Origin of the sequence: Nocardia shimofusensis NBRC 100134 (assembly GCF_001613125.1) — a bacterium.
Taxonomy (GTDB): Bacteria; Actinomycetota; Actinomycetes; order Mycobacteriales; family Mycobacteriaceae; genus Nocardia; species Nocardia shimofusensis.
On the sequence record NZ_BDBT01000026.1, the window covers coordinates 57,672 to 104,966 of the forward strand.

Below are 47,295 nucleotides of genomic sequence, written 5' to 3' on the forward strand. Positions count from 1 at the left end.
CGGGGGCTGTCACAGTCGATTTCTCCTTTCGCTGTCCGATCGGACACAAAGGTGACGATAGGACACAAAGTTTCCTAAACGCAACCTTGTTACGATGCATGACACGAACGGGGACAGAACGAGGGAGAAGTGACGATGGCGGCGTTTCTGAGGACGCACCGCCGGCGAGCGGGCTTGACGCTGGAAGCCCTCGCCGACCGCACGGGGCTGACCAAGAGCTACCTGTCGAAGATCGAACGCGGGTTGAGCACTCCGTCGATCGCGGTGGCACTCGCGATCGCCGAGGCGCTCGACACCGATGTCAGCCTGCTGTTCTCCGACAAGGCCGACGACTCGGCGATGACGGTCGAGCGCCGGAGCGAACGCACGGCGGTCGACGCATCCACCTCGGCCGCAAGCTACGACCCGATCGCGACACGCATGCGACACAAAGCGATGCAGCCGTTCATCGTGCACCCGACCACCGAACCCGACTCGCCGTTCATGGAGCACTCCGGCGAAGAGTTCATCTACGTGCAGTCGGGGGCGGTGGAGGTCACCATTCCCAACCAGACGCTCCAGCTCGAAGCGGGCGACAGTCTGTACTTCCACTCCGACACACCCCATCGCGTGCGATCGACCTCGACACCGCGAGCCACGCTGCTCGTCGTCGTGCACGACCGCATCGACGCAGGGGCGGGGGCCGGGCACGGTCGGCGCCCCTGCGGCCCGACCGCCTGACGCCCCGGGCGGCGTCCACCACCGAAAGCCTTTCGGCCCGGCAGCATCCGAGACCCGCGGTGGGACGAGCGCGTCCCATCACGGATTTCGACCTCCACTGTTGACAAGTAGGTAGGACTCCTACTTACTATGAGCGCACCCGATACGGAGATGAAGTCCAGGTATCGACAACGCCCGGACCCCACCTGCCGTGCGGGCCACCGCGAGTTCCGCGGCCGCTCCGGCCGTCGATCAGCCCCCCGGAAAGGAACACCCCCATGTCCCGTGTCGACCTGCTCACCGCCGAAGACGTCACCGACCAGCGCGGCGAAGCGCTCGATCAGATCCACGGCGCGTTCGGCTTCGTGCCCAATATGTTCAAAGCCGTCGCCAACTCTCCGGCGGCGCTGCAGAGCATGTGGGGCAGTTTCGGCGCACTGAGCACGGGCGCCCTCGGCGCCAAGATCGGCGAACAGATCGCGGTGGCCGTCGCCGACCGCAACCGCTGCGACTACTGCCTGTCGGCCCACACGCTGCTCGGCAAGAAGGCCGGTGCCACCACCGAGGAGATGACCGAGGCGCAGAAGGGCTACTCGGCCGACCCCAGGACCGCCGCAATCCTGACCCTGGCCACCGAACTCGTCGACCAGCGCGGACAGCTCGACGTCGGCGCCGTGCGATCCGCGCGCGACGCGGGCCTGACCTCCGAGGAGATCGTCGAGACGATCGCACACGTCGCGTTGAACGTGTTCACCAACTACATCAACCTCGCCCTCGACGTGCCGGTCGACTTCGACCGCGTCCGGCTCACCGCGAAGTAGACGACCGCGCGACTGTCCTGGCGGGCCCGAGCGCGCCGGACCCGCCAGGAACCGAAACACGCGCGCAAGTGTGGTGAAACATCGGCTCTCTACTCTCGCGCTGTCGGAAATGCCGCGTGTCGAACCCGCCGAGATGGAAATCTCTGCGGGACACCCTTGTGCGAGGAGCAGCCAGATGGTCACCACACCTGATGAGACCGGAGCAGGGACCGACCACCACTACCTCAGCAAGCGGACGCTGCGCACCGGGACGGCGGGCTGGGTGCTGCTGGCCGGACTCGGCGTCAGCTATGTGATCAGCGGCGACTACTCCGGATGGAACTTCGGCCTGGGCGAGGGCGGCTTCGGCGGTCTGCTCATCGCCACGGTCGTGATCGCGGCCATGTACGCCGCGATGGTACTGAGCATGGCGGAGATGTCGGCGGCCCTGCCGACAGCGGGCGGCGGATACACTTTCGCTCGCCGGGCGCTCGGCCCGTGGGGCGGATTCGCCACCGGGACAGCGGTGCTGATCGAGTACTCGATCGCGCCCGCCGCGATCGCCACCTTCATCGGCGCCTACGTCGAATCGCTCGGATTGTTCGGCATCGTCGACGGCTGGTGGGTCTACCTGGCCGTCTACGTGATCTTCGTCGGCATTCACCTCGCGGGCGTCGGCGAAGCGCTCAAGGCGATGTTCGTCATCACGGCGATCGCCCTCGTCGGTCTGGTGATCTTCGCGATCGCGAGCATCGGCAGCTTCTCCTTCGCGAACCTGACCGATATCGCGCCGGACCCCGACGCCGCCGGCGCGAGCGAGTTCCTGCCGTTCGGCTACCTCGGCATCTGGTCGGCGCTGCCCTTCGCGATCTGGTTCTTCCTCGCCGTCGAGGGCGTCCCGCTCGCCGCGGAGGAAGCGCGGGATCCCGCGCGCAATGTCCCGCGAGGCATCATCGCGGCGATGGCGGTCCTCGTCGTGACCGGCGCGATGGTGCTGGTTCTCGTGCCAGGGGCCGGTGGCGCGGCGGCGATGCAGGCGTCCGGCAATCCGCTGGTGGAAGCGCTGGGCACGGGCACAGCGGCCACGGTGGTGAACTACATCGGCCTCGCGGGCCTGGTCGCCAGCTTCTTCTCGATCATCTTCGCCTACTCACGCCAGCTGTTCGCGCTCTCGCGCGCGGGCTACCTGCCGCGCGGGCTCTCGGTCACCAACTCCCGCAAGGCCCCCGCCCTGGCGTTGATCGTTCCCGGCGTCATCGGTTTCGCGCTGTCGGTCTTCGGCAACGGCGCGACGCTGCTCAATATGGCCGTGTTCGGCGCGGCGCTGAGTTATGTACTCATGATGGTCAGTCACATCGTGCTGCGGGTCAGGGAACCGGGGATGGACAGGCCGTACCGGACGCCCGGCGGCCTCGTCACAGCGGGCTTCGCGCTGGTGATCGCGATCCTGTCGGTCATCGCGACATTCCTGGTGGACTCCACCGCGGCGTTCGGCTGTGTGGTCGTGTTCGTGCTGTTCATGCTGTATTTTGCTCTCTACAGCCGGACTCGACTGGTCGCCAGCTCCCCCGACGAGGAATTCGCCGCGCTGGCCGCCGCGGAAGACGAACTTCGATGACGTATCAGCACACCGCGCGAGGCCACACCTATCAATTCGGCACGCTCCCCGAAGTGCTGGCCAAGGCGACGCCCCTGCGCTCCGGCGACCAGCTCGCCGGGTGCGCGGCGGAGTCGGACGCGGAGCGGGCCGCGGCCGCGCACGTCTTGGCGGACCTTCCGCTGCGGCTGTTCCTCGACGAGATGGTCGTGCCCTACGAGTCCGACGAAGTGACCCGGCTGATCATCGATACCCACGATCGCGAGGCCTTCGCGCCGATCGGCCATCTCACGGTCGGTGAATTCAGGGACTGGCTGCTGGGACGGGTGTGCGAGCCGGGCGGAGGCGAGCGGATCGCGTCCGTGTCGCCGGGCCTCACGCCCGAAATGGTCGCCGCGGTAAGCAAACTCATGCGCAACCAGGATCTGATCGCGGTCAGCCGCATCCTGTCGATCGAGTCCGCGTTCCGCACCACCATCGGCCTGCCGGGCAGGCTGGCCACCCGCCTGCAGCCCAACCACCCCACCGACGATCCCCGCGGCATCGCCGCGGGCATTCTCGACGGTCTGCTGCTGGGCGCGGGCGACGCCGTGGTCGGCATCAATCCCGCCACCGACTCACCCCGGGCCACCGGGCAGTTGCTGCGGATGCTCGACGACATCCGGCTCCGCTACGACATCCCGATGCAGTCGTGCGTGCTCTCGCACGTCACCACGACCCTCGAACTGATCGAGCAGCAAGCTCCCGTCGACCTGATCTTCCAGTCGATCGCGGGCACCGAGGGCGCCAACACCTCGTTCGGCATCACGCTGTCCCTGCTCGCCGAAGCGGCCGAGGCCGGTCGCTCGCTGGGTCGCGGAAGCGTCGGGACCAACGTCATGTATTTCGAGACCGGTCAGGGATCGGCCCTGTCGGCGGGAGCGCATCTCGGCGTCGGCGGCGCGCCGGTCGACCAGCAGACCTTGGAAGCCCGTGCCTACGCCGTCGCCCGCGCCTTCGACCCGCTGCTGGTCAATACCGTGGTCGGCTTCATCGGACCGGAGTACCTGTTCGACGGCAAGCAGATCACCCGCGCCGGACTCGAGGATCTGTTCTGCGGCAAGCTTCTCGGCCTGCCGATGGGCGTCGACGTCTGCTACACCAATCACGCCGAAGCGGACCAGAACGACATGGACGTGCTGCTCAGTGTGCTGGCGCTCGCGGGAACGGCCTTCGTGATCACGGTCCCCGGCGCCGACGACGTGATGCTCGGCTACCAGAGCCTGTCGTTCAACGACGCTCTCTACGCGCGCAATGTGCTCGGACTCCGAGCGGCACCCGAATTCGAGCAGTGGATGCAGCGGATCGGCCTGGCGGATGTCGAGGGCCGCGTGCGCCCGATGGATCTGGAACACTCCCCACTGCGGAGCCTGACCGCATGAGCGCCGACCGCTCCGATCCGGCGGGTGCGAGCTCCGACCCCTGGTCCGGCATCCGGGCCCTGACGCAGGCGCGAATCGGTCTCAGGCGCACCGGATACGCGCTGTCCACCGCCGAAGTCCTCGACTTCCAGGCCGCGCACGCCGCCGCGCGCGACGCCGTCCACTCGCCGCTGCCGGTCGGAGACATCCGGTCCGGGCTGGAACGCCTCGGGCTGGGACCGGGCCACCACGTCACCAGTCGCGCCGCCGACCGCGCCGAGTACCTGCGGCGGCCCGATCTCGGTCGTGTGCCGTCCGCGCTGGAGGGCATCGAACACCGCGGGGCGGATATCGGGATCCTCATCGCGGACGGGCTGTCCGCGACCGCGGTGGCCGAGCATGCGATCCCGCTGGTGGAGGCGCTGGTGCGGGGCAACGACGGCACGCTCACCATCGCGGAGCCCGTGATCGCCACGCAGGCCAGAGTGGCCCTCGGTGACCACGTCGGCGCTGCGCTGGGTGTGGAGACGATGCTGACGATCATCGGTGAACGTCCCGGCTTGTCCGTCGCGAACAGCCTCAGCGTGTACCTGACCCATCGTCCCACCCCGGGACGGCTGGACTCCGAACGCAACTGCATCTCCAACATCCACCCGCCGGAGGGGCAGAGCTACCAGGCCGCCGCCCACATCGTGTGGAACTTGATCGGCGGAGCCAGGGCACTCGGCGCGTCGGGCGTCGCCTTGAAAGACACCTCCTCCGCGCCTGCGGAACTGACCGCCGGTGGTGGATACCGCCGCCCGGAGTGACCGGATCACCGGCGCGGCAGTGGATCGGGGTGCCGGTCCGCGGATATCCGTTTCCTCCGCACATCGCCGGGTAGACGGCACAAAGGAGGTGACAGGCCAATGGTTCAGCACACACAGCACCGGGTGAACCCCGGGGATCGCTCCATGTCGGAGCTGGTGGAGGACGCGACCGCGCAGGTGTCGCGGCTCGTCCGGGACGAGATGCGGCTGGCTCGGGCGGAGATCGCCGAGAAGGCAGGCGGAATCGCCAAGGGCACCGGTGTGGCCGGGGCAGGCGCGGTGCTGGCGCTCTACGGCGGCGTAGCGCTGACAGCGGCCGCGGTTTTCGCCTTGGCGCTGGTCTTGCCCGAATGGGCCTCGGCGCTGATCGTGGGCGTCGCACTGCTGGCGGTCGGCGGCGTTCTGGCGTTGATCGGCAAGAACAAGGTGACGCGCGCGGCCCCGCCGCTGCCGACCGAAGCCCAGGAAGGCGTCCGGGAGGATCTGGCCGCCATACGAGAGGGAAGCCGACGATGACCGAAGACCGCTCCGAGTTCCCCCAGACGCCGGAGGAGATCCGCGTGGATCGTGACCTGGCCCGAGAGGAACTCGAACAGACCGTGTCGGAATTGACCGACAAGATCGACATTCCGGCCCGCGCCGAGAACAAGATCCACGACACCACGCAAGCGGCGAAGCAGCGCACGGCCGAGGCCGGACAGCACGCGCTCGACACGGCGGCCCGCACCCGGGCCAGGGCAGGCGACCTGCTCGCGAACACCACCCCGTCGATATCGGAGCCCTTGGAAGACATCGTCAAGCAGGCCACGGAATCGATCCGCAGGAACCGGGTGCCGGTCGCCCTGCTCGGTGCGGTGTCCGCGGCGGTTCTGACGTGGGCGATTCTGCGACGGAGGCGCGCATGAAGACGTTGTACAAGCCGCTCGGCATCGTTCTGGGCGTTCTCGGCGGGATCGCGGCCAACGCGGTGTTCACCCGGGTCTGGCGCGGGATGAGCGGGCGTGACGAAGCTCCCCGCGCGACCGCCGCGGACTACACCTGGCGTGAAGTGCTCATCGCGGCCGCTCTGCAAGGAGCGATCTTCGGCCTGATCAAGGCGGCCGTCGATCGTGCGGGGGCGGCCGGTTACGAGCAGCTGACCGGGACGTGGCCCGACAAGTAAAGGCACCGATCACGTGCCGCTGTCGAGTTCATCGAGCAATTCGACAGCGGCACGGGCATATTCGCCGATCCAGCGATCGTAGATCCGCTTGATCGGCAGGGGCGCCAGCGAGAGATGCCGCTCGCGCCCGACCTTCCGCCCGATGACGAGTTCGGCCTGCTCCAGCACCCGGAGGTGCTGGAGCACCGTCGTCCGATCGAGTTCGGGCAATTGTGCGCACAGCTCGCCGGTGGTCAGCGAACCGGCTTTGAGCGCGTCCAGCATGCGACGTCGTGTCGCGGAGGCGAGCGCCTTGAACACGCGGTCGTCGTCCGATCCCTTGACGCCTCTCTCCGACATGTTGTAAAAATATCACATGACAACCTTGGAGAACCACCTGTCCGAGATCGGCTTCACCGTCTCCGGTCGCATCTCCCGTCCGTGCGCCGAGGTCTACGAGGCCGTCGCCGATCCCGAGCAGCTCTCGAAGTACTTCACGACCGGAGGCGCCCGCGGGCGTCTCGAGCCGGGCGCCGAGGTCACCTGGGACTTCCACGACTTCCCCGGCGCCTTCCCGGTCCGGGTGATCGAGGCCGACAAGCCGCGCCGCATCGTCATCGAATGGGACGGAGAGGCCACGGCGAACGGTCGAGGCACCACCACCACGACCTTCGAGTTCGAACCCCTCGACGGGGACACCCGCACCCTGGTGACCATCACCGAGTCGTCGTGGCAGCCCACACCGGACGGCGCGAAGCACGCCTTCGGCAACTGCCAGGGCTGGACCGGCATGCTGGCCGCACTGAAAGTCTGGGTGGAGCACGGCATCAACCTGCGCGAGGGCTTCTACTCGTAGCCACAGGGCGAGCACACCGAGCGGGACCTCTCGGGAGGCGCCACCTGCCGCCCGCACGGTGATCGCCGGCGGTTCGACCCCTCGATTACGGGTATCACCGGTTCGGTTCGCCCAGGCAGAGAAACTGGCCGACGGTGCGCCACGTTCCCCGCGCCGTATCGCGGGCGCCGATGAACGCACGTCTCGAGATGCCCATGACCGATCCACGCAATCCCACAGAGGAGCCAGCGCAGGCATCGGTCGGCGCGCGGCCTCCGGCTGCGACCTGGCGACCGGTCGACTCCACCGGCGGCTCTCTCCCGGCCGACGAGGACGACAGACAGTGGGATCTACGGGTTCGTGGTGAGAACCGGATCGAACAGCTCGACCGCAATTTCGCGACCCTGCTGCAAGAGTTGCGCGTGGTGCAGACCGGCGTGCAGGTGCTCACGGGCATACTGCTGACGCTGCCCTTCCAGAGCAGGTTCCCGGAGCTGTCCCCGGCAATGCGCGTGAACTATCTGGCCGTCGCCGCCGCATCCATCGCCGCCACGGTGTTCCTGACCGCACCGGTCGCCGCCCATCGCATGCTCTTCCGCCGCCATCGCCTCGAACACATCGTCCGCAGCGCCCATCACTGCGCGGTCATCGGAATCCTGTTCCTCGGCCTCGCGCTCACCGGAGTCGCGGTCCTCATCTTCGACTTCGTCGCGGGGCCCGTTCCGGCGGTGATCGCGGGCATCACCGCGGCACTGCTGTTCGTTCTGCTCTGGTTCGCGCTCCCTTATCACCAGCGCGCCAGGGACGGGAGAGTCGAAGAGCACGGCCCACCGCGGGATCCGCGGGTGGGCCGACGCTTTCGTCGGCCTTGACCACGACCGTTCCGCCCGGGCGCCTCCCCGCTCGCGGATGCCGGCTCAGCCGTCGGCCGAGATGCCCAGATGTTCCTCGTAAGTCTCGGTCCGCCGCTCTTCTTCCCCCGTCCGCACCGCGGCGGCTTCGGCGGGTCGTGCGTCGTCGGCCTGCGACTCCTCCCCCGGCCGCACACGGTCGAACACGTCCGGCTCCTCTTCGGCGAGCCGCTCGTCCAGCCCGCGATCGTGGGCCTGCTCGTACGGAGTCATCCCGTATTCGGTGACGCCGGTCCAGTCCTCGGGCGGATCCATGCCCTTCTCCAGCGGGTCCGCGTGCAAGCGATCCTCGTCCAGGTCCTCGGCGCTGTTGAGCGCGGCCGGGTCGGTCTCGACGGCATCCGGCGGTCCGGTGTCCTGCGGTTCGTCCCACGAACCATACGAATGGGTCATGTCGAATCACTCCCTTTACGCGGTGACCGCTCAGTCGGTCGACACCTCTGACCTACCCGAGGCGAGGCAAACGAATCGCGAACCGCCCGCCTTTGCCCGTGGTCGGCAAGAGCGACCAGCGCCACTCGATCGCGACAGCCACGAAGCGCCGAGACGGTCACCCGACCGACAGCCGTCCCGCGGTGGTGACGACACGGTGGGCGAGGTGATCGAGGGCGGCATTGGTGGCGTCGTCGACCGGGGACTGGTTGTCGCCGCCGGTGATGTGGCTGACGCCGTAGGGATTACCGTCGGCGAACTTCAGTTCGTCGGTGTAGCCGGGCGGGACGATGATGCCGCCGAAATGCATGAGGGTCACATACAGGTTGATGAGCGTGGTCTCCTGGCCGCCGTGCGCGGTCTGTGACGAGGTGAAGCCGGCGTAGACCTTGTCGGCGAGCGCACCCCGGGCCCACAACGCGCCGAGACTGTCGATGTAGGAGCGGAAGGGGGCGGCGGGTGAGCCGAAACGGGTGGGTGAGCCGAAGATGACGGCGTCGGCCCAGACGATGTCGTCTCCGGTGGCCGCGGGATGATCCTTGGTGGCCTCGTAGTTCGCCGTCCAGGCGGGGTTCTGGGCGAAGGTCGCGGGATCGTTGGTCTCGGCGACATGCCGGAGGCGGACTTCGGCGCCCGCGTCCGCACCGGCATCGGCGATCCGGCGGGCCATGGTCGTTCCGTGTCCGGTCGCGGAGTAGTAGATCACCGACAGCTTCACCATCGTGGTTCTCCCTCGTAGTCGACACTCCTCGCCCCGGCCATGCCCACAACCCGCCGCGGCAAACCGAATCGATACAGGCGCTGCTGCGCGGGCCGCGTCAGCTCCGCATCACCTCCACCGGCTCGCCGTCCGGCGTCTGCAGCGTGTGCGCGGGCTCGGCGTGACCACGGGCCGACCGCGCAGGCTCAGGGGTGTCCTCGTAGGCGTTCTCGGCGTGCAGCACGATGTCCAGGCCCAGGCGTTCGGTCTCGTCGTCGACACGGATGCCCATGAGGCGGTCGACGACCTTCGCCAACACCCAGGTGACCGTGAAGGTGTAGGCGAAGACGGCGGCGATGGCGAGGAACTGGCGGCCGAGCAGGTCGATGCTGCCGCCGTAGAGCAGGCCTTTCGCGCCGCTCGGGGCGGTGGGGGCGGCGAGGAAGCCGATGAGCAGGCCGCCGACGACGCCGCCGATGAAGTGCAGCGCGGTGACGTCGAGGGCGTCGTCGAAGCGGAAGCGGTGCTTGAGCAGGACTGCGAAGTAGCAGACCAGGCCGGCCGCGACGCCGATGGCCAGGGCGCCGATCGGGGACACCGCGCCGCAGGACGGGGTGATGGCGACGAGGGCGGCGATGGTGCCCGAGGCGGCGCCCAAGGTGGTGGGGGCGCCGTCGCGGAGGCGTTCGACGACGAGCCAGGCGCAGGTGCCCGCGCAAGCCGCGACGAGGGTGTTGAACACCGCGACGGCGGCGTTGTTGTCGGCCGCGCCGAGCGCGCTGCCGTCGAAGCCGAGCCAGCCGGTGAGCAGCAGGCCGACGCCGAGGATCACGAACGGCAGGTTGTGCGCCTTGGGCTGCACCGGCCAGGTGCGGCGACGGCCCAGCACGATGGCGATGGCCAGGGCGGCGACACCGGAGTTGACGTGGATGGGCGTCGAGCCCGCGTAGTCGACGGCTTCGAGAGTGTTGGCGATCCAGCCGCCGCTGACCGTGCCGTCCTCGGAGTCGAACGCGAAGACCCAGTGCGCGACCGGGAAGTAGACCAGCGTGACCCACAGGGCGGAGAAGAGCATCCAGGCGCCGAACTTCATCCGGTCGGCGGCCGCGCCCGCGACGATGCCGATGGTCAGACCGGCGAAGCACAGGTGGATGGCCGCCAAGCCCAGGGGCGGCAGAGAGCTGCCCTCGGGGGTCACCAGCAACTGGCCCAGACCCGCGAATTCGGTCGGGTCGCCGATCAGGCCCGCGCCACCTACCGAGTCGCCGAAGACCATGGAGTATCCGAACGCCACCCACAGGAAGGCGGTCAGGCAGAACGAGACGAACACCATCAGCATCATGTTCGTCGTTGTTCTACGGCTGACCATGCCGCCGTAGAAGAGGACGAGACCGGGAAGCATCAGGGCGACGGCCAATATCGCCGTCAACAGCCATGCGGTATTGCCGCTGTCCATGGGGTTCTCCCACTCGGGTCGGGGCCGCCCGCGCCCTGAGGAGCACACCGGCGGCAAGTTTCGATGTTCTATCGAAACCTTGCGCCCGCGTTTTTTCGATACCGTATTGAAAATGTGTCGAATCGGTTAAACCGACGACTCGACGGCGGCGCGAGCGGCAGCGACCCGATCTCGGTCCCGCACGAGCGCGCCGACCGTCGTGGACGCGGACAGGTGGGCGAACTCGCGCATCCGCTCCGTTCCACCGGCCTCCCCCTGCCGGAAGCGATACTGCAGACCCTCGCTGAGCGCCAGCGCCGCGGTGGTGGCCGCACCCGGGTCGACCTCGCGGAACTCCTCCGCCGCCACACCCTGCTCGACCACTCTCGCGATCAGGGTTTCCAGTTCGCGGTAGTCGGCGAAGAAGTCCTGGAACTCCTCGGGTTGCGCCCGTGACACCCGTTCGAGCTCGTAGAAGTCCAGCGGAGCCGAGCACATCTGGACCACGTCGTCGTAGACGATCCGATAGAGGCGGGCCGAGGCGGCGGCCGGATCGTCGACGAGTGCCCTGGCGGTTTCCAGGGATTCGCGGTTCTTGTCGATCAGCGCCTGCAGGATGGCCTCTTTGCCGGCGAACCAGTAGTACAGCGACGACTGCCCGAGGCCGGCTTCCCGAGCGATCGCGCTGACCGTGGTGTCGGCGTAACCGACGGCGGCGAACAGTCGGGCCGCGGCGGCGACGATGTCCTCGCGCGGGACGCTGCCCTTGATCCCGCTGCGCCGCGGACGCCCCACCCGCTGCCCCGCACCCTCGTTGCTCATAGGGAGATGGTCGGGCACGGACCCACGGTTTACCAACCGGCAACGCCCGGGATATCACCCGGCAATCGGCCGCCGTCAGAGTTTCGATAGGTCATCGAAATTAGCCGGAGCACCACAGGGAGTCACCATGACCAGCATCGAGATCACCCCCGACGTCGAGACCGTGAAGGAGCAACTGCGCGCGGCGGGCGTGCGCTACGCGATCGCGAGTTTCGTCGACATGCACGGCAATTCGAAGGGCAAGTTCGTCCCGATCGACCACCTCGACAACATGATGGGCGGCTCGGAGCTGTTCACCGGCGCGGCGCTGGACGGCCTGCCCCAGGACATCAGCGACGAAGAACTCTCGGCGCGCCCCGACCTGACCCGCTGGTTCCAGCTGCCGTGGAACGCGCAATACGCCTACTTCCCCAGCAGCCTGCACACCGAGGGACGACCGTTCGAGGCTTCCTCCCGCGACATCTTGAAGCGCCAACTCGAGGCGGCGGCCGACCTCGGCTACGGATTCAACCTCGGCATCGAGACCGAGTTCTTCGTCCTGAAGGACTCGTCGGAGGGCACCGCCGAGGTCAGCGACCGCGACAACCTCAGCAAGCCCTGCTACAACGTGGCGACCACGCTGGACAATATGGGCTGGCTCGGCGAACTGGTCGAGGCCATGAACGGACTCGGGTGGGACGTCTACTCGTTCGATCACGAGGACGCCCGCGGCCAGTTCGAGGTCGACTTCGCCTACACCGACGCGCTGACCATGGCCGACCGCTTCGTCTTCTTCCGCCTGATGGCCAACGAGATCGCCCGCAAGCACGGGCATTTCGCCTCGTTCATGCCCAAGCCCTTCGCCGACCGCACCGGCTCCGGCGCGCACTACAACATGTCGCTGGCCGACCTGGAGACCGGCACGAATCTCTTCGCGACAGACAATGATCCGCGCGGCGTGGGCATCTCCGAACTGGGCTACCACTTCATCGCGGGCATCCTGCGGCATCTGCCCGCGATCACCGCGGTGATCGCGCCGACGGTCAACAGCTACAAGCGCCTGGTCCGGCAGGGCAGTATGTCGGGCTCGACCTGGGCTCCGGTGTTCGTCAGCTACGGCAACAACAACCGGACCAACTCGCTGCGGGTGCCGCTGGCGGGCGGGCGCGTCGAGTGCCGCGCCGCCGACATCAGCTGCAATCCGTATCTGGGCGCGGCGATGGTGCTGGCCGCGGGCCTGGAAGGCGTGCGCGAGCAGCTCGATCCGGGTGCGCCGCGCACCGAGAACATGTATCGCTACACCGACGCGCAGATCGCCGAGCAGGGCATCTCGATGCTGCCCCGCACTCTCGGCGAGGCCATCGAGGAGTTCCGCGCCGACAGCCTCTCGCGCGAGGTGTTCGGCGACGCGCTCTACCAGTCGTTCATCGACTACAAGACCGAGGAGTGGGAGTCCTACCAGGCGCACATCTCGTCCTGGGAAACCGACCGCTACCTGAAGTTCTTCTGAGACGGCCCTGAGATGAGCGGAGCACAACGCTTTTCGCCGGGGAGGTTCACAACCGAGTTCGGCGTGGACCTCCCCGGCGCGTGGCTGACCTTTCGCACCCACGGCACGCTCGCCCCCGACGGCCGCAACTGCGTGCTGCTGCCGAGCTACTACACCGGCACCCATCGCAGCTACGAGCCGTGGATCGGGCCGGGGCGGATGATCGATCCCGCGCGGTGGTTCGTGGTGGCGGTGGACATGTTCGGCAACGGACTGTCCACCTCGCCCTCCAATTGTCCTGAATACGAGCCCTTCCCGCTGATGACCGTCGCCGACAATGTGCGGGCTCAGCACGCGCTGCTGGAATCGCTCGGCGTGCGCGGCATCGCGCTGGCCGCGGGCTGGTCGATGGGCGCGTTGCAGTGCTACGAGTGGGCGGTCCGGTATCCGGAGATGGTGCGCGCCCTGTTGCCGATCTGCGGGGCGGCGCGGTGTTCGGATGTCAACCGGGTGTTCCTGGACGGTCTCGCGGCCACGCTGGCCGCCGATCCGGCGTACGGGTCGGGGGCGAGACCGGTAGCGGGACTGCGCGCCTTCGGCACGGTATATGCGGGCTGGGCGTATTCGCGGGACTTCTTCGACGCGCGAACCTATCTCGAGCTCGGCTACGCGTCGGTCGACGATCTGGTCGAGGGCTGGGCCCGCGATCACGAGGGCATGGACGCGCACGACTTGATCGCGACGCTGAACACCTGGCGCGCCGCCGATGTGGGGCGCGGGCGCGACGGCGGCTTCGAGGCGGCGCTCGGGTCGATCACCGCACGCGCGATCGTCATGCCGGGCACGACGGATTCCTACTTCACCCTCGCCGACAGTGCGCGCGAGGCCGCCCTGGTCCCTGGTGCGGAACTCCGGCCGATCGAGTCGAACCTGGGGCACATCGCCGGCCGGCCGGGGATCAGGGACGTGGAGACGAAGGCGATCGCCGCCGCAGCCGGGGAACTGCTGGCCGGCTGCTGATGGTGCCCGGAGTGCCCCACCAACCCTGACAGTGCGCGCGGAGGTCTGCCTCGGCCAGGCCGCCGGTCGCCCTCGAGGCGTGCGGGGTGCAGCGTGTCGGGTCGCGGTGCGACACGCGGCACCGCGCTCGCCGGTTACGATCCGGTCGCCGGGCTGTCGTGTGCTGACCTTGCGACCGTGGCGATCGTCCTCGCGGTCATCGGGGTTCTCGCCGCAAGCCCGGCTCGGATCGTCGGCGCGCCGGCTCCTCTCCCCGGTCGCGGCACAACGGCGGCGGCCCGCCGGAAAGGAGCCCCATTGGAAACCGATGCGCAGGCGTTCCTGCACGGACCGCTGTTCTCCCGGCGCGAGCCGCTGGATCGCGACAATGCCGCCAGCCGCATCAGCGCCTACGTCTACGGCAATATCCTGGTGCTCGCCGCGCTGGTGCCGATCACCACCTCGGACAAGCACGTCGGCATCCTGGTGGTGCTGGGGACGAGTCTGTCCACGTTCGTCGCGCACGCCTTCGCCGAATCGGTGGGGCACAGTGTGCGGCGCAAGCAGAAACTCTCGCGCGCCGAGAAGCTCGGGGAACTGCGCAATTCGGTGCCGATCCTCAGTTCCGCTGTGGTGCCGTGCGTGATTCTCGCGATCGGATGGTTCGGCCTGCTCGAACCGCGGACCGCACAGATCCTCGCGGAGATCGCCGTGCTGATCCGGATCGGCGGCATCGTGTTCGTCGTCGGCCGCCTCAACGGTGAGCGTCCGTCCCGGGACTGGGTGGTGGCCGCCGCCGCCCTGACCGTGGTGGCGGTGACCGTGGTGATCGTGAAGATCCTGCTCACCCACTAGATCCCGCTACCAGACCAACGTGAGGTCCCCGACCTTCACATTGCCGAAGAAGCGCTTGCCCACATCGGTGCCGCCGTAGTTGTAGGCGTCGAGGATTTCGGCGAGCTCGTCGGCCAGAGCCTGCAACTTCGGGCTGACGCTCTCCATCCCCCAGTCGTCGAGGACCCAGCCCCACTCGCGGGGCACGTTCTCGAGGGTGATCACGATCCGCCCGTAGAACGGTGCCTCGACGTTGTAGTAGATGTCGGAGGGGGCGTCCCGGATGGGATTGACCAGTGCCAGTTCGGTCGGCGACTCCGATGCCGAGAGGGTCCGCGCGAAGACGATGTCCTCGCGGATCATCTCGACGATGCGTTCGAGATCGGCGTGCCTGCCCGCGCGGGCGAAGCGCGCGCCGTACACCCGCCCGGCGACCGTCCTGCGCGCTTCCGTGCCGGATCTGACCAGAATGCGGTCGAGCATCCGTTGCGCCGCGGCGCGTTCACCGTCGCCGGTGTTCGGATGGTCGATCAGCGCCCGCAGCCGGGCAATCCTCATGCCGAGCCCAACTGCCATGGGCCCACCCTACCGAGATCGAGATCACTTCATCGACCGCAGGCGCTGTTCAGATCGGCGAGTCGTCAACTTTCCGGGCAGGGATCGACGTAGTGGTGTCCGGGTAGGGCACGGGCCCACTCCTCGGCGGTGATCGGCGCTGTCCCGCTCGCGCAGATCCGCCGCGCTTCGGCTTCGACATCGGTGCGCCAACGGCGCAGAGTCCCGTCGACGGCCGACTCGGCGAGAACGGTGCCGCCCGCCGCGAACGAGATGATCGTCTTCTGCCAGTGCCGCGATCGGGCGATCGTGGCGTAGCCGGTGGGCCGGTCCGGATCGGTGTAGTCCCACAGCGCGATACTGCCGCCGAGGATGTCGTCCACCGCGAGCCGGACGCCGTCGTGGTGGAAGGCGAGCGCGCCCACCGCGCCGTCGACGCCGGGCGGGACCGGCAACCTGCGCGGCGGCGTCCCGGGCTCGCCCAGCTCGTAGACCTGGATACCGGAGGGGGCGCCGACCGCGAGGAGATCGCGGGAGCTCAGCGCCAGCGACATGTCCAGGCCGTCGGGGCGCAGGCCGGACAGTTCCGCGATCGGTGTGCCGGGATCGTCCAGGTCGTAGACGCCGGCGTTGCCGGTGCGATGACTGCCGACGGCCAGCATCCGGCCGTCGGGGCTGAACGACAGCGCGGTCGGATAGCCGCGGCCGAATCGCAGTCCCGCCCGCAATCGCGGCTCGGCCGGGCCGGAGACATCCCAGAACTCCACCGATTCGGTCAGGCCGCGACCGATCGCCAAGGTGCCGTCGGGAGCGAAGGTCATGCCGCGCACATCGACGAGGCTGTTGCTGATCGGCGCGCCGAGCGGTCGCGGGACGAGCGGATCGCCGAGGTCCCAGACCTGGATCACGCGCTCGTTCAGCGTCGCCGCCCGGGTGCCGTCGGGTGCGAGGACGACGGTGTCGACGAGTCCGGCGGGGTCGCCGTCGGCGAGATGATGATCGCCGCCTGCGGGCGCCCTCGACAGCGCGGCGAGCCGGGGGAACAGGGTCGTGGGCAGCACGGCGGCGTCGGGATCGGCCCGGTCCTGCGGCAGGCCGAACAGGGTCATCGTCCCGGTCGTGGTGGTCGGGCCGGGGAGGTCGAAGACGTGCACCGCGTGGTCGGCGCCGCTGGTGACCAGGGCGCGGCCGCCGCGCAGGAACGCGGCGCGCGCGACGATCCCGCTCTGGAAGCCGGCCAGTTCGTCCCCGGTGGCGAGGTCGACGATGCGAGCGCGGGAATCGCCGCCCACGATCGCGGCGGTCCGGCCGTCCCGGTCCGGCGACACGTCGAAGTACTCGTTGGGTCCGCGGGACATCGACGGCAGGGGTTCGGGCCGGGTGAGATCATCGCCGATCCGCCACCGGGCGACCTCCCCCGGATTGAGCCCCACCGTCAGCACGCTGCCGTCGACGCTGAAATCCACCGAGCGCGCCTCGGACCCCTGCGGCCGCTCGAGCAGGATGTCGAAGGCCGGAGTCTGGTCGCGATCGAACGTCGACGTGTCCCAGCCGCGGACGATCGACTTCCATCCCGAACCCGAGGGCACCGTGCGGACCGCGGTGACCAGCGCACGATCACTCACCGCGACTTCGGCCTGGTAGCCGGGGACGACCACCGTCGGCATGGCGACCGGACGCGCCGGGTCGTCCCCGAGCCGCCAGCTGAGCACCGCGCCGCCGTGCGCGCCGATCGCGAGAACGCGGCGATCCGGGCTGAAGGCCGCCGAACGGGGCAGGTGCCCGCCGAGTTCGAGCCGGGCGGCGATCCGCGGATTGCCCGCATCGGTGATGTCCCACAGCGCGGACTCGTGATCGCCCGCCACCACCAGCAACCGCTGGTCCGCGCTGAGCGCGAGCCCACCGATGGGGCCGCTGCCGGTGGGAATCCGGGGCAGGCGCCGCACCCCGGCATCGGTGACTCGCACCAGGTCCAGCGTGCCGTCGGATTCCCCGATGGCGATCAGGTCACCGTCCGCGGTGGTGGCCAGGCGCGGCGCCTGCGGTCCGCCCGCCGCCCCGCGCCCGAGCCCGTCGCCGGGGGTGACGCGCAGGGGCACGCCCGCCGCGGACATCTCCAGCAACGCCGAGCGCGCGTCCTCGGTGGCGCGGGTCCGATAGGCGGCCAGGGCGATCAGCTGCGACAGTGCCGGGTCGAAGCCGGCGTTGCCTCGGGCCACGCCCGCGAACAGCCGGGAGTCGGATTCGGCTCTGGCCGCGGCGTTCTCGATGCGGGTGCGGGCGAGGTCGGTCGCGGACACCACGGCGAGCAGCACGGCCAGCAGGCCCGCCGAAGAGACCAGCCAGAGCGCGACGTTCGCGCGGGTCCTGGCCTCGCCGATCGCCTCGGTGACGGTGCGGGCGGCGGAGATGCGGTCGGTGTAGTTGCGCGGGGCCTCCTCGACGGCTTGGTCGTAGCCCTCGTCGGCGACCACCACGCGCAGCGAGGCACGTTGCGCGGCGACGAGTTTGCCCGTGTATCCGCCGACGGTGGTCAGGACCGTGCCGGAGAGCCCGGCGGTCACCGCGCAGGTCGGGTCGAGCGTTCTGGGGCGCAGCCCGCGCAACCACCGCCGCCGCGGCGCGAGGTCGTCGAGGGCGACCGCGATGGCCGCGCCCATCGACTCGCCGTTGATGTCGTTCGCCGGCGCGCCGCCGACGCCCGACACCGACCACAGCACGCACGCGCCGGTGCTCGCCGGCGCACTGATCCGCCAGGCTCGTTCGAGGCTGTCGGTGAATGCGCGATCGGCCTGCAGGAAGCTCATGCGGGCGGGATCGGGATGCAGGCCGCTGGGACCGCTTCTGAGCTGTTCCAGCCGCAGCACCCCGACCTCGCCGCCGCCGGTGATGTTCACGAACAACACGCTGACCTGGGCGGAGCGCACGGTGGCCGCGCGCTGTCCGGCCAGTTCGAGGGCGGCCAGGATGCCGAAGCCGCGCGCGGGCCTGCCGCCCTGACCGAGCAGGTGCAGCACGACGGCCGACAGCGGGTTGTCCTCGGCGGTGAGCGGGCCCGCGGGGAGCAACTGGGTGCCGACCGAGAGCAGACCGGCCCGCTCGGCGTGGTCGAGGAAGGCCGCGCACGCCGATTCGGGGTCGAGGACGCCGGTCAGCGCCTGGGCCAGCGACGCGACGGCGTAGGCGGCGGAGACATCGGCGGTCACCCGGCGGCCCTGCAGGTCGGGCTCTTCGGATTCCTCCTCGAGCGGGTCCTCGCCGGCGCCGAAGTTCTTCCAGCGCGCCAGCGACTGCCGGGCCAGTACCGCGGTTTCCCTGCGTGGTTCCAGCAGTGCCCCGGTGGCTCGCGGCCCCTGCGCGACCGCGTTGCGACACAGTGCGAACCATCGCTGTGGCGCGCCGGTCAGCTCGGCCAGCAGCGCGTCGTCACTCTGGTCCGCCGAAATCGTTGTCACTGTTCCCCTCCCGAGATCCCGCCTCGGCCACCCGGGCGCGCCCGCCCCGTTAGGCTTGCCGTCGAATGCACCGCACTCATGATCTCGCATCCGAATCCGCAGCAGCACCGAGCTTTCCAGGGGGAACAACCTTGCCGAGAACACGCCTTGCCGGTTGTGTCCTGCCCGCCGCGGCGATCATCGCCTCGGCACTGCTGACGAGCGGTTGTTCCGGCGCGACGACGAATGAACCACAGGCCATCGCGCAGACCACACAGGCGGCGGTGCCCGCAGTGCCCGCAGTGCCCGCAGTGCCTTCTTCGGAGGAACTCACCGCGCTGCTCACCAGGATGATCGACCCCACCGTCCCGGACGCCGAGAAGGTTCCCGACATCCAGGGCATCGAGGACGATCCCGGCCTGCCGAACCGGATCGCGGAGAGTCCGCGTCGCAACGGCACGCGGATCGGCATCACCATCACCTCGGCCCGGCTCGCCCCGCCCGGCATGCTCGCCGAGGGGACGTTCACCATCGACACCATTCCGCCGCAGCCCATCATCGTGAACTTCGTCGCCGAGGACGGCCGCTGGAAGATCGAGAAGGCGTGGGCCTGTCAGATGGCGTACACCTTCATGGTGCAGTCCACCACCTGCCCGGCGTAGTCGAACCGCTCGCGATGGCAACCGCATCTGTGAGGGAGTGATTCCGACAGAAGGCGGCCACACCATGAGCACTGTCTTCGGGCGCAGACCTGCCCGGCACCTGCGGGCAGTCGATCCTCGGCGCAGCTCTGCCGTGGACTTCGCTCCGGTGACGGTCGGTCCCCCCATAGGATCGATTCCGACAACTGAGCACACCATGACGGGTGCGAGTCCTGTTCGCACGCTGCGGGACTCGTTTCCCGAACGGGCCGAGCGGGGGTTCGCGTTGAGTTCCGATCCGTTGGACAGCTGGCTGGGCGCGGCCTGGGACGACGTTCCCGAGCGACTGCGACCGGCGGTGGTGGAACACGTCTTCGGCGTCGATCTGACCACCATGTCGACCTATGCCGCGGCCAAGGCGCGGTATGTCCTCGAGCGTCTCGATCCGGACATGCGCTCGGATTTCGAGGACATCGCCCAGGACGCGCTCATCCAGCTGACCGAGATCCTGCCCGGCGAACGGATCCGGCACTGGAAGTCGGTGGTGCTCAAGCACGTGCAATGGCAGGTCCTGCGGGAACGGCGGCGGCGCACGGCGGACAAGCGTCATCCCGGTCACCGGGTCGACTACGAGTCCACGGTCCTGGTGCTCGAGGACCACGCGCAAGGCGAGACGGGCAACCGGCTGGTCGATCGCACCCTTCTGCTGAACGCGCTCGACTCGATCCCGCACGAAGAGACCGCCGCGGTCATGCGCGCGACGTTCGTGATCGCCGCGGACGGCAGCTACGCCGATATCCAGACGACCCGAGAAGTCGCGCACGACCTGCGATTCAGCCAGGAGAAGGTCAAACGGCTCCGGGCGCAGGGCGCCAGACAACTGCGCGCCGCGCTGCGCGCGCATTTCGACGTCCGCGACGGAGACGGCGCCGGCGAAGCGATGTCCCGAACGACAGACACCGAGGAGGCATCGTGAACCCGACCGAGGACGCCGCGGACCGCTTGGGCCTGCCTGCCGACATCGATGTGCTGACCGCCCTCGCCGACGCCGACGACGACACCACCTTCGACATCGAGACCGCCGCCGCGGGCGCGCGCATCGGCGAACGGCTGCTGCGCGGCCACCGCGCTCTCGCCCGAGGGCCCGCCACCGTGACGCACATCCACGCGCGAGCGGCGGTGGTGGTGATGCGGGTGCCCGGCTGGACGGTGCAGCCCTTGGCCGCCTCCTCCGCCGACCGCGCCGCCCGGGCCGTGCCCGCCGCGCAGAAGCGGGTCGACCGGGAGCTCGGCCTGGAGTTCATCCGTTCCCCCGCGGGTGCGGAACAGACCCGGATCTCGGTGCAATCCCAGGGCATCCGCGCCGCCTCCGGCGACATCGTCCGGGTCGACGTGCGCCGCGGCGAGGAGAACACCGAGATCCTGGTGGTCCTCTACACCGACGAGACCGGCACGGTCACCGGTCACGTCATCACCCGTGCGCTCACCATGGCCGAGGATCTGGAGATCTCGATCATGCCGGTCGCCGCACTGGGCGCGGGGCAGACGAGCGCCGTCACCGACGCGGTGCGCTGCTCGCTCACCGCGGGTCGCAACGCGTGGCGGCGGGTCGCCAAGGCGCTGCCCGGTGATCATCCGGTGCGCGCGGCGATCGTGGCCGGATTGACCTGACGCCACTGCTCTCCGGTTCCGCGGGCCGGACCGTCGCGTTCCGCCGAGGTGGAACCCCCCTGCGGTTCCGTTCGGCGGAACGCGCCCGGCTTGTCACTGCCGCAGGTATCCGAGTGGTGCGAACAGCTCGTCATAGTGATGCCGTTTCGCCCCCGAACGGTTCGCGACGGTCATACGGTTCATCGCCGCCGTGGGGCTGCACTTCGGGGTGGCGACGCCGCGAACACTGTGCTGTCGATCACCAATTTCAGCGAACACTGTTGTACCTCATTCGAATACGTGAGACTCGGAACAACGAAAGGGAGGGAATATGAAGACCGTGGTCATCCGCATGATCGCTGTGACAGCGTGCGTAGCCGCATGTTCGGTAGGTACATCGACAGTGGGTACCGGGCTTGCCGGAGCGCAGGCCGCGGCCGGTACGACCGATACCGTTCAGGTGGACCTGCCGACCCCACAGTTCGAATTCGCTGCCACCTACTGGGTTCGGTTGTCCTGCTATTACGAAAACCTGGACCGAACGAATGCCTCCGGACCGTACAAGTTCGAAGGCAGCGGTAAGAACAAGGATGCGGCCGAGCGCAATGCCTGGAATCAGGCGCAGGCGTCGGTCCCACGCGGCAAGAAACTGAAGCACTGTCGCATCGAGAAGTCGTGGAAAGGCGGCAGCGGCGCGGGTGGCGGCAGCGGCAATGCCGGTGGCAGCGGAGCCGGCGGCGCGAGTGGCGGAAACGGCAAAGGCGGTGCCGGAGGCGCCGGCTCGTAGGCTTGCGAGCGGCTCATATCCGATCACAGGAGGTCCCGGGTGAACGAGGAAGACCGCAGCGTGTGGGAGTTCACGATCGGGCTCGGCCTGCCCGACACCGCGCCGGGCGAGGCACTCGAAACCGACGGGATCCATCCGATCGCACTGTTGCTGGAGGAGAGCGCGCATCGGGTGCGAGGTGTGAATCGCATCCCCTGCTTCACCTCCTACGGGCCCGCGATCGCCAGGCAGGAATTCGCCCAGCGCGCATGGGGCGAAGACTTCGGCGAGGACCAGACTCCCGTCGAGTGCCGCTTGGCGGTCTATGTGACGGACGACGAGCTCGATGAACTGGCACAGGCACTTGCCGAAGATCTCGGCCTGACCAGAGATGGATACTCCATGGCGGCAGGCAAAACGATCACCGTGGACCTGCGCCCGATACCGTTGGAACCCCCGCAGAACCGCTTCTACCTCCATCTGGTCGATCAATACCGCAACCTCGACAGTCCGGGCTGACGCGGACGATCGGCACTGAAGAACCTCTCCGGGGATTCGGTTGCCCACCCTGTCGGACGGCGGCGCTACTCTGCCTGATCATGGTCAGCCCCGATACAGCCTTGCGCCGACTCCTGCGCGATACCGCGAAACTGCTCCAGCCCTACGGTTTTCACGGAAACGAGCCCATCTGGACGCGGGTGGAGGACGCGGGTGTCGCCTCGGTGGGCCGGACCAGGGTGTCGCGGACATGGACCGACGGTCAGCAGACGCTCGCGTTCGGGCTGACCGCGAGCGCGACGCCTGCGGCATGGTGGGAGTACTGCCGTCGGCGTGACGAAGCGCGGGGACGGACGCCGGTCCCGCTGGCGGCGGCTACCGGACCGGACCTGCTCGGCCCGCATCCCAAACCCGGCGAGCCGCCCGCGCCGTGGACGCTGCGGGTTGATCCGGGCCAGCCGGGCGGGCACGCACTGCAGTCCGATATCGAGTCGATCCGCGCCGAACTGCCCCGGCGGGTCCACGCCTACGCACGGCGGGCGGTGCAGTTGCTCGAGCCCGGTCGCTACCTCGAGGAACTGCTGGCCCTGCCCGATCCGGGGGTGCGGACCTGGGAGGCGATCGTCGTCCTGCTGGCCGATGACGGACCGGGACCGAGGCTCGAGGACGCGATCGAGCGGTACCGGGAGTGCGCGATCGGGCACGGCGAGGCGGACCGGGTCGCCGAGGTGGTCGACTACGCGCGGGGCCACGGTTTCCGGGCGGCGGACCTGGTCGGCTAGTCGGCGCCCAGCGACTCGTACGCGGTCGGTAGGCGCGCTTCGCGTGCGGCCGGGCGCTCGTACGTCGTTGTCACTGCTTCGCCGAGCCTTCCGGTGATGCGCTGCACCAGCGCGCCGCGAGATCGGCGAGGGCGCTGAGCTGTTCGCAGTAGTGGCCGGCGGAATCGGCCGTGAGAGACACGTTGACCGTGGTGGCGCCCGCGGCGCTCGCGGCGGTCAGGCGGCGTTCGGCGGCGACCGGGTCGCCGAGCGGGTCGAGGGGGCCCGCGGACAACACGACCTCGAAACCGGGCCGACGCTCGACTTCGGCGAGCATGGCGGCGGCGTCGGTGTAGGACAGGGCGAAGGGGGTCCAGCCGTCGGCGAGTTCCACCGCACGGCGCAGTGAGCGCTTGGTCCGGCCGCCGATCCACAGCGGCACCCGGGACTGCACGGCGTGCGGGTCGATCACCAGGCCGCCGAAATCGTAGTGCTCGCCATGGTATTCGGGGGTGGCGCCCGCGAGCCCGGCGCGCAGGGCGCGCAGGGCGTCGTCGGCGCGCGGGCCCCGGCCCTCGAACGGCGCGCCGAGCAGGGCGAATTCCTCCTCGAGGGTGCCGACGCCGAGGCCGAGGGTCAGTCTGCCGCCGGAGACGACATCGAGGGTGCCGTAGCGCTTGGCGATGGCCAGGGGGTGGTGGTAACCGAGGACCAGTACCTGGGTGACGAAGCGGATGCGAGTGGTGCGGGCCGCGAGATAGCCGAAGGTGGCCAGCGGGTCCCAGTAGGTACCGCCGCGTTGTTCGGCGACGGACACCGGGACGGCGACGTGCTCGCTGCAGGTGAGGTGCGCGACACCGAGGGCGTCGGCGTGGGCGGCGATGCGGGCCAGTTCGGCGATGCCCGCCGTGCGTTCCCAGTCGGAGTGCGCGCCCGGCACGCGAGTGACCACCGGGGTGGCTATCCCGAGACGCATCGGTCAGCCCCTCGGTCCCGCGGCCGGAAGGTCGCGAGCCGCGAACAGCTTGCGCATCCGCTCGTGCGAGGTCAGCAGCAACGGCGCGCGGTCGAGGCCGTTGCGCTTCGCGACCGCCTCGGCATTGCCGCCGGTGATCCACAGCGGGCCGTCGGACAGGTGCTCGAGGCCTTCCCTGGCGACGTCGGCGGGGTCGCCGACCCGCATGCCCGGCACGTCGAAGTTCAGGCCCGCCCGTTCCATGGCGGGAGTGCGGGTCACGCCGAGCACCAGTTCGAGCACGTCCACGCCGTGCTCGCGCAACTCCAGCCACAGCGATTCGGCGAACAATCTGCCGAAAGCCTTCACCCCGGCGTAGACGGTCTGGTGAAAGCCGCCGAGGAAACCACTCATGGAGCCCACCAGCAGCAGACCGCCACGCCCCGCCACGCGCATCCTGGCGCCGAAGTGGTGCACCAAGGCCAGCTGAGCGGTGATGTTGAGGTCGATGACCGACCGGAATCGGTCGAGGTCGCCGAGGACGAATTCGCTGCCGTAACTGTTGGCTCCGGCGTTGTAGATCAGCAGGCCGACGTCGAGATCGTCGGTGGCCGAGATGATCGCCTCGACGGCGGCCGGGTCGGTGAGGTCGGCGGACAGGGTGCGGACCTCGACACCGGATTCGCGGGCCAGGGCGGCGGTCCGCGCGAGCGGCTCGGGCTTGCGGGCGATGAGCACGAGATTCAGGCCCGCCTCGGCCAGCTGGGTGGCGAAGGCCGCGCCGACGCCTTCGGAACCACCGGCGATCACCGCCCACGGTCCGTAACGTTCCAGGTCGCTCACCAGAGCCTCCTCGTGCCGCCGAACAACCAAGCATTTGCTTGACACAGTAACCCCACTGGACACACGGCGCGATACCTCGAATGTCGAGCACAGCCCGCTCGGGCCCCGCCCTGCCGGACCAGGGACAGCCCGACGCCCGGACGCGGCCGGTGGCACACTGCGCGCGACCGCCGGACGGGTTACACGATCAGCGGCGCCATCGGCGGGAAGGTCACCGGCAATTCGAACAGCGCCCGATGGAAGGGACCGGGCCGCCATGTCGGACCGTCCTCGGGCAGCGCGACGCGGATCTCCGGCAGCGCGTCGAGCAGCTGATCGATGGCGTCCTGGGCGATGAGGTTGGCCAGCGGCTGGGCCGGGCAGGCGTGCGGGCCGATTCCCCAGGCCAGGTGCGAGCGGTTGCCGGTCAGGTCGCCCGCGTGTACGGCGGGATCGTTGTTGCAGGCTGCCATGGAGATGACCACGGGCTGGTGCGCGGGCAGCCAGACGCCGTCGATGAGCATGGGCTGCCGCGGATAGGTGATCAGCATGTTCGCCACCGGCGGGTCGTTGAACAGCACTTCGTCGAGGGCGTCGCGCGAGCTGAGGTTGCCGCCGAGCACGCTGTCGCCGAAGCGGTGGTCGGTGAAGATCAGCAACAGAGTGTTGGCGATCAGGTTCAGTTCGAACTCGATGCCGCTGCCGTAGACCTGCGAGACGTGGGTGGACGCTTCTCGGTCGTCGAGGCCTGCGGGGTGACGCAGCAGTGCCGTGGTGATGTCGTGGCGGGGATCGGCGCGCTTGAGGACCACCAGCTGCTGCAACGCCTCGGTGAGCATCTGATCGCCCTTCTCCGCCTCCACCCCCTCGAGCAGTGCCGCGGTGCCCGCCGCGACCTGCTGGCCGATCTCCGGCGGGCAGCCGAGCATCTCGTTGACGGCGGCGAACACCAGCGGGAAGACGTACTGCCGGATCAGATCCGCGTGCCCGTCCTGGCAGAAGGTGTTGATCAGCGGGACCGCGATCCGGCCCACCGTCTCGTGCATCGCGTACAGGTCGACCTGTTCGAGGCTCGCGGTGATCGCCTGCCGGTAGCGCTCGAACTCGGGGCCAGCGCAGCGGCTGGCCATCGGCCGCCACTCCATCAACGGCAGGATCGGGCAGTCGGCCGGAATGTTGCGCTGCCAGGTGCGTGGGTCGGCCGGGAAATGGTCGGGATCGTTGAGCACGCGCAATGCGGTCGCGTAGCCGATCACCAGGGTGGCCGGGACACCCGGCGCCAGTTCCACCGGGGCCAGCGAGCCGTACCGGGCGCGCATCTGCTGATAGTGCCGGTGCGGATCGGCCGCGAACTCCTCGGTGTAGAGCGGGATCGCGACCTCGTCGGAGGCGAAGGGCGAGCCATGAGCGACCGGGCACGATAGGACCTGCACCCGGGACTGGGGCGTACTCAAGGGAAGAACTCCAGACTTCGTTCTCGTGTACTGCGGGTGTGGCACCACGCTGTGCCCGATGGCGGCACGACCCGTCCACCGACGAACTGCTCTGCCGAAACACACTGGCGGACAACCATTTCAACAGTTACCGCCGAAACACACTGCCCCGGCGGCCACGTCACGCACACACCGGGAGAACCCGTCGAATCGTATCGCCGTCGCCGCGCCGCGGCCACGCGAACCCCCGAAAACCGTTCGGGTGGAATGTTTTGCGATGGAACTATACGCCGAGCGCGGTGAGGGAGTCGTGGTCGTCGATGGCGGTGGTGATCCGGCGCAGCAGGGTCAGGCAGGTCTGCTCGGACTGCATCTTCGGCTGGTAAGGGGCCCGTCCGATGGTGAAAGCCCATGCGGCGTAAGCGAACATCGACTGCTGCCGGTAGGCCGTCCAGGCTTCGTCGAAGGACGGGGCCGCGCCGTCGAGGCCGCCGAGCTCGTCGAGATAGGCGCGGAGCAGCTCGGCGTCCCAGGCGCGCCGGTCCTCGGGCTCACACCCGGAGTTGACGGTGTAGGCGAAATCGTGCGCCCAGCCACCGCGCATCACCACCTGCCAGTCCACGTACCCCATCCGGCCCTGCGCGGTGCGGTAGGTCTGACCGATGTGCGGGTCGCCGTGCAGCAGGGTCTGCGGGAGTTCGCCGGTGGCCTTGTCGATGGCGGTGGCCACCCCGGCCCACAGGCGCTCGCTCTGGCCGTGCAGGCGCTCGGGCACCACTTCCGCGGCGCGGACCAGCCCCACCGCGCAGCGTTTCTTCATGTCGATCGCCGCCAGATACGCCCGCAGCGCCTCCGTGGTCGTCTCGAGCTCGCCGATGCCGGGATGCCCCCAGAACGTGCGGTGCAGCCGGGCCAGATTGCGCACCAGGTCTTCGATCTGGTCGCGACCGATCCTGGCGTTCGGCTCGATGAACTGCGCGCCCCTGGTGACGGCGATGTCCTCCATGAGAGCGATCGAGCGCCACGACCCCGGATCGGCGGCGCCCCAATAGCCGATCGGCGCCTCCATGTCGACCAGCGGGCGGAAGTCGCGGAAGAACCTGGTCTCGCCGTCGATCATCTTGCCGCCGCCGAGCAGGATGCGCTGGGAGAACGCGGTGGTGGTCTTGGCGAACAGATCCTTCGGCAGTCCGGCGTGCTCACCGACGTCGTTGTAGCCGACCCGGATCGCCACCCGGGTGGAGGTGCCCGAGCTGCCGCCGACGGTCTCGAACGACTCGGCCCGCGCGCCGGGCGTGTCCCGGCACAGCACGGCGGTCAGCCATTCCGGGGTGATGGTCTCCCCCGACACCGGCACGTCATCGATGGTGCGCGCCTTCGGCCGGGTCAGCGCCTCCCCCAGCATCCGCGCGCCGACCGTCATGGACCGTCCGAGCAACCAGAGCTTGTGGTTCATTCACGTGCCTCGATTCGGTGTACGACGCTGCCGCACCGGGCCGCCCTACCGCCGGGTGCACGAGATCCGAGCGAGAGTATCGCACGCGATAAACGCTGAAGTGGTTGCACCGCAGGACAATTGCCATCCACGACCGGAAGTGGCGAGACGTACGGGGGCGGTGCGGCACCGCCGCACGAACGAGTGATGCCGCGGCCCCGCACGGCGGCCGCGGCATCGGGTCCCGCGAGTCCTCAGGCAGACTGCTGCGCCGGTGCCCGCTCGCCCGCCCGCTCCGTCTTCCCGGCTGTCGGCACGGTGAAGGCCGCGACCAGGACGAGGATCGACAGGACGAAGCAGGCCAGCGTGTACCAGAGGTTGCCGAGGGGATCACCGTTGCCGGTCACGCCGTCCACCGCGGCGAAGAAGTCCGGCAGCGCGGTGGCCCACAGCAGGGCCATGACGCCGAGGTAGACCACGCCGTACCAGCGGGCGAAATCGTTCACGTAGCCCGGCGCCTGATCGGGCTCCCTCCGCAGCCGCGACCACTGGGTGCTCAGCGCCCAGACCGCGACCACCACCACGGCGACCAGTTCCAGCGCGTAGACCGTGCCGCGCACCGGTGTGCCCGCGATGCCGAGGACGGTGGCGGGCAGCGGCAGCAGGAAGGTACCGAGCGAGGCGAGCAGGCCGATCACCACGGTGCGCCAGACCAATTCGAGTCCGGAGAACTCGCGACCGCGATCGACGTGCCTGCCCACGAAGTACTGCACGCACAGCGCCAGCGACATCGGCCACAGCGCGGCGAACACCACCACGCTGGGCAGCGGCACCGAATCGAACATCGGCTGGTTGATCGGGTTGGTGGTGGACCATTCCCACCAGCGCAGCTGCGGGCCGAGGTGATCGAAGATCTCGTAGAAGCAGTGATGCACGAAGCCGACGCAGGCCGCGCCGATCAGCACGCCGTAGCGCCGGAAGATGCCGAGCATCCTGACCAGTTCGAAGGCGAGCGTCGCCAGGAACGGATAGATGGCGACGATGTAGAGCGGCAGCCTGCCCCACAGGAAATCCACCGTGAACACGTTGTGCGCGAACATGGTGTCCACGTGTTCCTCGATGCCGAAGGCCGCCGGGAAGTACAGCGGCGGCTCGATGACGAACAGGTAGGCGGTCGCTCCGAACCACAGCACCAGATTGGTGGGGTCGCCGTGTCGGCGCAGCCGGACCACGGCCAGGACGAGCGCGAGGACCGCGCCGACGATGATGGTCGACTCCAGAACCGGAAGCGTCCAGTTCTCCAGCGCGAAGGGGCTGCGGAACTCGACGAGCCCGCCCATCTCCGCGCAGGAGAAGCCCAGTTCCTCGGCGAGCTGGGAGAAGGTGGGTGAACAGTGCTCGGTCATGATGATCTACCCGTCCCCGCTCAGGAGAGCGTCGCGTCGGCGGTGTACCAGCGCTGCACGTCGTAACCGGCGTCGTAGCGGGCGAACCACTCGCCGGCCAGCGCGGGCAGCTTCTCGTGCGCCGGGTTGTGTCTGGGCATCTGCGAGCGCACCACGCCGCCGAGCGCGACCAGTTGCTCGCGCAGCGGCAGATCGTCGAAGGCGCGCAGCATCGGTCCGTTGTTCGCCGGCTCCAGGCCCGGAATCCACGTGCGCAGCTTCTGCACTCGCCGGTACCTGGCGAACATGGCCATCGCGTCGACCTTGCGTTCTTCCAGCGGGACGTGCTTGTTGAAGCCCTCGGAGGCGATCTTGATGACGTCGAGCACGTGCTTGAAGATCGACGGCGCCTGACGCATCCGGTAGATGTCGCTGCCGACCACCGAGTCGAAGATGATCAGCGCCGAGCTACGGTGCTCGACCTCCTCGACGAAGTGCCAGATGAACAGCGAGGCGACCCGGTCGTCGCCGGGGCGGAACAGCGCGGCCTCGTTGTCGAGCATCAGCTTGAAGACCGGGGTGAAGGTGGCCTCCAGGTCGGCGGTGTAGGCCAGCCGGTATTCCAGCGAGGTGTCGCGGGTGAGCTCGTCGAAGGCGCCGATCACCTCGTCGAGGGTCTCCTGCAGCCCGGGATAGTGCCGGATGAGGCCCTTGACGTGCTGGCGATGCGCGGTGGAGTGCTGGCCTTCCTGACGCATGAACGCCTCGGCCTCCTCGGCCACCGCCGCGTCGGTGATCACCGGCTTGGCCTGCAGGATCATGTTCACGATCATCTTCTCGAAGCCGATGGCCAGGAACGACACCGCGTTGGCCATGCTCGAGAAGGCCGGGTTCTGCGGATTCCACAGGAACGGCACTTCGTGGTCCTCGAACGCGAAATTCATCTTCCGGACTACCAGATCGGTCACGTCGCCCACCTCATCGATTGCCGGCGCACGCGGGTACAGCGGCGCCACTGTCCACACAATCATACAAACACGATGGCATCTGTATGATCGCTTTCGCCGAAAGAGTCCGTCACGGCCGTGCCATGACCCGCTGTGATAGCGTCGAACCCCTGATCAGAGCATGATTTTCGAGCGCATTTCGAGTCGGGAAGCGAGCCGTTGGCACGACGACGTGGGTGGGGCGGACAGCCACCGGACAACGACGAGGAGGCCGCGCGCCGCATCGTCGACACCGCCGTCGAGCTGATCGCGCGCACCGGATCGGAGATCGGCATCGCCGACGTGGCCGAATCGCTCGGCGTCATCCGCCAGACCGTCTACCGCTACTTCCCCAGCGCCGACGCACTGATGAAGGCCGCCGCCCTCGCCTCGGTGGCCGGGTTCCTCGACCGTCTGGCCGCGCACGTCGCCGGGTTGGACGAACCGGTCGAAGCGATGACCGAGGGCGTGGTGTTCACCCTCACCGAAGTCAGGCGCATCCCGCATCTGGGACTGCTGCTCACCGGCGCGCATTCGAGCGTGCACAGCGACGGCATCACCTCACCGGAGGCGAAAGCCTTCGGCCTCACCATGATCCGGCGCTTCGACGTCGACTGGGAACGCTACGGATACGACGACGAGTCGCTGCCGGAACTCGTCGAATACATCCTGCGCACCATGCAGTCGTTCTTCGTCTCCCCCGGCTCGCCGCCGCGCGAGGCCGACGAGCTGCGCCGCTACCTGCGCCGGTGGATGGGCTCGGCGATCATCGCCCAGACCGGCGCGGTCGCAGGCGATTCCGCGTCCCGTTAGAAAACTGGTACGCCTCACCCAAACGCCGCCCGCCGGAAGCGAAGTCGTGTTAGACATGCGTCCAACAGCAAGGAGGCGTTACGTGGCACGTCCATATCGGCTCATCATCTGGGGCCCCGGCGACATGGGCGGGCGCGCGCTGCGCACTGCTCTGCAGTCGCCCGACTTCGACGTCGTCGGAGTCAAGGTGTTCAGTCCGCACAAGAACGGCAAGGACATCGGGGAGCTGGTGGGTCTGCCGCCGGTCGGGGTCGCGGCGACGACCTCCAAGGCGGACATCCTGGCGCTGGACGCCGATGTCGTCGTGCACACCCCGACCACGCCCGCCCTGGTGCAAGGCGCCGACGCCGATGTGATCGACCTGCTCGAGTCCGGCAAGAACGTGGTCTCGGCGGCCTCGTACCACAATCCGGCCATGCCGACCTGGCTGTCGGCCTCGCAGTCACCGCTGTCGGTGCTGCGCACGGTCTCGGCCATGCGGGTCACCGGCGACGCCTTCGGCGCGCAGCTCAAGGGTGCGCTGTCCGGGTTGCGGCTGGCCATGAAGGCGATCGACTCCGCGCCCGCCGCCCCGGTCCGGCCGATGCTGGACAAGCTGGCAGGCGCGCTCGTGGACAAGGCGATCCCGCGGCGCGCGACGGGCGCACGGTTGCAGCAGGCGTGCCTGAAAGGCGGTGTGTCGCTGCACGGCACCGGCCTGCATCCCGGCCTGATGGTCGAGCAGTTGCTGCTGCGGCTGGCCGGGCTGCTCGACGAGGTCGATCGGGTGCGGTTCCTCGAGGTCGGTGATCTCTCCCCCGCACCGGACGGGATGTGGGGCGGGCTGGCCAGTCTCGGCTTCGGCACCGACCTCGACCAGGTCGACTCCGATCATGCGATCGCGCTGATGCAGCACTTCTACTTCGACGCGGTGCTCGCCAATGTCGCGCACACGTTGTTCGGGGCGAGCGCCGATCAGGTGCGGGTCCAGCGGCACGTCTATCCCGTGCCCGCCCGCGTGCGGGTGAAAGCCGGTGGCACGGTGATCGAGCCGGGCAGCGTCGGCGCGATCCACATGACCTACCGCGGCTACATCGGCGACACGCTGTTCATGACCAACGAAGAGTGCTGGCACGTCGGGCCGGGCAACGCCCATCTCGGGCCGGACCATCCGCGCAGCAGCGCGGGCGGGCACGTGATCACTCTGGACGGCAGCCCCGGCACCATCGAGATGCGCAACGAACTCGACGACGAGAACTTCGACGGGGAATGGTCGGCGGTCACCGACATCTCGGTCAACGCCATGCTCGCCGTGGTCCCCGACCTGTGCGCGGCCGCGCCGGGCGTGGTGACCCCGGATCTGGCCCCGCGCTACCGCCTGGAGAACGCATGAGCACCCATCGCATCCGCGTCACCGTCCACGGCGAAGGTCCGCTCGCCGACCGGATAGCCGAACGAGTCGAGGCCCGCGCCGATCTCACCCTCGTCGCCCGCACGACCGGAACCGAGCAGCCGCCCACCGGGACCGAGTGCGTGGTCTATCTGCCCGGGGCCGAGGAGATGGCGGCCGACGCGCCGAAAACCGCGGTGCCGCATCTGCTGCGGGCCGGCTACGACGTGGTGACCACGCTGCCGCTGGACGAGCGCCTGCCGGAGGCCGACATCCTCACCGCCTGCCGGGCGGGCTCCTCGACCTTCCACGCGAGCGCCGGGTTCCAATCGGCGGTGGCGATCCGGATGGCACGGACGCTGGCCGAGGTCACCCGGGACATCCGGCGGGTGGAGCTGCTCGAGGAGGTCCGGTTCCCCGACGCCGGGGTGTATCCGTGGGGCTCGCTCGCCGGCACCGGCCTCGGGGCGACCGACAGCGAAGCGGCGGTCGCGGCGGTACGGGCGGTCGCCGGGTTCTACGAGGCCGGACTGCACGTCCTCGACGAAGCGGTGTTCGCGGGCGCGGGCGCCGCCGAGAACGCCGCCACCGCCGTGGATGTCGAGATCGGCGACGCCGGTCAGGTCGAGCGGGTGAGCGTGCACCGCGATCTCGGCCCCCAAGTCGGCTACCACTCGATCTGGACGCGGGCCGAACCCGAAGGCGTGCCGTTGCGCTACCGGCTGGCCACCACGACGGACTCCGCGTCCGGGGCGGCGACGGTGGAGTTCCGGTTCACCGACGGGTTGCACCCGGGCGATCACCTGACCGGCGTCGGCGTGCTGGACGCGCTGCGCTCGGTGTGCGAGAGCGAACCGGGCATCGCCGGCCGCGATCTGGCGATCAACTACCTGAAGTCCGACGACCGCCTGAAGCGCTGACCGCCGCCGCATCCGCCGCGCCGGTCCGGCGCGGCGGGGCCGGGGCCGGGGCGGAGTGCGAGGATGAGGCGATGAGTTCACCGAGACTCTGGCGCGGCCAGACCATGGACGATCGCAGTGCCGACCGGCGCGAGCAGCTGCTCGCGGTCGCCACCGAGATCCTGGGCACCGCCGGTGCGTCCGCGGTGACCATGCGGGCGGTGGCACGGCAGGCGAACCTGAGCCCGCGCTATTTCTACGAGAGCTTCGACAGCCGGGAAGCGTTGCTGCGCGCGGTCTACGACCGGGTCGAGGCCGACCTGATGAAACGCATCCAGGAGCTGCCGCCGACCGGCGACCTGCGGGCGGCCGCGCGCGCGGTCGTCGACCTGTGCGCGCAGTACTTCGAGGAAGACGCGCGCCGGGCCAGGATCCTGTTGCGCGAGCCGCTCGGCGACGACATCCTGCACGAGCACAGCGCCGCGCGGATGCCCTCGTTCATCCGCGCGCTGGTGCCCCTGCTCGGCGCGCAGGCGGGCGAGCTGGTGCCCGCCGACGACGACACCCTGGCGATCCAGGCGACCTCGCTGAACGGCGCGCTGGTGGCGCTGTACCTGGACTGGGCGGACGGACGGCTGAACGTCGAACGCGACCGGCTCGCCTCGGTCGCGGTGGATATCGCGTTCGCGTTGAGCACCGTCGCGCACCGCGACCGCTGAACCTCGCGGCCACCGACCACCGCGCCCACCGGGTACCGCAACCGCTGAGCTAACCGATCCGGTGCTCGTGCACCACCGTCTCGAACGCCGATCCGTTGATCTCCAGGTAGAGCGTGCCCTCGGTGACCGACAGGGTGGCGGTGTTGCGGCGTCCGACGACAGCCACCGCGGCATCGACGAACGCGCGGTCGAGGCTGTAGAGCGGGATGCGCTCGGCGCGGTGGATGCGCTTGCCGTTGTACTGGGCGAGCACCTTGACCGGGTCGCGGTGGGTGTAGATGGCCACGCGCTCAGCGGATTTGCTGCCGCGGTGCACCCGCTCGGCATCGGGGGCGCCGACCTCGATCCAGGCGGTGAGCGCGCCGGTGGCGTCGCGCGCGAGCACGGCGGGCTGATCGGTGGAGGAGACGCCGCCGTCGCTGAAGGCGATGCCCTCGGTGTACTCCAGACAGTAGGCGAGCACACGGGTGAGCATGAATTCGGCCGTCTCGGAAGGATGGCGGGCGACCCGCAGCTCCAGATCGTCATAGACGCCACGGTCGAGGTCGGCGAGTCCGACGGCGAAGCTGTGAACAGTCGCATTGAGTGCCATAGAGCCAGCAGCTTATCGGTCTGGCAGTTACTATTTCGTCAGGGTTCGGCCGACCATTCGGCGTCCTGGTCGCGGGACGCTGTTCACCATCCGGGCGCTCGCCCGGCAGTGCAGAGACGGAGTACGACGATGCTCTCTCGATGGACGAACGCAACGGTCCGCGCAGTCGCGATGGTTGCTGCCATGTTGCCGATCACCACGTTGCCGATCACCATGCTGCCGATCAGCACAGCCGTCGCCGGTGCCGCCCCCGGCTCCTGCCCCGACCTCCATGTCGTGGTCGTGCCCGGCACCTGGGAGACCTCACACGCGGAACCGGGCAAGGGCATCCTCGCCGGTGCCGCCGACGGTCTGCCCGGCAATGTCCGGGTCGACTACGTCACCTACGCGGCGACCGCCTTCCCGTGGGAGGGCGAGGTCTACGGACGCTCCAAGCGCGAGGCCACCGACGGCGCGCGCGGACTGGTCGCCGAGGTCGCCAGGCAATGCGCGGGCACACGTCTCGCGCTGCTCGGCTACAGCCAGGGCGCGGACGCGGCAGGCGACCTCGCGGCCGAGATCGGCACCGGACTCGGTGTGGTGCCGCCGGACCGGGTAGGTCTCGTCGGTCTCGTCGCCGACCCGCGCCGCTCGCCGACCGATCAGCTGATCGGCCCGGCGGTCCCGGGTGCGGGCGCGGGCGGGCCGCGTCTGGGCGGCTTCGGCTGGCTCAGCCCGGTCACCTACACCTTCTGCGTCCCCGAGGATCTCTACTGCGCCACCCCGGACGGTGATTTCGCCGCGCGGATCGCCGGAATGTTCGCGCAGGCTTCGGATCCGAGCCAGTTCTACCAACTGCCCGCGGGCGATCTGCTGACCGACGTGCTCGCCGCGGGCGGTCTCGGGCTGCTGCACGACCAGCTCAACAACTCCGCCTACGAGCAGCGCAAACGGCAGATCGACAACTTCCTGTCCTCCGGCGCGCACCAGAGTTATCCGCACTACCGGGTCGCCGGCGGCGAGACCGTCATCGGCTGGTTGCGGGGGAAGGTTCGCGCGCTGGTCTGAACCGACCGGCTCGCCACGGTCGCCTGCTGGAACAGAGCGCGCCGGGATCATCCCGGCGCGCTCTGCTTCGCCTGTAACCTGTCCGGCAATCGCGCACGCCCGAAGCGAACTCATCGACGCTGCCGCCCCGGTCACATACGTCGCACACCGCTATCAGTTCCGACCCTCATCGAGCGGGTGAAGACCTCGAGCGCCTCGCGGCGGTCCGGGTGACGGCGGCGAGGAATCGACGGCGTTACGGGCGGTCATCGGCCATTTCGCCGGCGGGCCGTGCGTCATCGCGCGCTGGGCGGCGAGCCCGGCGAATCGGACACAACCCGCCGGAAAGGTTGACGCGAATGTGACGCACACGGCAGACTCCCCCAGAGACCGGACAACGTTGTCCGGTCTCTCTACTTCACAAAGGGTGTTATGTCGGTAATCACGCGCCGCTCCGTGCTGACCGGAGCAGCCGCAGCGGGTGTACTGGTCGCGGGTTCTCGGAATGTCGATGGGCGGCACGCCGTCGCCGCTCGCGGCAATCAGATCCCGGTGAGTTTCGAAGAGCATCGCGTCGTCGTGGTGGGATCCGGCTTCGGCGGCGGTGTGAGCGCGCTGCGCCTGGCCCAGGCGGGCGTGCCGGTGACCGTGCTCGAGCGCGGCCTGCGCTGGCCGACCGGTCCGAACGCCGAGACCTTCCCGCGCGCTTCCGCGCCGGACAAGCGACTGCTCTGGTACCGCTCGAGCCCGAACCTGTTCGGCACGCCGATGCTGTTCGAGCCCTACACCGGCCTCATCGAGGCAGTGCCGGGAACCAATATGACCGTGCTGTGCGCCTCGGGTGTAGGCGGCGGATCGCTGGTCTACCAGGGCATGTCGCTGCAGCCCACCGAAGAGGTGTTCACCGCACACTTCCCCGGCGAGCTCGACTGGGGTGTGCTCGACCGGGTGCACTACCCGCGGGTGGCCCGGATGCTGGGTCTGGCGGTGGCTCCCGACGAACTCGTCGAGCACCCGAACTACCTCTCGGCCAGGGTCTTCGCCGAGAACGTGCGCCAGGCCGGGCTGCCGCTCGAGAAGATCCCCATGCCGATCGATTGGAACTACGCGCTGGCCGAGCTGCGCGGGGAGATGAAGCCCTCCTACACCAACGGCGACGGCGCGATGGGGGTGAACAACGGCGGCAAGAACTCCGTCGACGTCACCTACATCGCCGCCGCCGAGGCGACCGGTCTGGTCACCGTGGAGACGCTGCACGAGGTGACCGACGTCGAGCGTGCCGCCGACGGGCGCTGGACGGTCTACGTCAACCGCCTCGACACCACCGGCACGGTGCTGGCCCAGAAGATCATCACCGCGGGCACGCTGATCATGGCGGCCGGTTCGGTCAACACCACGAAGCTGCTGGTGCGCGCCAAGGCGACCGGACGCATCCCGGATCTGCCCGACGCGCTCGGCGAGGGCTGGGGCACCAATGCCGACCGAATCTACGTCTGGCACAACCCCGGTGCGCATTTCGGGCAGGCCCAAGGCGGTCCGGTCGTCTACGGCAGCAAGAACTGGGAAGACCCGCAGGGCGCGTGCACGCTGATCCAGGCGTCCATCCCGCCCCTGCAGATCGACCCGCAGAGCACCATGATGGTCGGCTACGGCGTCAGCCGCGGCCGGGGCCGATTCGACTACGACGCGGGGGCGGGCGAGGCCAAGCTGTACTGGCCCGCCGACGGTGACTCGGTCATCCAGGACAACCGCATCGGCCCGATCGCGCACCGCATCGCCGGACCCGACACGACGCTGATCGACACCAACGCCCTGTTCCCGTCCACCTGGCATCCGCTCGGCGGCGCATGCATGGGCACGGTCTGCGACGTCGACGGCCGCGTGCTCGGCCAGCGCGGTCTGTATGTTCTCGACGGCGCGCTCATGCCGGGCAACACCGCGGCGTGCAACCCCTCGATGACGATCGCGGCGGTCGCCGAGCACGCGCTGGACGACCTGGTCGCCAACGACGTCGGTACCGTCATCTGAACCGCGCCCGGCCGAGCTGGGGGCCGCCGGGCACGATGCCACGCACACGGGAAAGGGCCGGACGATCGTCCGGCCCTTTCCCGTCGCTCCCCGCGGGTCAGGGCTCCCGACGGATCAGGCCTGGATCTCGGAGCGGTCGCCGCTCCACAGGGTGTGGAACTTGCCCTCGGCGTCGACGCGCTCGTAGGTGTGCGCGCCGAAGAAGTCGCGCTGGGCCTGGGTCAGCGCGGCGGGCAGGCGCTCCGAGCGCAGCGCGTCGTAGTACGACAGCGAGGAACCGAACGCGGGCACCGGGATGCCGAGCAGAATCGCGGTGGCGACCACGCGGCGCCAGCTGTCGATGCCGGTCTCGATGGCCTCGCGGAAGTACGGGTCCAGGATCAGGCTGGGCAGCGCCGGATCGTTGTCGTAGGCGTCCTTGATGCGGTTGAGGAAGCGGGCCCGGATGATGCAACCGCCGCGCCAGATGGTCGCCAGATCACCGGGCTTCAGGTTCCAGCCGTATTCGGCGCTGCCCGCGGCGATCTGATCGAAGCCCTGCGCGTAGGCGACGACCTTGGAGGCGTAGAGCGCGCGGCGGATGTCCTCGGTGAACTGCTCGACGTCGGTGGGCTTGTCGGCCAGGGCGCCCGCGGCCAGACCGGCGGCGGCCTTGCGCTGGGCCCGCGAACCCGACAGCGCGCGGGCGAACACGGCTTCGGCGATGCCGGTCACCGGCACGCCGAGATCCAGCGCGGACTTGACCGTCCAGCGGCCGGTGCCCTTCTGCTCGGCGGCGTCGACGATGACGTCGACCAGCGGGCGGCCGGTCGTGGCGTCGACCTGGTTCAGTACCTCGGCGGTGATCTCCACCAGGTAGCTCTCCAGATCACCGCTGTTCCACTGGGTGAACACGTCGGCGATCTGCTTGGCGTCGAAGCCGAGCGCCTCGCGGAACAGGTGATAGGCCTCGCCGATGAGCTGCATGTCGGCGTACTCGATGCCGTTGTGCACCATCTTCACGAAGTGGCCGGAGCCGTCCGGGCCGATGTGGGTGCAGCAGGGTGTGCCGTCGACCTTCGCGGCCACCGACTCCAGCAGCGGGCCCAGCGATTCGTAGGACTCGGCGGGACCGCCCGGCATGATGGCGGGCCCGTTGAGCGCGCCCTCCTCACCACCGGAGATGCCCGCGCCGACGAAGTTCAGGCCGCGCTCGCGCATGGCCGCCTCGCGGCGGATGGTGTCGGTATAGAGAGCGTTGCCGCCGTCGATGATGATGTCGCCCGGCTCCATGGCCGCGGCCAGTTCCTCGATGACCGCGTCGGTCGCCTCGCCCGCCTTCACCATGATGAGCACGCGCCGCGGCCGCTCCAGCGCCGCCACGAACTCCTCGATGGTCTCCGTGCGCACGAAATCCCCGTCGCCGCCGTGCTCGGCCAGCAGCGCGTCGGTCTTGGCCACCGAACGGTTGTGCAGCGCCACCGTGTACCCGTGCCGGGCGAAATTGCGGGCGATATTGCTGCCCATGACGGCCAGGCCGGTGACACCGATCTGTGCGCGCGCGGCGGAGGTCTCCCGGGAGGTCGGCTCTGTGGTGCTCGGCATCGATCAGCTCTCTTCGTAGGCAAGTCGGTGAGTTCTGCGATTCAAGCTACTGCACCGGCCACCCCGTCGGTGATCGGCCCGGCGCTCAATCGCAGACCGCGCCTTGGGATGCCGAGCCGACGAGTTTGGCGTATTTCGCCAGCACACCGCGGGTGTAACGGGGCGGCAGCGGTCGCCAGCCCCGCGCGCGCTCGGCCAGCTCGCCGGGCTCGACGAGCAGATCCAGGGTGCCCGCGGCCACGTCGAGACGGATGCCGTCGCCGTCGCGGACGAAGGCGATGGGTCCGCCGTCGACGGCCTCGGGGGCGACGTGCCCGACGCACAGGCCGGTGGTGCCGCCGGAGAAGCGGCCGTCGGTCAGCAGCAGGACGTCCCTGCCCAGGCCCGCACCCTTGATCGCGGCGGTGATGGCCAGCATCTCGCGCATTCCCGGGCCGCCCTTGGGACCTTCGTAGCGGATGACGACCACGTCGCCCGCGGTGATGACGCCGTTCTCCAGCGCGTCCATCGCGGTCCGTTCCCGGTCGAAGACGCGCGCGGTGCCGGTGAACACGTCGGAGTCGAAGCCCGCCGACTTGACCACCGCGCCGCCGGGAGCCAGCGAGCCGGACAGGATGGTGATGCCGCCGGTCGGATGAATGGGCCTGCTCAGCACCCGGACCACGGTGCCGTCCGGGTCGGGCGGGGCGATCTCGGCGAGGTTCTCCGCGACCGTCGCACCGGTGACGGTCAGGCAGTCCCCGTGCAGCAATCCGGCGTCGAGCAAGGTCTTCATCATCACCGGCACGCCGCCGATACGGTCGACATCGGTCATCACATGCGCGCCGAAGGGTTTGACGTCGGCCAGGTGCGGAACCCGGCGACCCACTCGGGCGAAATCCGCCAGCTCGAGATCGACGTCCGCTTCGTGCGCGATGGCCAGCAGGTGCAGCACCGCGTTGGTGGAGCCGCCGAAGGCCATCACCACCGCGATCGCGTTCTCGAAGGCCTCCTTGGTGAGGATGTCGCGGGCGGTGATGCCGCGCCGGATCAGCTCGACCACGGCCATACCGCTGCGCCGGGCGTAACCGTCGCGGCGGCGGTCGGTGGCCGGCGGCGCGGCGCTGCCCGGCAGGGACATGCCCAGCGCCTCGGCCGCGCTGGCCATGGTGTTGGCGGTGTACATGCCGCCGCACGCCCCTTCCCCCGGACAGATGGCGCGCTCGATGGCGTCGACGTCGGCGCGGCTCATCAACCCGCGCGCACAGGCGCCGACCGCCTCGAAGGCGTCGATGATGGTGACCTCACGCTCACTGCCGTCGGAGAGCTTGGCGATACCGGGCAGGATCGAGCCCGCGTAGAGGAAGACCGAGGCCAGGTCCAGCCGGGCCGCGGCCATCAACATGCCGGGCAGCGATTTGTCGCAGCCCGCCAGCAGCACCGTGCCGTCCAGGCGTTCGGCCTGCACCACGGTCTCCACGCTGTCGGCGATCACCTCCCGCGAGACCAGCGAGAAGTGCATGCCCTCGTGGCCCATCGAGATACCGTCGGAGACCGAGATGGTGCCGAACTGCATGGGGAATCCGCCCGCGGCGAACACCCCGTCCTTGCTGCCGCGCGCCAGCCGCTCCAGCGACAGATTGCACGGGGTGATCTCGTTCCACGAGGAGGCGACGCCGATCTGCGGTTTCTCCCAGTCGTCGTCGCCCATGCCGACCGCGCGCAACATGCCGCGCGCCGCGGTCTTCTCCAGCCCGTCGGTGACGTCGCGGCTGCGTGGTTTGAGGTCGGGCTCGGCGGTGAGGTGAGGTTCGTTCCGGTTCTCGGCCACTGCTTCATCATGCGCGCTCGCCCCGGCATGGCGCGGCGGCCACGCCGAACTCGTCCGCCCACAGCGGAATCGGCCGCCCCGTGATCCCGGTGGCTCGTAGCCTGAGGACCATGACCGAGCATCCGAGACTGCACTCGATCCCCGGCGGGCGCGAGGACCGGCGGCCCGCTCCCGTGCCGGAGCCGCTGTGGCGGGAGGTGCTCGGCGAACGCCTGCGCACCCTGCGCCTGGAACAGCGCGAAACGCTGGTCGAGATCGCCCGGCGCGCGGGCATCTCACCGCAGTATCTCTCCGAGGTGGAACGTGGCCGCAAGGAACCCTCCAGTGAGATGATCGCGGCGGTCGCGGGCGCGCTCGGCATCACGCTGATCGGGCTCACCGTGCAGATCACCGACGACCTGCGAGCGCACCGCAGACGCGCCGCCCCCGGCCGCACCGGTGGTCCGGTGTCGTGCTGCGCGCGGCCCGAGTTCGGTTTCCCCGACTCGTTCCCGAGCGACGTGCGGCCACATACGCTGCACCCCCTCTCGGCGCCGCCGCTGCTCGCCCCGGCATCGGGACTCGCCCCCGCGAACGGCCGGTTCGCGGGGGCCGGGCTCCTCAGCCGCGTGGGCTGAGCACGGTGTCGACCAGCCCGTACTCGAGCGCGGCCGCTGCGGTGAAGACACGGTCGCGGTCGGTGTCCTCACGCAGCCGTTCCACCGGCTGACCGGTGTGCCTGGACAGGATCTTCTCGATCTCCGAGCGCATCCGGACCAGCTCGTCCGCCTGCAGGATCAGATCGGGAATCGGGCCCTGGCCGCGGGCGGCGGGCTGGTGCAACACCACGCGTGCGTGCGGCAGGATGGCGCGGTGACCGGGCGCGCCGCCGGCGAGCAGCACCGCCCCCACCGCGATGGCCTGGCCCACGCACGTGGTGTGCACCGGTGCGCCGATGTGCTGGATCGTGTCGTAGACCGCCAGCATCGACGGCAGATCGCCGCCCTCGCAGTTGATGTAGAACTCGATCTCGCGGTCCTGGTTCTCCGACTCCAGATGCAGTAGCTGCGCGATCAACGCGTTGGCGACACCGGAGTCGATCGGCGTTCCCAGATAGATGATCCGTTCGGCGAGCAGATGCGAGTAGATGTCGGTGATGCGCTCGCCACCGCGCGGATGCGCGGCGATGACATTGGGAATGGTGTAGGCGCTCATATCGCCAGCCCCGCTCGACGACGGAAGGCCACGATCTGGTCGAAGTCGTCGACGATGTGATCGACGAAGCCGTACTCGGCGGCCTGCGTGGCGGTGAACCAGCGGTCGTGCAGGGAATCCTCGTAGATTCGCTCGTAGGGTTGCCCGGTGTCGGCGGCGATCAGGCCCAGCACCGTCTCGACGGTATGGCGCAGATCGCTCGCCTGCACCTCGACGTCGACGGCGGTCCCGCCGATCCCCGCCGAACCCTGGTGCATGAGGATGCGCGCGTGCGGCAGGGCGTAGCGCCTGCCCGGCGTGCCCGCCGAGAGCAGGAACTGGCCAGCGCTGCACGCCAGCCCGAGAGCGAGGGTGGACACCTCGCAGGGCACCAACCGCATCACGTCGCGGATGGCCAGCATGGCGGGCACCGAGCCGCCGGGCGAATGGATCCACAGCGCGATGGGCGCGGTGTCGTTCTCGGCGGCCAGCGTGAGCAACTGGGTCGCCAGCAGTGTGCCGTTGTCGTCGTCGAGCGGACCGTCGAGGACCAGGATGCGGCGGCCGAGCAATTGCGCTCTGGCCCGCCAGTCGAACAGCGGAGTCTTGTCGTCGTGAGCCATGAACCCACGGTGCCCCGCCGCCGGGCCGCAGCGGGGTCCACGCTGCCCTGGGCAGATCCGCTCTCAGCGGCGAGCCCCGTGACAGCGACATCGCCGCACCGGCAGGCTCTACACGACCACTTCCACTCGGTCACCGGGCGACAGGTAGCCGAAGAACGCTCTGGCGCCCTCCGGGGTCATCCGGATGCAGCCGTGCGACTGCTTGTCGACGGGTCCGATGTGGAAGGCGATGTCCCCGTTGAAGAAGATCGCGTACTCCATCGGCGCGTTGTGCATGGTGCTCCAGTGGAAGGGCTTCTTGAACGCCACCGAGAACACTCCGGGCGGCGTCTCGTAGCCCGGCATGCCGTGCGAGATGGGGGTGGGGCCGTAGACGGTGCGACCGCCGTCCATCAGCCAGGCCTCGTTGGTGGTCAGCCGCAGGCACGCGCGGGCCAGCTCCGAACACGGCGCGGGCGGCGGCGCGACGATGGCGGGCACGCCGGGGATGTCGGGGCCGCCCGGCCACAGCGGCTCGGCTCGGACACCACCCGCTCCGGCGATTTCGGTCGCCATGGCGGCCGTGGCGGCGAAGCCTAGAACGGCGGCGAGACGACTCGCCCAGTGGGACGAACGCACAGAACTCATCACGCACCTGACCTCTCTACCCGGTCGAGCCTCGTCGCTCCGCCGGGTCGCTGGGGTTCACCGCGAGGTGTCTTTTTCGATCATGACGGTCGTCGGAGACACCGATCGAGAACGGTATGGAACCGTTGCCAACGCGTCGCTGCGTGCGCCGCTCAGCCGGAAACCGCAGCGGTGAAATTTGAATAACAAGACTCCGCGGTCCGAACTCCACGGGCATCGGTCCGGTAAATTCTGCTCTCTGAGCGTGTGTAGTGGTGAATCGCGTTTTCTCGCCTCGTGGCAGAACAGTCGGCATGGCACGAAAGCAATGGCCCGAAAGCATCGAAAAGGCAGGGCGCCGTGAGCACTTCGCACCACCCCGGTCCGGCCGGATATCCGAGGGAGCCGACGCTCTCGTTCACACCGATCGCCAGACCGTTGCTGTTCGACGTCCTCGATGCCGCCGTGGCCGCGGACAACAGCCGCGTGCTGCTGCTCAGCGCGCCGGCGGGGACGGGCAAGACCGTGCTGGTCGCCGATTGGGCCGCCCACCGCCCCGGTCTCACCGTCCACTGGGCCCGCGCCGCCGAACTGCGGGCCGCACCGCCGGACCTCCCCTCCCGCGGGGTTCTGATCGTCGAGGACGCACACCTGCTGGCCGACCCCGAGGCGACCGCCGAGTTCGAACGACTCCTGCTCGACGCCCCGCCGGACAGGACGGTGATCGTCTGCGCGCGCCACGATCCGCCGATCCGCTGGCATCTGCTGGAATTGCGGGCCCGCCTGAACCGCCTCGGTGCGGCCGAATTGGCTTTCACCGCAGGCGAATCCGCCCGGCTCTGCGGCGAACACGGGGTGCGTCTCGACGACGCGGGCCTGGCCACGGTAACCGGGCTGACCAGGGGCTGGGCGGCGCTGGTGCGTATCCTCGCGGTCCATCTGGCCGCGCATCCGGAAGAACTGGAGGCACCCGCGCTGCTCGAGCGCCCGCCGCACCCGGTCGCCGGATACCTTGCCGCCGAACTGCTCGACGACCTCACCCCCGCGCTGCGCGCGTTCCTCACCGTCACCGGTGTGCCCCTCGCGTTCACCGAGAAACTCGCCGACGAACTCGCCGGGGGCGGCGCCGGACACTACCTGGACGAACTGGACCGGATCGGATTCCCGCTGACCCGCACCGCACGCGGCACCGATGTGTGGATCCAGCACCATCCGATGCTGCGCGCCTGTTTCCGCGCCGAAGCCGACCGGCTCGGCACCGCGCGCATCACCGAACTGCACACCGCCGCCGCACACTGGTTGCACGCCGCCGGGCACCTGCCCGAGGCGCTCGCCCATCTGGGCGCGGCGGGAGACCGGCGCGAGCTGCTGGATTTCGTCGTCACCGCGGGACTGACGATGGTGCTCGACGGCAACGGCCGCGCGCTGTTCGACGAACTCACCCGCGCGGCCGTCGAGGTGATGGACGACCCGTATCTGTGGGCCCTGCGGGTGCTCGACGCCCTCGTGCACGGCGACCTCGCCGACGCGGGCGCCTATCTGGACCTGGCCGTCGCGCGCGGCGCTCACCGCGAGTCCTTCGCCCCCGCGGCGTGGACGGAGGCACTGATCGGGGCGCTGGCCGTCGATGTGGCGGCCTGCACCGGCGCCCCGCCCGTCGCGTTCACTCCCGCGGCCACCTCGACCGGCAACCCGGATATCGACTGCTACACCGATATCCAGGCGGCGACCGCGGCCGTGCTGGCGGGCCGGATCGCCGAGGGCGAGGAACTGCTGCATCGCGGGTCGGCGCTGGCCGAGCACGCCTGCCATCCCCGGCTGGTGTTGCGCACCGCGACCCGGCTGGCCCTGGCCGCCGCCACGGCCCAATCGACGAGTGCCATGCGCCGCAGGGCGGCACGGGCACTGGCGGTGGCCGCCGACCACGATCTCCTGGCTTCCTTCGACGCCGCGCAGGTCATGACCATCGCCGCGGCCGCGGCCTATCTGCGCGGGGAGGCGCCGGAGCCCTCGTACCTGACCGCGGCGCTGGCCTGGCACCGCGATCGCGACGGCGCGCACAGCCCGCTGGTCGGCGGGCACGGTCACCTGCTCGGCCAGCTGGCTCGTCTCGGCACGCAATCGGTTCACGGTGCGGGCGCGGCCGGCGGGCCGACGCCGGGCGCGGTGGTGGACACGCTGCATCGCGACATGCTCGCCCTGCTCGATCGCGACGACCACCCGCTCTACACCGCGGCACTGGTGCCCCATGTGGTGTGGGCGCTGCTGCGGATGCGTGAGCCGCGCACCGCCCGCCTGCTGACCGACAAGGCCAGATCGCGCCTGGGCGAACTGCCCGATGTGACGCTGGCGCGCGCGGCCTGCGCGCTCGCCGAGGACAAGCCGCGCCAGGCGCTGGATTCGCTCGAACCGCTGTTGTGCGCGCAGGACGCGCTGCGGCCGAACAGCCGGGTGACCGCCCGGCTGGTGTGCGCGGTGGCGCACTTCGCGCTGGGCAGGCCGAGGGCGGGGGCCGAGACGCTGGAACGGGCGGTGCACGAGGCCGCCGACGGTGAGATCGCGCGCCCTTTCCTCGACGTGCCGGGCGCGATCGCGTTGCTCGACGCCTGTTCCGGGCGATTCGCGCGCGCCGAGGCGTTCGTCGCCAGGATCAGGGCGAATCCGGCCGCCCACCGCGACATCTTCCGGCCCGCACTGACCGACACCGAACTGCTGGTGCTCAAGCAGTTGCCGACCGGGCGCACCGTCGGGCAGATCGCCACCGATCTCGGAGTGTCGATCAATACCGTGAAGACGCACTTGCGCGGCATCTATGGCAAGCTCGGCGCCAATTCCCGGGTCGGTGCACTGGACACGGCCCGCCGCAGCGGTCTGCTCTGAACCGACCCCTCGGACCCGCGCCGGATCAGGTGTGTTCGTGGGTGTGCTCGCGGCCGGCCGCATGGGCGGCCTCGTGAGCGGCGATGCGGGCGCGGACTTCCGGGCGGCGCAGCGGCGGCACGGACTTGGGGGGCGCCTTGCGTTCGGGCAGGCGCTCGAGCAGGCGGGTGGTCGCCGCGGCGATCTCGGCCACGGCTTCGTCGACGGCCGATCGGCTGGTCGCCGACACTGCGGTCAGGCCGCCGACCTTGCGCACGTACTGCAGCGCGGCGGCCTGGATTTCCTCCGGCGTGGCCGGCGGTTCGAGCCCGCGCAGGGCGGTGATGTTTCGGCACATACATCGAGGCTAACCGCTGCCGACACGGCCGAAAATACAAACTGGACGGTTGCCGAATTATCCTGTGGCGCACTGTGGAAACCCGTCCGGACGACGTGGGAAGCGGTATACGATGCCGCTGACGACGGCCTGTGCGCGCCGACCCGGCGTCCGGCATCAATGCGGCGTCTCGATCAATGGAGTACCCGTTGTCCGAACTGTTCAGCTCCACCCGGGCCGAGCCGGGTGCGGACGGGGCGGGCGAACGCCTGCTCTCGGAACTGGTCGAGCATCTTCGGCAGAACCGCACCGCCCTGCGCGCGCAGTGGGCGCGGCGCATCACCGAGGCCCGGTTGCTGACGGCGATGACCCCCGAGGAGATCTTCTCCGAGGTCACCTCCGTCTACGACAACTACGTGACCGTGCTGGAGACCGGTTCGGTCGGCGCGCTCGGGGACTACGCTCGCGATCTGTCCGAACGCATCGTCGTGCGCGGGGTGCAGACCGACGAGATCCTCGGCATCGTGCTGCTGCTGCGCGACGTGCTGGCCCGCTCGCTGTTCGAGAAGTACCAGTCCGACTTCGACCTGCTCGAGCGCGTCCTGGACGCCTACGAGCCCGCCGCCAACCGGGTCGCAGGCATGGTGGCCATCT

47 protein-coding genes and 1 pseudogene are annotated in these 47,295 nt (G+C 69.4%); 28 read left to right on the plus strand and 20 right to left on the minus strand.

Going from position 1 to position 47,295, the window contains the following annotated elements:
- The first annotated feature begins 135 nt into the window (after positions 1-135).
- The 8 genes from NS3_RS21960 (at position 136) to NS3_RS21995 (ending at position 6,467) form a co-directional block, all read left to right on the plus strand.
- Positions 136-720, plus strand: a complete 585-nt coding sequence (locus tag NS3_RS21960; RefSeq protein ID WP_067862865.1) for a helix-turn-helix domain-containing protein — start codon at positions 136-138, stop codon at positions 718-720.
- A 257-nt stretch (positions 721-977) separates the two neighbouring features.
- On the plus strand, positions 978-1,520 hold the full coding sequence (locus tag NS3_RS21965) for a carboxymuconolactone decarboxylase family protein (RefSeq protein WP_067862767.1): 543 nt from the start codon (positions 978-980) through the stop codon (positions 1,518-1,520).
- A gap of 175 nt (positions 1,521-1,695) precedes the next feature.
- Entirely contained in the window at positions 1,696-3,117 is a 1,422-nt protein-coding gene (gene eat / locus NS3_RS21970; RefSeq protein ID WP_067862769.1) for an ethanolamine permease, read from the plus strand.
- On the plus strand, positions 3,114-4,517 hold the full coding sequence (locus NS3_RS21975; RefSeq protein WP_067862771.1) for an ethanolamine ammonia-lyase subunit EutB: 1,404 nt from the start codon (positions 3,114-3,116) through the stop codon (positions 4,515-4,517). Before eat ends, NS3_RS21975 begins: the two co-directional genes overlap by 4 nt.
- A complete protein-coding gene (gene eutC / locus NS3_RS21980; protein WP_067862773.1) occupies positions 4,514-5,305 on the plus strand; it encodes an ethanolamine ammonia-lyase subunit EutC in 792 nt (263 codons plus the stop codon). The genes NS3_RS21975 and eutC overlap by 4 nt, the downstream gene beginning before the upstream one ends.
- A gap of 99 nt (positions 5,306-5,404) precedes the next feature.
- On the plus strand, positions 5,405-5,821 hold the full coding sequence (locus tag NS3_RS21985) for a phage holin family protein (RefSeq protein WP_067862775.1): 417 nt from the start codon (positions 5,405-5,407) through the stop codon (positions 5,819-5,821).
- The gene (locus tag NS3_RS21990) at positions 5,818-6,210 is read left to right on the plus strand and encodes a DUF3618 domain-containing protein (RefSeq protein WP_067862777.1); all 393 of its coding nucleotides are present in this window, start codon (positions 5,818-5,820) and stop codon (positions 6,208-6,210) included. Before NS3_RS21985 ends, NS3_RS21990 begins: the two co-directional genes overlap by 4 nt.
- Positions 6,207-6,467, plus strand: a complete 261-nt coding sequence (locus tag NS3_RS21995; RefSeq protein ID WP_067862866.1) for a DUF4235 domain-containing protein — start codon at positions 6,207-6,209, stop codon at positions 6,465-6,467. Before NS3_RS21990 ends, NS3_RS21995 begins: the two co-directional genes overlap by 4 nt.
- A gap of 9 nt (positions 6,468-6,476) precedes the next feature.
- Here the strand turns inward: NS3_RS21995 and NS3_RS22000 are convergent, their stop codons facing one another.
- Positions 6,477-6,806 carry an ArsR/SmtB family transcription factor gene (locus NS3_RS22000; protein WP_067862779.1) on the minus strand — a complete coding sequence of 110 codons (330 nt, stop codon included), beginning with the start codon at positions 6,804-6,806 and terminating at the stop codon, positions 6,477-6,479.
- 16 nt (positions 6,807-6,822) lie between these two features.
- On the opposite strand from NS3_RS22000, the gene NS3_RS22005 reads away from it, so the two are divergent.
- A complete protein-coding gene (locus tag NS3_RS22005; RefSeq protein WP_067862780.1) occupies positions 6,823-7,302 on the plus strand; it encodes an SRPBCC domain-containing protein in 480 nt (159 codons plus the stop codon).
- Between the two features lie 194 nt (positions 7,303-7,496).
- Entirely contained in the window at positions 7,497-8,153 is a 657-nt protein-coding gene (locus tag NS3_RS22010) for a DUF6328 family protein (protein WP_373865334.1), read from the plus strand.
- 45 nt (positions 8,154-8,198) lie between these two features.
- Here NS3_RS22010 and NS3_RS30150 read toward each other — a convergent pair whose 3' ends face one another.
- The 4 genes from NS3_RS30150 to NS3_RS22030 all read right to left on the minus strand — a co-directional run bounded on the left by NS3_RS30150 (position 8,199) and on the right by NS3_RS22030 (position 11,581).
- A complete protein-coding gene (locus NS3_RS30150) occupies positions 8,199-8,585 on the minus strand; it encodes a hypothetical protein (protein WP_067862781.1) in 387 nt (128 codons plus the stop codon).
- A gap of 157 nt (positions 8,586-8,742) precedes the next feature.
- Positions 8,743-9,345 (minus strand): NAD(P)H:quinone oxidoreductase, encoded by a 603-nt coding sequence (gene wrbA / locus NS3_RS22020; RefSeq protein ID WP_067862783.1) that lies wholly within the window; start codon positions 9,343-9,345, stop codon positions 8,743-8,745.
- 97 nt (positions 9,346-9,442) lie between these two features.
- Positions 9,443-10,780 carry an ammonium transporter gene (locus tag NS3_RS22025; protein WP_067862784.1) on the minus strand — a complete coding sequence of 446 codons (1,338 nt, stop codon included), beginning with the start codon at positions 10,778-10,780 and terminating at the stop codon, positions 9,443-9,445.
- Positions 10,781-10,906: 126 nt separating this feature from the next.
- Positions 10,907-11,581, minus strand: coding sequence for a TetR/AcrR family transcriptional regulator (locus NS3_RS22030; protein ID WP_067862787.1), 675 nt, complete (start codon positions 11,579-11,581; stop codon positions 10,907-10,909).
- Positions 11,582-11,708: 127 nt separating this feature from the next.
- Here NS3_RS22030 and glnT point away from each other — a divergent pair, with 127 nt between their 5' ends.
- From glnT to NS3_RS22045, 3 genes are all read left to right on the plus strand, one after another.
- Entirely contained in the window at positions 11,709-13,070 is a 1,362-nt protein-coding gene (gene glnT / locus NS3_RS22035; protein ID WP_067862789.1) for a type III glutamate--ammonia ligase, read from the plus strand.
- 12 nt (positions 13,071-13,082) lie between these two features.
- On the plus strand, positions 13,083-14,069 hold the full coding sequence (locus NS3_RS22040) for an alpha/beta fold hydrolase (protein ID WP_067862791.1): 987 nt from the start codon (positions 13,083-13,085) through the stop codon (positions 14,067-14,069).
- 297 nt (positions 14,070-14,366) lie between these two features.
- Positions 14,367-14,903, plus strand: a complete 537-nt coding sequence (locus NS3_RS22045; RefSeq protein ID WP_067862793.1) for a hypothetical protein — start codon at positions 14,367-14,369, stop codon at positions 14,901-14,903.
- Between the two features lie 6 nt (positions 14,904-14,909).
- Here the strand turns inward: NS3_RS22045 and NS3_RS22050 are convergent, their stop codons facing one another.
- Together NS3_RS22050 and NS3_RS22055 are read right to left on the minus strand one after the other, a co-directional pair.
- The gene (locus NS3_RS22050) at positions 14,910-15,458 is read right to left on the minus strand and encodes a hypothetical protein (RefSeq protein ID WP_067862797.1); all 549 of its coding nucleotides are present in this window, start codon (positions 15,456-15,458) and stop codon (positions 14,910-14,912) included.
- 65 nt (positions 15,459-15,523) lie between these two features.
- Entirely contained in the window at positions 15,524-18,892 is a 3,369-nt protein-coding gene (locus tag NS3_RS22055; protein ID WP_067862799.1) for a WD40 repeat domain-containing protein, read from the minus strand.
- A gap of 131 nt (positions 18,893-19,023) precedes the next feature.
- On the opposite strand from NS3_RS22055, the gene NS3_RS22060 reads away from it, so the two are divergent.
- From NS3_RS22060 to NS3_RS22085, 6 genes are all read left to right on the plus strand, one after another.
- Positions 19,024-19,533 (plus strand): MTB12 C-terminal domain-containing protein, encoded by a 510-nt coding sequence (locus NS3_RS22060; RefSeq protein WP_067862801.1) that lies wholly within the window; start codon positions 19,024-19,026, stop codon positions 19,531-19,533.
- Positions 19,534-19,729: 196 nt separating this feature from the next.
- Positions 19,730-20,488 (plus strand): sigma-70 RNA polymerase sigma factor region 4 domain-containing protein, encoded by a 759-nt coding sequence (locus NS3_RS22065; protein ID WP_067862807.1) that lies wholly within the window; start codon positions 19,730-19,732, stop codon positions 20,486-20,488.
- Positions 20,485-21,183, plus strand: a complete 699-nt coding sequence (locus NS3_RS22070; protein WP_067862809.1) for a hypothetical protein — start codon at positions 20,485-20,487, stop codon at positions 21,181-21,183. The genes NS3_RS22065 and NS3_RS22070 overlap by 4 nt, the downstream gene beginning before the upstream one ends.
- A 310-nt stretch (positions 21,184-21,493) precedes the next feature.
- Positions 21,494-21,949 carry a hypothetical protein gene (locus NS3_RS22075; RefSeq protein ID WP_157101471.1) on the plus strand — a complete coding sequence of 152 codons (456 nt, stop codon included), beginning with the start codon at positions 21,494-21,496 and terminating at the stop codon, positions 21,947-21,949.
- Positions 21,950-21,988: 39 nt separating this feature from the next.
- On the plus strand, positions 21,989-22,447 hold the full coding sequence (locus NS3_RS22080; RefSeq protein WP_067862814.1) for a hypothetical protein: 459 nt from the start codon (positions 21,989-21,991) through the stop codon (positions 22,445-22,447).
- A gap of 80 nt (positions 22,448-22,527) precedes the next feature.
- On the plus strand, positions 22,528-23,208 hold the full coding sequence (locus NS3_RS22085) for a hypothetical protein (RefSeq protein WP_067862817.1): 681 nt from the start codon (positions 22,528-22,530) through the stop codon (positions 23,206-23,208).
- Between the two features lie 70 nt (positions 23,209-23,278).
- Here the strand turns inward: NS3_RS22085 and NS3_RS22090 are convergent, their stop codons facing one another.
- The 6 genes from NS3_RS22090 to NS3_RS22115 all read right to left on the minus strand — a co-directional run bounded on the left by NS3_RS22090 (position 23,279) and on the right by NS3_RS22115 (position 30,185).
- Entirely contained in the window at positions 23,279-24,163 is an 885-nt protein-coding gene (locus NS3_RS22090) for a TIGR03619 family F420-dependent LLM class oxidoreductase (RefSeq protein WP_067862819.1), read from the minus strand.
- 3 nt (positions 24,164-24,166) lie between these two features.
- Positions 24,167-24,985 carry an SDR family NAD(P)-dependent oxidoreductase gene (locus NS3_RS22095; protein WP_067862820.1) on the minus strand — a complete coding sequence of 273 codons (819 nt, stop codon included), beginning with the start codon at positions 24,983-24,985 and terminating at the stop codon, positions 24,167-24,169.
- Between the two features lie 179 nt (positions 24,986-25,164).
- A complete protein-coding gene (locus NS3_RS22100) occupies positions 25,165-26,418 on the minus strand; it encodes a cytochrome P450 family protein (RefSeq protein WP_067862822.1) in 1,254 nt (417 codons plus the stop codon).
- 262 nt (positions 26,419-26,680) lie between these two features.
- Positions 26,681-27,853, minus strand: coding sequence for an aminoglycoside phosphotransferase family protein (locus tag NS3_RS22105; RefSeq protein WP_067862824.1), 1,173 nt, complete (start codon positions 27,851-27,853; stop codon positions 26,681-26,683).
- Between the two features lie 233 nt (positions 27,854-28,086).
- Complete coding sequence (locus tag NS3_RS22110) at positions 28,087-29,238, minus strand: hypothetical protein (RefSeq protein WP_067862826.1); 1,152 nt, start codon at positions 29,236-29,238, stop codon at positions 28,087-28,089.
- 20 nt (positions 29,239-29,258) lie between these two features.
- Positions 29,259-30,185, minus strand: coding sequence for a metal-dependent hydrolase (locus NS3_RS22115; RefSeq protein ID WP_067862870.1), 927 nt, complete (start codon positions 30,183-30,185; stop codon positions 29,259-29,261).
- 198 nt (positions 30,186-30,383) lie between these two features.
- Here NS3_RS22115 and NS3_RS22120 point away from each other — a divergent pair, with 198 nt between their 5' ends.
- From NS3_RS22120 to NS3_RS22135, 4 genes are all read left to right on the plus strand, one after another.
- Positions 30,384-31,016 (plus strand): TetR/AcrR family transcriptional regulator, encoded by a 633-nt coding sequence (locus NS3_RS22120; protein WP_067862827.1) that lies wholly within the window; start codon positions 30,384-30,386, stop codon positions 31,014-31,016.
- Positions 31,017-31,098: 82 nt separating this feature from the next.
- On the plus strand, positions 31,099-32,388 hold the full coding sequence (locus NS3_RS22125; RefSeq protein WP_169811670.1) for a hypothetical protein: 1,290 nt from the start codon (positions 31,099-31,101) through the stop codon (positions 32,386-32,388).
- A complete protein-coding gene (locus NS3_RS22130; RefSeq protein ID WP_067862836.1) occupies positions 32,385-33,305 on the plus strand; it encodes a hypothetical protein in 921 nt (306 codons plus the stop codon). Before NS3_RS22125 ends, NS3_RS22130 begins: the two co-directional genes overlap by 4 nt.
- Before the next feature lie 71 nt (positions 33,306-33,376).
- Complete coding sequence (locus tag NS3_RS22135; RefSeq protein ID WP_067862837.1) at positions 33,377-34,003, plus strand: TetR/AcrR family transcriptional regulator; 627 nt, start codon at positions 33,377-33,379, stop codon at positions 34,001-34,003.
- Positions 34,004-34,052: 49 nt separating this feature from the next.
- Here NS3_RS22135 and NS3_RS22140 read toward each other — a convergent pair whose 3' ends face one another.
- Positions 34,053-34,595 carry a YaeQ family protein gene (locus NS3_RS22140; protein ID WP_067862838.1) on the minus strand — a complete coding sequence of 181 codons (543 nt, stop codon included), beginning with the start codon at positions 34,593-34,595 and terminating at the stop codon, positions 34,053-34,055.
- A 183-nt stretch (positions 34,596-34,778) separates the two neighbouring features.
- Here NS3_RS22140 and NS3_RS22145 point away from each other — a divergent pair, with 183 nt between their 5' ends.
- Together NS3_RS22145 and NS3_RS22150 are read left to right on the plus strand one after the other, a co-directional pair.
- Positions 34,779-35,642: a cutinase family protein gene (locus tag NS3_RS22145; RefSeq protein ID WP_067862840.1), complete on the plus strand. Its 864-nt coding sequence runs from the start codon at positions 34,779-34,781 to the stop codon at positions 35,640-35,642.
- A 411-nt stretch (positions 35,643-36,053) separates the two neighbouring features.
- Positions 36,054-37,649, plus strand: a complete 1,596-nt coding sequence (locus tag NS3_RS22150) for a GMC oxidoreductase (RefSeq protein ID WP_067862843.1) — start codon at positions 36,054-36,056, stop codon at positions 37,647-37,649.
- 114 nt (positions 37,650-37,763) lie between these two features.
- Here NS3_RS22150 and gnd read toward each other — a convergent pair whose 3' ends face one another.
- Both gnd and ilvD read right to left on the minus strand, forming a co-directional pair.
- A complete protein-coding gene (gene gnd, locus NS3_RS22155; protein ID WP_067862845.1) occupies positions 37,764-39,233 on the minus strand; it encodes an NADP-dependent phosphogluconate dehydrogenase in 1,470 nt (489 codons plus the stop codon).
- Positions 39,234-39,318: 85 nt separating this feature from the next.
- The gene (gene ilvD / locus NS3_RS22160; protein WP_067862847.1) at positions 39,319-41,043 is read right to left on the minus strand and encodes a dihydroxy-acid dehydratase; all 1,725 of its coding nucleotides are present in this window, start codon (positions 41,041-41,043) and stop codon (positions 39,319-39,321) included.
- A gap of 110 nt (positions 41,044-41,153) precedes the next feature.
- On the opposite strand from ilvD, the gene NS3_RS30605 reads away from it, so the two are divergent.
- Entirely contained in the window at positions 41,154-41,660 is a 507-nt protein-coding gene (locus NS3_RS30605; protein ID WP_084495829.1) for a helix-turn-helix domain-containing protein, read from the plus strand.
- Here NS3_RS30605 and NS3_RS22170 read toward each other — a convergent pair.
- The 3 genes from NS3_RS22170 to NS3_RS22180 all read right to left on the minus strand — a co-directional run bounded on the left by NS3_RS22170 (position 41,644) and on the right by NS3_RS22180 (position 43,466).
- A complete protein-coding gene (locus tag NS3_RS22170) occupies positions 41,644-42,237 on the minus strand; it encodes a ClpP family protease (protein ID WP_067862849.1) in 594 nt (197 codons plus the stop codon). The genes NS3_RS30605 and NS3_RS22170 overlap by 17 nt on opposite strands.
- Positions 42,234-42,839, minus strand: a complete 606-nt coding sequence (locus NS3_RS22175) for a ClpP family protease (protein WP_067862851.1) — start codon at positions 42,837-42,839, stop codon at positions 42,234-42,236. Before NS3_RS22175 ends, NS3_RS22170 begins: the two co-directional genes overlap by 4 nt.
- 108 nt (positions 42,840-42,947) lie before the next feature.
- Complete coding sequence (locus NS3_RS22180) at positions 42,948-43,466, minus strand: L,D-transpeptidase (protein ID WP_084495830.1); 519 nt, start codon at positions 43,464-43,466, stop codon at positions 42,948-42,950.
- A gap of 339 nt (positions 43,467-43,805) precedes the next feature.
- Here NS3_RS22180 and NS3_RS22185 point away from each other — a divergent pair, with 339 nt between their 5' ends.
- Positions 43,806-46,325 (plus strand): LuxR C-terminal-related transcriptional regulator, encoded by a 2,520-nt coding sequence (locus NS3_RS22185; protein ID WP_067862855.1) that lies wholly within the window; start codon positions 43,806-43,808, stop codon positions 46,323-46,325.
- A gap of 25 nt (positions 46,326-46,350) precedes the next feature.
- On the opposite strand, the gene NS3_RS22190 is transcribed toward NS3_RS22185, so the two are convergent.
- Entirely contained in the window at positions 46,351-46,662 is a 312-nt protein-coding gene (locus NS3_RS22190; protein WP_067862857.1) for a DUF2277 domain-containing protein, read from the minus strand.
- Positions 46,663-46,838: 176 nt separating this feature from the next.
- Here NS3_RS22190 and NS3_RS22195 point away from each other — a divergent pair.
- Positions 46,839-47,295, plus strand: a pseudogene (locus NS3_RS22195) (RsbRD N-terminal domain-containing protein); the annotation flags it as partial.

Bases quoted from the DNA above. Each gene is read 5' to 3' on its own strand.
- NS3_RS21960 (WP_067862865.1), top strand. From the start codon at position 136: ATGGCGGCGTTTCTGAGGACGCACCGCCGGCGAGCGGGCTTGACGCTG.
- NS3_RS21965 (WP_067862767.1), top strand. From the start codon at position 978: ATGTCCCGTGTCGACCTGCTCACCGCCGAAGACGTCACCGACCAGCGC.
- eat (WP_067862769.1), top strand. From the start codon at position 1,696: ATGGTCACCACACCTGATGAGACCGGAGCAGGGACCGACCACCACTAC.
- NS3_RS21975 (WP_067862771.1), top strand. From the start codon at position 3,114: ATGACGTATCAGCACACCGCGCGAGGCCACACCTATCAATTCGGCACG.
- eutC (WP_067862773.1), top strand. From the start codon at position 4,514: ATGAGCGCCGACCGCTCCGATCCGGCGGGTGCGAGCTCCGACCCCTGG.
- NS3_RS21985 (WP_067862775.1), top strand. From the start codon at position 5,405: ATGGTTCAGCACACACAGCACCGGGTGAACCCCGGGGATCGCTCCATG.
- NS3_RS21990 (WP_067862777.1), top strand. From the start codon at position 5,818: ATGACCGAAGACCGCTCCGAGTTCCCCCAGACGCCGGAGGAGATCCGC.
- NS3_RS21995 (WP_067862866.1), top strand. From the start codon at position 6,207: ATGAAGACGTTGTACAAGCCGCTCGGCATCGTTCTGGGCGTTCTCGGC.
- NS3_RS22000 (WP_067862779.1), bottom strand. From the start codon at position 6,806: ATGTCGGAGAGAGGCGTCAAGGGATCGGACGACGACCGCGTGTTCAAG.
- NS3_RS22005 (WP_067862780.1), top strand. From the start codon at position 6,823: ATGACAACCTTGGAGAACCACCTGTCCGAGATCGGCTTCACCGTCTCC.
- NS3_RS22010 (WP_373865334.1), top strand. From the start codon at position 7,497: ATGACCGATCCACGCAATCCCACAGAGGAGCCAGCGCAGGCATCGGTC.
- NS3_RS30150 (WP_067862781.1), bottom strand. From the start codon at position 8,585: ATGACCCATTCGTATGGTTCGTGGGACGAACCGCAGGACACCGGACCG.
- wrbA (WP_067862783.1), bottom strand. From the start codon at position 9,345: ATGGTGAAGCTGTCGGTGATCTACTACTCCGCGACCGGACACGGAACG.
- NS3_RS22025 (WP_067862784.1), bottom strand. From the start codon at position 10,780: ATGGACAGCGGCAATACCGCATGGCTGTTGACGGCGATATTGGCCGTC.
- NS3_RS22030 (WP_067862787.1), bottom strand. From the start codon at position 11,581: ATGAGCAACGAGGGTGCGGGGCAGCGGGTGGGGCGTCCGCGGCGCAGC.
- glnT (WP_067862789.1), top strand. From the start codon at position 11,709: ATGACCAGCATCGAGATCACCCCCGACGTCGAGACCGTGAAGGAGCAA.
- NS3_RS22040 (WP_067862791.1), top strand. From the start codon at position 13,083: ATGAGCGGAGCACAACGCTTTTCGCCGGGGAGGTTCACAACCGAGTTC.
- NS3_RS22050 (WP_067862797.1), bottom strand. From the start codon at position 15,458: ATGGCAGTTGGGCTCGGCATGAGGATTGCCCGGCTGCGGGCGCTGATC.
- NS3_RS22065 (WP_067862807.1), top strand. From the start codon at position 19,730: ATGACGGGTGCGAGTCCTGTTCGCACGCTGCGGGACTCGTTTCCCGAA.
- NS3_RS22075 (WP_157101471.1), top strand. From the start codon at position 21,494: ATGAAGACCGTGGTCATCCGCATGATCGCTGTGACAGCGTGCGTAGCC.
- NS3_RS22085 (WP_067862817.1), top strand. From the start codon at position 22,528: ATGGTCAGCCCCGATACAGCCTTGCGCCGACTCCTGCGCGATACCGCG.
- NS3_RS22090 (WP_067862819.1), bottom strand. From the start codon at position 24,163: ATGCGTCTCGGGATAGCCACCCCGGTGGTCACTCGCGTGCCGGGCGCG.
- NS3_RS22105 (WP_067862824.1), bottom strand. From the start codon at position 27,853: ATGAACCACAAGCTCTGGTTGCTCGGACGGTCCATGACGGTCGGCGCG.
- NS3_RS22110 (WP_067862826.1), bottom strand. From the start codon at position 29,238: ATGACCGAGCACTGTTCACCCACCTTCTCCCAGCTCGCCGAGGAACTG.
- NS3_RS22130 (WP_067862836.1), top strand. From the start codon at position 32,385: ATGAGCACCCATCGCATCCGCGTCACCGTCCACGGCGAAGGTCCGCTC.
- NS3_RS22135 (WP_067862837.1), top strand. From the start codon at position 33,377: ATGAGTTCACCGAGACTCTGGCGCGGCCAGACCATGGACGATCGCAGT.
- NS3_RS22140 (WP_067862838.1), bottom strand. From the start codon at position 34,595: ATGGCACTCAATGCGACTGTTCACAGCTTCGCCGTCGGACTCGCCGAC.
- NS3_RS22145 (WP_067862840.1), top strand. From the start codon at position 34,779: ATGTTGCCGATCACCACGTTGCCGATCACCATGCTGCCGATCAGCACA.
- NS3_RS22150 (WP_067862843.1), top strand. From the start codon at position 36,054: ATGTCGGTAATCACGCGCCGCTCCGTGCTGACCGGAGCAGCCGCAGCG.
- gnd (WP_067862845.1), bottom strand. From the start codon at position 39,233: ATGCCGAGCACCACAGAGCCGACCTCCCGGGAGACCTCCGCCGCGCGC.
- NS3_RS30605 (WP_084495829.1), top strand. From the start codon at position 41,154: ATGACCGAGCATCCGAGACTGCACTCGATCCCCGGCGGGCGCGAGGAC.
- NS3_RS22170 (WP_067862849.1), bottom strand. From the start codon at position 42,237: ATGAGCGCCTACACCATTCCCAATGTCATCGCCGCGCATCCGCGCGGT.
- NS3_RS22175 (WP_067862851.1), bottom strand. From the start codon at position 42,839: ATGGCTCACGACGACAAGACTCCGCTGTTCGACTGGCGGGCCAGAGCG.
- NS3_RS22180 (WP_084495830.1), bottom strand. From the start codon at position 43,466: ATGAGTTCTGTGCGTTCGTCCCACTGGGCGAGTCGTCTCGCCGCCGTT.
- NS3_RS22190 (WP_067862857.1), bottom strand. From the start codon at position 46,662: ATGTGCCGAAACATCACCGCCCTGCGCGGGCTCGAACCGCCGGCCACG.